Annotated in this window: 52 protein-coding genes, 1 tRNA gene and 1 pseudogene (1 of these 54 running past the window's edge); 13 read left to right on the top strand and 41 right to left on the bottom strand. The window is 65.6% G+C overall.

The features are described from left to right. The 3 genes in view from B7Z66_04305 to B7Z66_04295 are tightly spaced (at most 46 nt apart) and all read right to left on the bottom strand, a layout consistent with a single transcriptional unit that may run on beyond the window. Positions 1 to 809: the 5' portion of a hypothetical protein gene (locus B7Z66_04305; protein OYV77615.1), read on the bottom strand. The gene continues 340 nt to the left of window position 1, outside the view; the window shows 809 of its 1,149 coding nt (coding positions 1–809); the start codon lies at positions 807 to 809; its stop codon lies beyond the left edge, outside the window. Between the two features lie 46 nt (positions 810 to 855). Then, entirely contained in the window at positions 856 to 1,617 is a 762-nt protein-coding gene (locus B7Z66_04300) for a hypothetical protein (GenBank protein ID OYV77614.1), read from the bottom strand. Then, on the bottom strand, positions 1,610 to 3,022 hold the full coding sequence (locus tag B7Z66_04295) for a serine protease (protein OYV77613.1): 1,413 nt from the start codon (positions 3,020 to 3,022) through the stop codon (positions 1,610 to 1,612). The genes B7Z66_04300 and B7Z66_04295 overlap by 8 nt, the downstream gene beginning before the upstream one ends. Positions 3,023 to 3,062: 40 nt before the next feature. Here B7Z66_04295 and B7Z66_04290 point away from each other — a divergent pair, with 40 nt between their 5' ends. After that, positions 3,063 to 5,855, top strand: a complete 2,793-nt coding sequence (locus tag B7Z66_04290; GenBank protein ID OYV77651.1) for a hypothetical protein — start codon at positions 3,063 to 3,065, stop codon at positions 5,853 to 5,855. Positions 5,856 to 6,231: 376 nt separating this feature from the next. Continuing rightward, positions 6,232 to 8,637 (top strand): endopeptidase La, encoded by a 2,406-nt coding sequence (locus B7Z66_04285; GenBank protein OYV77612.1) that lies wholly within the window; start codon positions 6,232 to 6,234, stop codon positions 8,635 to 8,637. A 35-nt stretch (positions 8,638 to 8,672) separates the two neighbouring features. Here the strand turns inward: B7Z66_04285 and B7Z66_04280 are convergent, their stop codons facing one another. The 4 genes from B7Z66_04280 to B7Z66_04265 all read right to left on the bottom strand — a co-directional run bounded on the left by B7Z66_04280 (position 8,673) and on the right by B7Z66_04265 (position 14,543). Further along, the gene (locus tag B7Z66_04280; protein ID OYV77611.1) at positions 8,673 to 10,103 is read right to left on the bottom strand and encodes a hypothetical protein; all 1,431 of its coding nucleotides are present in this window, start codon (positions 10,101 to 10,103) and stop codon (positions 8,673 to 8,675) included. Positions 10,104 to 10,591: 488 nt separating this feature from the next. Beyond that, positions 10,592 to 12,034: a hypothetical protein gene (locus B7Z66_04275; GenBank protein OYV77610.1), complete on the bottom strand. Its 1,443-nt coding sequence runs from the start codon at positions 12,032 to 12,034 to the stop codon at positions 10,592 to 10,594. A 221-nt stretch (positions 12,035 to 12,255) separates the two neighbouring features. Beyond that, complete coding sequence (locus B7Z66_04270; protein ID OYV77609.1) at positions 12,256 to 13,455, bottom strand: hypothetical protein; 1,200 nt, start codon at positions 13,453 to 13,455, stop codon at positions 12,256 to 12,258. Between the two features lie 41 nt (positions 13,456 to 13,496). Next, positions 13,497 to 14,543 (bottom strand): ATPase, encoded by a 1,047-nt coding sequence (locus B7Z66_04265; GenBank protein ID OYV77608.1) that lies wholly within the window; start codon positions 14,541 to 14,543, stop codon positions 13,497 to 13,499. A 322-nt stretch (positions 14,544 to 14,865) separates the two neighbouring features. Between B7Z66_04265 and B7Z66_04260 the strand changes: the two genes are divergently transcribed. Beyond that, positions 14,866 to 15,243 (top strand): thioredoxin, encoded by a 378-nt coding sequence (locus tag B7Z66_04260; protein OYV77607.1) that lies wholly within the window; start codon positions 14,866 to 14,868, stop codon positions 15,241 to 15,243. On the opposite strand, the gene B7Z66_04255 is transcribed toward B7Z66_04260, so the two are convergent. From B7Z66_04255 to B7Z66_04210, 10 genes are all read right to left on the bottom strand, one after another. Next, the gene (locus tag B7Z66_04255) at positions 15,222 to 15,686 is read right to left on the bottom strand and encodes an NUDIX hydrolase (GenBank protein OYV77606.1); all 465 of its coding nucleotides are present in this window, start codon (positions 15,684 to 15,686) and stop codon (positions 15,222 to 15,224) included. The genes B7Z66_04260 and B7Z66_04255 overlap by 22 nt on opposite strands. 28 nt (positions 15,687 to 15,714) lie before the next feature. After that, positions 15,715 to 16,131: an RNA-binding protein gene (locus B7Z66_04250; GenBank protein OYV77605.1), complete on the bottom strand. Its 417-nt coding sequence runs from the start codon at positions 16,129 to 16,131 to the stop codon at positions 15,715 to 15,717. Positions 16,132 to 16,335: 204 nt separating this feature from the next. After that, positions 16,336 to 17,589, bottom strand: a complete 1,254-nt coding sequence (locus tag B7Z66_04245) for an anion transporter (GenBank protein OYV77650.1) — start codon at positions 17,587 to 17,589, stop codon at positions 16,336 to 16,338. 49 nt (positions 17,590 to 17,638) lie between these two features. After that, positions 17,639 to 19,519, bottom strand: coding sequence for a molecular chaperone HtpG (locus tag B7Z66_04240; protein OYV77604.1), 1,881 nt, complete (start codon positions 19,517 to 19,519; stop codon positions 17,639 to 17,641). 269 nt (positions 19,520 to 19,788) lie between these two features. Then, entirely contained in the window at positions 19,789 to 20,337 is a 549-nt protein-coding gene (locus B7Z66_04235) for a hypothetical protein (GenBank protein ID OYV77603.1), read from the bottom strand. Positions 20,338 to 20,340: 3 nt separating this feature from the next. Continuing rightward, positions 20,341 to 20,706 (bottom strand): 50S ribosomal protein L19, encoded by a 366-nt coding sequence (locus tag B7Z66_04230; protein OYV77602.1) that lies wholly within the window; start codon positions 20,704 to 20,706, stop codon positions 20,341 to 20,343. Positions 20,707 to 20,885: 179 nt separating this feature from the next. Further along, positions 20,886 to 21,638 (bottom strand): tRNA (guanosine(37)-N1)-methyltransferase TrmD, encoded by a 753-nt coding sequence (locus B7Z66_04225; GenBank protein ID OYV77649.1) that lies wholly within the window; start codon positions 21,636 to 21,638, stop codon positions 20,886 to 20,888. Between the two features lie 33 nt (positions 21,639 to 21,671). Beyond that, positions 21,672 to 22,184, bottom strand: a complete 513-nt coding sequence (locus B7Z66_04220) for a ribosome maturation factor RimM (protein OYV77601.1) — start codon at positions 22,182 to 22,184, stop codon at positions 21,672 to 21,674. Between the two features lie 39 nt (positions 22,185 to 22,223). Next, positions 22,224 to 22,472 (bottom strand): 30S ribosomal protein S16, encoded by a 249-nt coding sequence (locus B7Z66_04215; GenBank protein ID OYV77600.1) that lies wholly within the window; start codon positions 22,470 to 22,472, stop codon positions 22,224 to 22,226. 273 nt (positions 22,473 to 22,745) lie between these two features. Further along, positions 22,746 to 24,104 (bottom strand): signal recognition particle protein, encoded by a 1,359-nt coding sequence (locus B7Z66_04210; protein ID OYV77599.1) that lies wholly within the window; start codon positions 24,102 to 24,104, stop codon positions 22,746 to 22,748. A gap of 225 nt (positions 24,105 to 24,329) precedes the next feature. Between B7Z66_04210 and B7Z66_04205 the strand changes: the two genes are divergently transcribed. The 3 genes from B7Z66_04205 to B7Z66_04195 all read left to right on the top strand — a co-directional run bounded on the left by B7Z66_04205 (position 24,330) and on the right by B7Z66_04195 (position 27,000). Continuing rightward, complete coding sequence (locus B7Z66_04205; protein ID OYV77598.1) at positions 24,330 to 25,154, top strand: hypothetical protein; 825 nt, start codon at positions 24,330 to 24,332, stop codon at positions 25,152 to 25,154. A 91-nt stretch (positions 25,155 to 25,245) separates the two neighbouring features. Continuing rightward, the gene (locus B7Z66_04200; GenBank protein ID OYV77597.1) at positions 25,246 to 26,538 is read left to right on the top strand and encodes a magnesium/cobalt efflux protein; all 1,293 of its coding nucleotides are present in this window, start codon (positions 25,246 to 25,248) and stop codon (positions 26,536 to 26,538) included. 87 nt (positions 26,539 to 26,625) lie between these two features. Then, positions 26,626 to 27,000: a hypothetical protein gene (locus tag B7Z66_04195; protein ID OYV77596.1), complete on the top strand. Its 375-nt coding sequence runs from the start codon at positions 26,626 to 26,628 to the stop codon at positions 26,998 to 27,000. A gap of 34 nt (positions 27,001 to 27,034) precedes the next feature. Here B7Z66_04195 and B7Z66_04190 read toward each other — a convergent pair whose 3' ends face one another. Next, positions 27,035 to 28,399, bottom strand: a complete 1,365-nt coding sequence (locus B7Z66_04190; protein OYV77595.1) for a DNA repair protein RadA — start codon at positions 28,397 to 28,399, stop codon at positions 27,035 to 27,037. A gap of 202 nt (positions 28,400 to 28,601) precedes the next feature. On the opposite strand from B7Z66_04190, the gene B7Z66_04185 reads away from it, so the two are divergent. Continuing rightward, a complete protein-coding gene (locus tag B7Z66_04185; GenBank protein ID OYV77648.1) occupies positions 28,602 to 30,254 on the top strand; it encodes a GGDEF-domain containing protein in 1,653 nt (550 codons plus the stop codon). Between the two features lie 71 nt (positions 30,255 to 30,325). On the opposite strand, the gene B7Z66_04180 is transcribed toward B7Z66_04185, so the two are convergent. The 9 genes from B7Z66_04180 to B7Z66_04140 form a co-directional block, all read right to left on the bottom strand. After that, a complete protein-coding gene (locus tag B7Z66_04180) occupies positions 30,326 to 30,808 on the bottom strand; it encodes a hypothetical protein (protein ID OYV77594.1) in 483 nt (160 codons plus the stop codon). 222 nt (positions 30,809 to 31,030) lie between these two features. Further along, on the bottom strand, positions 31,031 to 32,185 hold the full coding sequence (locus tag B7Z66_04175) for an alanine racemase (protein OYV77593.1): 1,155 nt from the start codon (positions 32,183 to 32,185) through the stop codon (positions 31,031 to 31,033). Between the two features lie 64 nt (positions 32,186 to 32,249). Continuing rightward, a complete protein-coding gene (locus B7Z66_04170) occupies positions 32,250 to 33,656 on the bottom strand; it encodes a replicative DNA helicase (protein OYV77592.1) in 1,407 nt (468 codons plus the stop codon). A gap of 7 nt (positions 33,657 to 33,663) precedes the next feature. Further along, complete coding sequence (locus B7Z66_04165; GenBank protein OYV77591.1) at positions 33,664 to 34,110, bottom strand: 50S ribosomal protein L9; 447 nt, start codon at positions 34,108 to 34,110, stop codon at positions 33,664 to 33,666. 50 nt (positions 34,111 to 34,160) lie between these two features. Continuing rightward, complete coding sequence (locus B7Z66_04160; GenBank protein OYV77590.1) at positions 34,161 to 34,385, bottom strand: 30S ribosomal protein S18; 225 nt, start codon at positions 34,383 to 34,385, stop codon at positions 34,161 to 34,163. Positions 34,386 to 34,410: 25 nt separating this feature from the next. Next, positions 34,411 to 34,740: a primosomal replication protein N gene (locus B7Z66_04155; GenBank protein ID OYV77589.1), complete on the bottom strand. Its 330-nt coding sequence runs from the start codon at positions 34,738 to 34,740 to the stop codon at positions 34,411 to 34,413. Positions 34,741 to 34,772: 32 nt separating this feature from the next. After that, positions 34,773 to 35,210, bottom strand: coding sequence for a 30S ribosomal protein S6 (locus B7Z66_04150; GenBank protein OYV77588.1), 438 nt, complete (start codon positions 35,208 to 35,210; stop codon positions 34,773 to 34,775). A 143-nt stretch (positions 35,211 to 35,353) separates the two neighbouring features. Next, the gene (locus B7Z66_04145; GenBank protein OYV77587.1) at positions 35,354 to 36,100 is read right to left on the bottom strand and encodes a 23S rRNA (guanosine(2251)-2'-O)-methyltransferase RlmB; all 747 of its coding nucleotides are present in this window, start codon (positions 36,098 to 36,100) and stop codon (positions 35,354 to 35,356) included. 69 nt (positions 36,101 to 36,169) lie between these two features. Beyond that, positions 36,170 to 38,482: a ribonuclease R gene (locus B7Z66_04140; protein OYV77586.1), complete on the bottom strand. Its 2,313-nt coding sequence runs from the start codon at positions 38,480 to 38,482 to the stop codon at positions 36,170 to 36,172. Between the two features lie 171 nt (positions 38,483 to 38,653). Between B7Z66_04140 and B7Z66_04135 the strand changes: the two genes are divergently transcribed. Beyond that, positions 38,654 to 38,740: transfer RNA gene (locus B7Z66_04135), tRNA-Leu, on the top strand. 56 nt (positions 38,741 to 38,796) lie between these two features. On the opposite strand, the gene B7Z66_04130 is transcribed toward B7Z66_04135, so the two are convergent. The 12 genes from B7Z66_04130 to B7Z66_04075 all read right to left on the bottom strand — a co-directional run bounded on the left by B7Z66_04130 (position 38,797) and on the right by B7Z66_04075 (position 51,876). After that, entirely contained in the window at positions 38,797 to 40,089 is a 1,293-nt protein-coding gene (locus B7Z66_04130; protein ID OYV77585.1) for an adenylosuccinate synthase, read from the bottom strand. A gap of 121 nt (positions 40,090 to 40,210) precedes the next feature. After that, positions 40,211 to 41,404, bottom strand: a complete 1,194-nt coding sequence (locus B7Z66_04125; GenBank protein OYV77584.1) for an ATP phosphoribosyltransferase regulatory subunit — start codon at positions 41,402 to 41,404, stop codon at positions 40,211 to 40,213. Positions 41,405 to 41,439: 35 nt separating this feature from the next. Then, entirely contained in the window at positions 41,440 to 41,625 is a 186-nt protein-coding gene (locus B7Z66_04120; GenBank protein OYV77583.1) for a hypothetical protein, read from the bottom strand. 61 nt (positions 41,626 to 41,686) lie between these two features. Further along, on the bottom strand, positions 41,687 to 42,562 hold the full coding sequence (locus B7Z66_04115; GenBank protein ID OYV77582.1) for an HflC protein: 876 nt from the start codon (positions 42,560 to 42,562) through the stop codon (positions 41,687 to 41,689). Beyond that, positions 42,559 to 43,767 carry an HflK protein gene (locus B7Z66_04110; GenBank protein ID OYV77581.1) on the bottom strand — a complete coding sequence of 403 codons (1,209 nt, stop codon included), beginning with the start codon at positions 43,765 to 43,767 and terminating at the stop codon, positions 42,559 to 42,561. Before B7Z66_04110 ends, B7Z66_04115 begins: the two co-directional genes overlap by 4 nt. 74 nt (positions 43,768 to 43,841) lie before the next feature. Further along, positions 43,842 to 45,155: a GTPase HflX gene (locus tag B7Z66_04105; GenBank protein ID OYV77647.1), complete on the bottom strand. Its 1,314-nt coding sequence runs from the start codon at positions 45,153 to 45,155 to the stop codon at positions 43,842 to 43,844. A 35-nt stretch (positions 45,156 to 45,190) separates the two neighbouring features. Continuing rightward, positions 45,191 to 45,451, bottom strand: coding sequence for an RNA chaperone Hfq (locus tag B7Z66_04100; GenBank protein OYV77580.1), 261 nt, complete (start codon positions 45,449 to 45,451; stop codon positions 45,191 to 45,193). Between the two features lie 97 nt (positions 45,452 to 45,548). Beyond that, positions 45,549 to 46,490 (bottom strand): tRNA (adenosine(37)-N6)-dimethylallyltransferase MiaA, encoded by a 942-nt coding sequence (locus B7Z66_04095; protein OYV77579.1) that lies wholly within the window; start codon positions 46,488 to 46,490, stop codon positions 45,549 to 45,551. 89 nt (positions 46,491 to 46,579) lie between these two features. Continuing rightward, positions 46,580 to 48,355 carry a DNA mismatch repair protein MutL gene (gene mutL / locus B7Z66_04090; GenBank protein ID OYV77578.1) on the bottom strand — a complete coding sequence of 592 codons (1,776 nt, stop codon included), beginning with the start codon at positions 48,353 to 48,355 and terminating at the stop codon, positions 46,580 to 46,582. Positions 48,356 to 48,495: 140 nt separating this feature from the next. Then, entirely contained in the window at positions 48,496 to 49,791 is a 1,296-nt protein-coding gene (locus tag B7Z66_04085; GenBank protein OYV77577.1) for an N-acetylmuramoyl-L-alanine amidase, read from the bottom strand. Between the two features lie 133 nt (positions 49,792 to 49,924). Beyond that, on the bottom strand, positions 49,925 to 50,377 hold the full coding sequence (locus B7Z66_04080) for a tRNA (adenosine(37)-N6)-threonylcarbamoyltransferase complex ATPase subunit type 1 TsaE (protein ID OYV77576.1): 453 nt from the start codon (positions 50,375 to 50,377) through the stop codon (positions 49,925 to 49,927). Next, a complete protein-coding gene (locus B7Z66_04075) occupies positions 50,365 to 51,876 on the bottom strand; it encodes a bifunctional ADP-dependent NAD(P)H-hydrate dehydratase/NAD(P)H-hydrate epimerase (protein ID OYV77575.1) in 1,512 nt (503 codons plus the stop codon). Before B7Z66_04075 ends, B7Z66_04080 begins: the two co-directional genes overlap by 13 nt. On the opposite strand from B7Z66_04075, the gene B7Z66_04070 reads away from it, so the two are divergent. Beyond that, positions 51,875 to 53,104, top strand: coding sequence for a tRNA epoxyqueuosine(34) reductase QueG (locus B7Z66_04070; protein ID OYV77574.1), 1,230 nt, complete (start codon positions 51,875 to 51,877; stop codon positions 53,102 to 53,104). The genes B7Z66_04075 and B7Z66_04070 overlap by 2 nt on opposite strands. 2 nt (positions 53,105 to 53,106) lie before the next feature. Here B7Z66_04070 and B7Z66_04065 read toward each other — a convergent pair whose 3' ends face one another. Beyond that, complete coding sequence (locus B7Z66_04065; protein OYV77573.1) at positions 53,107 to 53,640, bottom strand: hypothetical protein; 534 nt, start codon at positions 53,638 to 53,640, stop codon at positions 53,107 to 53,109. Positions 53,641 to 53,736: 96 nt separating this feature from the next. Then, positions 53,737 to 54,354 carry a TetR family transcriptional regulator gene (locus B7Z66_04060; protein OYV77572.1) on the bottom strand — a complete coding sequence of 206 codons (618 nt, stop codon included), beginning with the start codon at positions 54,352 to 54,354 and terminating at the stop codon, positions 53,737 to 53,739. A gap of 212 nt (positions 54,355 to 54,566) precedes the next feature. On the opposite strand from B7Z66_04060, the gene B7Z66_04055 reads away from it, so the two are divergent. The 4 genes and pseudogenes from B7Z66_04055 (at position 54,567) to B7Z66_04040 (ending at position 57,641) form a co-directional block, all read left to right on the top strand. Then, the gene (locus tag B7Z66_04055; protein OYV77571.1) at positions 54,567 to 55,547 is read left to right on the top strand and encodes a hypothetical protein; all 981 of its coding nucleotides are present in this window, start codon (positions 54,567 to 54,569) and stop codon (positions 55,545 to 55,547) included. Between the two features lie 354 nt (positions 55,548 to 55,901). Continuing rightward, positions 55,902 to 56,453, top strand: a complete 552-nt coding sequence (locus B7Z66_04050) for a pyridoxamine 5'-phosphate oxidase (GenBank protein OYV77570.1) — start codon at positions 55,902 to 55,904, stop codon at positions 56,451 to 56,453. Positions 56,454 to 56,583: 130 nt separating this feature from the next. After that, positions 56,584 to 57,168: a hypothetical protein gene (locus B7Z66_04045; protein OYV77569.1), complete on the top strand. Its 585-nt coding sequence runs from the start codon at positions 56,584 to 56,586 to the stop codon at positions 57,166 to 57,168. Positions 57,169 to 57,261: 93 nt separating this feature from the next. Beyond that, a pseudogene (locus B7Z66_04040) lies at positions 57,262 to 57,641 on the top strand (GNAT family N-acetyltransferase). The last annotated feature ends 30 nt before the right edge of the window (positions 57,642 to 57,671 follow it).

The raw sequence follows: 57,671 nt of genomic DNA, 5'->3' as shown, positions 1-57,671 counted from the left end.
TGGACCAGCACCTGGTCGCCAGCGGAATGGCCCAGGGTATCGTTAACCGATTTGAAATTGTCCAAGTCCGCGAACATCACCACCAAACGCTGACCGCCGCGTTTCACGCGCTCGAACAGCCGTCCCGCGTCCTCCTCCAGGGCGCGGCGGTTCAGCAACCCGGTGAGGTTGTCCCGCCGGCTATGGGCCTCCAGCAGCTGCCGGGAGGACTCGATCCGGCTCATTAGAATGTAGGCGTAGACGAGGATGATGGCGCCGAATAGGTTCAGGAACACCACGCCGGAATCAAGATTCCCCAGCGAGCCGGTATGGCGCAGGCTGAACGCCACCATCGCCCCGGCGAAACAGCCTACCACCGCCTCGGCGAACAAACGCATTCCGTAGCGCATGCCGTTGCCCAACACCACCATGATGTAGACCAGCACCGATGGCGGGATGTCGTGGGGATCGTTCAGGACCGCGGTGGTAACCATCAGGACATCCACCCACATGGCGATGCGGTACCGGACGGGCGAATACGGGACACTGCGGGCGTGCAAAAAAGCGGCGGTGGTGATGAGGGTATAGACCGCAAACACCCCGTCGAGCTGGCTGCTGGACAACCAGGTGGGCGCAACATCGGTGATCCCGCTGAAGAACAGCAGGCCCAGCCCCACGAACAGATACCGGGTCACGAACTGGATGCACTGTTCCGGCCAGCCCGGGATCCGGGCACCTGGGACCGGGTACGCCTCCGTGCGGCGATCGCGACGCCGCCGTCGACCGCTCTCGCGGCGCTCCTCCAGTGCTGGCTTGCCTGTACCCACCACGCCCCCAACAGCGCGCCAACGCACGGCGCGCCCAACTGTCCCCCAGTCAGTGCTCGGCGATCTTCTCGGCGATCTTGCGAAACGGCTCGAACATCTCCAGCGGGATCGGGAACACGATGGTCGAACTCTTGTCGCCGGCAATACCCAGCACCGTCTCCAGATAGCGCAGCTGCAGGGCCTGGGGCTGCTGGGCCAGAATCTTTGCCGCCTGGAACAGTTTCTCTGCGGCCTGCAACTCGCCTTCCGCGTTGATGACCTTCGCGCGGCGCTCCCGCTCGGCTTCCGCCTGACGCGCGATAGCGCGGATCATGGTGCCTTCCAGGTCCACGTGTTTGATCTCGACGGTGGCGACCTTGATGCCCCACGCGTCGGTCTGCCCATCGAGTATCTTCCGGATGTCCGCGTTGAGCTTATCCCGCTCCGCCAGCATGTCGTCCAGATCGTGTTTGCCGAGCACCGCCCGCAACGTGGTCTGGGCAAGTTGACTGGTGGCGGAATAGTAGTCCTCCACCTGGATTACCACCTTCTCCGGGTCGATGACGCGGAAGTACAACACCGCGCTCACCTTCACCGACACGTTATCACGGGAAATCACGTCCTGGCTCGGCACGTCCATGACGATGGTGCGCATGTCGATGCGTACCATCTGCTGGATCGCCGGCACCACGATGATCATCCCGGGACCCTTGACCTTGTAGAAGCGGCCCATCAGGAAGATCACGCCCCGGTCATACTCACGCAGCACCCGGACCGAGGACACCAGCAGCCCCAAGACCAGGACGGTCACCACCAGACCCGTGCTAAGCATCGGCCTTCTCCCCTGCCTGCGGTTCAACAATCAGCGTGAGACCCTCACGACGCAGCACCCGTACCCGCTCGCCCTTGTGCACGGGCGTGTCACATCGGGCGGCCCAGATCTCGCCGTGGATCCGGATCTTGCCTATCCCATGGAAATCCTCCAAGGCCTCCCCGCGGGACTGGAGCAATTCCTCGGGGCCGCTTACCACTGGTCCGCGGCGGGCCTTCACGATCAGTCCCACGGCCCCGATCAGGAACAGCGCGCTGGCCAGCGCAACGCCGGCGATCAGTGGGTAGGCGACGCCGTAGTTGCCGGCGCCGGTGCTGAACAGCAATACGGAACCCATCACGAACGCCAGCACACCACCCACCCCCAGCGCCCCGAAACTCGGCACGAACACTTCCGCCACCATGAAGAGGATCCCCAGCAGAAGCAGGCCCAGCCCCGCGTAGTTCACCGGCAGAACCTGGAACGCATACAGCGCGAGCAACAGGGAAATCGCGCCCGTCACGCCGGGCAGAACATAACCCGGATTTGCGAATTCGAAGATCAGCCCGTAGATCCCCACCAGCATAAGGATATAGGCGATGTTGGGATCCGTGATGACCCCCAGCAACCGGGTGCGCCAGTCAGGCCGCAGGACCTCCACGGCCAGCCCGCGGGTATGCAGCACCAACTCCGCCCCCGCCACCTGCACCCTACGCCCGTCCAGGGCCACGAGCAACCGCGGCACATCCGGCGCCATCAGGTCGATGACGTGGCGTTTCAGGGCGTTCTGCGCCGACAGACTCGCCGCCTGACGCACCGCCTCCTCGGCCCACTGGGCGTTGCGCCCCCGGAGCTCCGCGAGGCTGCGGATATAAGCCGCCGCGTCGTTGATCATCTTATGTTTCATGGTATCCGCGGGTGCCTGCCGCGCGTTGCGCTCTTCCTCTGCGCCCCCTGTACCACCCTGGCCAGCGCCGTCCGCGCCGCCACCGGGCAGGCCGCCGATCGACACCGGCGTGGCGGCGCCCAGGTTGGTGCCCGGCGCCATGGCGGCGACCTGGCTCGCATAGAGGATGTAGGTACCCGCGCTGGCGGCCCGCGCCCCGCTCGGGGCCACATAGGTCACCACCGGAACCGGCGAGGCCAGGATCGCGCGGATGATCTCACGCATCGCGGAATCCAGGCCACCAGGGGTATCCATTTCCAGGATGACCACCGGCGCGTGCTGGGTACGCGCCTCCTCCAGGCCGCGCTGCACGTAGTCGCTGGTGGCCGGACCGATGACACCGCGCACTTCCAGGAGCAGGGCGGAACCGGGCGCAGCCTGCGCCTGGCACGCGACGAGGAGCCCAAACGCATACAGTAACAGGCGCGGTGCGTGCACGGATGGCACAGGTCCCCAGTCCCAAGAGGGGTAAAATAGCATAGAATCCAGGGACCACCCAGCCGCCCTGGTGAGAGATAGCCTGTTGTCCAGCCCCCCCGCCCCTGCGTCCGGCGAACCGCTGCTGGCACTGATCCGGGATCTGGCCCAGGAGCTACGCCCCGGTGTGCACGGCCCGTCGTTGTCCCTGGACAGCGCGCTGGACGCCGACGCCGGGATCGACAGCTTGGGCCGCATGGAACTGCTGTTGCGCATGGAACGGACGCTGGGCTGGCACCTCGACGAGGAACAGGCGGTAACCGCGCAGACCCCCCGCCAGCTCCTGGCGGCGGTCACCGGGTGGCATCCGGCACCGGCACCGCGCCCCGCGACGCCGGTGCCGGCCGCTCAAAGACACCATGACACGCGCCGCATCCCGGCCGATACGCCGAGTCTGACGGCGGCCCTAGCGTGGCACGCCGAGCAGCACCCCGATCAAATACATCTGCACGTGGTCGGCGATGCGCCGCAGGCGGCGACAAGTTCCTACGCTGAACTCCTGCGCGCCGCCGAGGCGCTGGCCTCCGGCCTCGGCGACCTCGGACTCACTCCCGGCCAGCCCGTGGCCCTGATGCTGCCCACTGGGAATGAGTTCTTCCAGACCTTCATGGGCATCCTCCTGGCGGGAGGCGTTCCGGTGCCCCTCTACCCACCCCTGCGCATGACCCAGATAGAGGAACACCTCAAGCGCCAGAGCGGGATCCTCGCCAACGCCGAGGCGACGTTCCTGGTAACGTTCCCTCAGGCACGTACCGCGGCACGCCTGTTGCGCGCGCGGCTGCCCGCACTGCGGGCCGTCGTCACTCCAGAGGATCTGGCGGCGCCGGGCGGGCGTTTGCACCAGCGCCGCGCCGCGGATGACTTGGCGTTAATTCAGTACACCTCCGGGAGTACCGGTGACCCCAAAGGGGTGGCGCTGCGCAACGGCAATCTGCTGGCCAACATTCGTGCCATGGGCGCTGCGATCGAGGTTCGTGACGACGACGTCTTTGTGAGCTGGCTGCCCCTGTATCACGACATGGGCCTGATCGGCGCCTGGCTCGGCAGCCTCTACCACGGACATCCGCTGGTAGTGATGCCGCCGTTGGCGTTCGTGGCGCGCCCGCAACGCTGGTTGCAGGCGATACACACCTACCGGGGCACACTTTCCGCAGCACCCAACTTCGCCTACGACCTGTGCGCCAGCCGCTTGGCAAACGAGGACTTGGAGGGGTTGGATCTCAGTAGCTGGCGGGTGGCATTCAACGGCGCCGAGCCAGTCCATGCCAGGACCTTGGAGCATTTCATCACCCGCTACGCCCCCCTGGGGTTCCGGCGCACGGCCATGACCCCGGTATACGGTCTCGCGGAGTGTTCAGTGGGCCTGGCGTTCCCACCCCTGGGCCGTGGCCCACGGATCGATCATGTGCAACGGGACAGCCTGCAGCCGGGCCGCCGCGTACAAACGGCCGCGGCGGATACGGCGATAGCGGCGCAGGTCCCCAGTTGCGGACGGGCGCTGCCCGGGCACCAGATCCAGGTCGTGGACGATGCGGGGCGCGCGTTAGCGGAACGCACAGTGGGACACATCCGCTTCCGCGGCCCATCGGCGACCCGTGGTTACTACCGCAATCCAGAGGCCAGTGCCGAACTGCTCCGCGACGGGTGGCTGGAGACCGGCGACTACGGCTACTTGGCGGACGGCGAGATCTATTTGACGGGGCGCGCGAAGGAACTGATCATCCGTGGCGGCCGCAACTTCTATCCCTATGAGCTGGAGCAGGCAGTGGGAGACCTGAGCGGCATCCGCAAAAACAGCGTTGCCGTGTTCGCGAGCCCAGATCCGGGGTCGGGGAACGAGCGGCTGGTAGTGCTGGCGGAGACCCGCGAGCGGGACCCACGCTCCCTCGAACAATTGCGCCAGCGCATCTACCAACGCACCTTGGACCTCCTGCAGATCCCGCCCGACGACGTCGTCCTGGCGGCACCGCGCACCGTGCTCAAGACCTCCAGCGGAAAGATCCGGCGTAACGCTTGCCGGCAACTCTACGAACGCGATGCCCTGGGGCGGCGCTCGGCGGTATGGGCTCAATTTCTGCGTCTACGTCTCGCAGCCGTTGGCCCATCCCTGCGGCGCGCGGCGTCCGCGACCCAACGCACCCTATACGCGGCCTACGCCTGGCTGGTGTTCTTCACCATGGCATCCTTCGCGCTGCTCGCCACCTTCCTACCACGACACTCCTGGCGCATCCGGGGTTCGCGCGCCGCGGCCCGTGGCCTGTTATGGTTTACTGGCACGCCGTGCCACGTGCGGGTGCTGCAACCACTCCCCCGGGACGGCGCCCGCGTCCTGGTCTCCAACCATGCGAGCTATCTGGACGGGATCCTGCTCTGGGGTCTGCTACCCGGCCGCTACCGGATCGTGGCCAAACGCGAGTTACAAGACGCCCCGCTGGTCCGCAGTCTGCTGGAGCGCATCGGCACTCGGTTCGTGGATCGCTTCGATCCACGCCGCGGGGCACAGGATGCCGAGGCCCTAACCGAAGTGGTACGCGACGGTACCAGCCTGCTGCTGTTTCCGGAGGGGACCTTCGTGGGCGCCCCAGGCCTACAACCGTTCCGCATGGGCGCCTTTGTGGCAGCCGCCCAGGCCCGGGTACCGGTAATCCCCATCGCGATCCGTGGTACCCGCGCCATGCTGCGGGGCAGCGAATGGTTCCCAATGCGAGGTTCCGTGGAGATCACCATCGGTGCTCCGATCCAGCCATCCGGTGAAGACTGGGCGGCGGCGCTGGCGCTGCGTGACGCGGCCCGGCAGGCGATCCTGCGCCATTGCGGTGAACCAGATCTACAGTAAGGCCTCCACTGGCCTTGAAAGCCGGCACCTCCGACCCGAGTATATGCAGGGCGCCCCAGGTCTGCCCTGCCCACGAACCGGCGCCGGGACCGGCAGAGCGCACCCGGCGGAACCCAAAGCAGGCTAGCCATGGCCGACTATCCATCCGCGACCGTCACCGACCTCTACCAGCTCACGATGCTCCAGGGTTACCTGGAACATGGCATGGACCAACCTGCGGTGTTTGAATGCTTCGTGCGCCGCATGCCCGAGCCGGGTATGCCATGAATCAGCATGCACGCCGGACCGGCGTGGCACTCCATTCCGGCGTCGTGTTTCACGTTTGGAGGCCGGACAACAACACGGAACATCTAAACCAGCAGACGGATCGCCAAGAATGAAAAACACGAAAGACGAACTGATCGAGGCCGAAATTAACGAAACCCGGGAAAGGGTATCCCCGGGCTTCGATCTGGCGCTACCCGGAAACGTGATGCCCGGGACGCTGCACCTGCTGCCCCTGACTGAACGTCCGTTCTTTCCCGCGCAGTCGCTGCCCTTGATTTTGAACGAGGAGGCGTGGCTGGAAACGGTCCAGGGTGTGGGGGACACTCCCCATCATGCGGTGGGCCTGGCACTGATCCGCACCGAGCACGCCGAACAGGCCCGGCCCGCGGACTTCCATGTCATCGGTACCGCGGTACGCATGCATCATCCGATGCGGGCCGATGGGCGGATCCAGTTCGTCGCGGAAGGGCTGCAGCGTTTCCGCATCGTGACCTGGTTGTCACGCCAGCCTCCGTTCCTGGTACAGGTGGACTACCCGGAAAGCCCGGTGGAGAGCACGGACGAGATCCGTGCGTACGCGCTCGCGGTCATCAATACCATCAAGGAGCTGGTGCCGCTCAACCCGCTCTACAGCGAGGAGCTGAAGTTCTTTCTGAACCGGTTCAGTCCCAACGAGCCGTCACCGCTGGCGGACTTCGCGGCCACCCTAAGCACCGCGCCCCGGGAGGCGTTGCAAGACGTTCTGGAGACCCTGCCGATCCTGCGGCGCATGGAAAAGGTGTTGGTGCTCCTCAAAAAGGAGCTGGAGGTCGCCAAGCTCCAGGCGAAAATTCGCGAACAGGTCGAGGAGACGATGTCCGAGCAGCAGCGCAAATTCTTCCTGCGCGAGCAGCTCAGGGCCATCCAGAAGGAGCTCGGGCTCGCCAAGGACGACCGCACCGCCGACCTGGACCGGTTCCGGGGGCGGCTGGAGAAACTTGAGCTTCCGGAGGCAGCGCGCGCCCGGGTCGACGACGAACTGGAGAAGCTTGCGGTGCTCGAATCCGGGACGCCGGAGTACGCGGTTACCAGGAACTACCTGGACTGGGCAAGCTCTCTGCCGTGGGGCGTCTACTCCGAGTCCAAGCTGGATCTGGAGAGCGCCCGCAAGCGCCTCGACCAGGACCATGACGGCCTCGACGACGTCAAGGAACGTATTCTGGAGTTCCTCGCGGTGGGGATCATCCGCGGCGAGGTGGCCGGCTCGATCCTTTTGTTGGTGGGTCCGCCGGGGGTCGGGAAGACGTCACTCGGCCGTTCCATCGCCACGGCCTTGGGGCGCAAGTTTTACCGGTTCTCCCTGGGTGGGATGCGCGACGAGGCCGAAATCAAGGGCCACCGCCGCACCTATATCGGCGCCATGCCCGGCAAGCCGATCCAGGCCCTGAAGGAGGTCGGCGTCGCGAACCCGGTCATCATGCTGGATGAGATCGACAAGATCGGCGCGTCGTTCCTCGGCGACCCCGCGTCCGCGCTCCTGGAGGTGTTGGATCCGGAGCAGAATGCCGAGTTCCTGGACCATTACCTGGACATGCGCTTCGACCTGTCGAAGATCCTGTTCGTATGCACGGCCAACCAGCTGGACACGGTGCCGGCACCACTCCTGGACCGCATGGAGATCATCCGCCTGGCGGGCTATGTAACCGCCGAGAAGGTCCAAATCGCACGCCACCACCTGTGGCCCCAGCGTCTCGCCCGGGCCGGCATCAAGGCCTCGCAGCTACGCATCACCACGTCCGCGCTGCGGCACCTGGTGGAGGGCTACGCCCGGGAGGCAGGGGTCCGGAACCTGGAGAAGCAGCTGGGACGGATCACCCGCAAGGCCGCGGTGCGGATCTTGCGCGGGGAACGCAAACGCATCACCGTCGGGGTGCGGGAACTGCAGGATTTCCTCGGCAAGCCGGTGTACACCCGCGAGAAACCCTTCAGCGGCATCGGAATCACCACGGGTCTCGCATGGACCCCGCTCGGCGGCGTCACGCTCAATATCGAAGCGACCTTGGTCCATACCAGGAACCGCGGCCTCAAGCTGACGGGACAACTGGGCGACGTAATGAAAGAGTCGGCGGAGATCGCCTACAGCTACATCTCATCGCGGCTCAAACGGTTCCATGGCGATCCGGCCTTCTTCGATGACGCCTTCGTGCACCTGCATGTGCCCGAGGGCGCCACGCCCAAGGACGGGCCCAGCGCGGGCGTGACCATGGCCACCGCCCTGCTATCGCTGGCGCGCAAGGAAGCGGTGCACCGGTCCATCGCGATGACCGGAGAACTGACCCTCACAGGCCGAATTCTGGCGGTGGGCGGGATCCGGGAAAAGGTCACGGCGGCGCTGCGCAACAAGGTCACGGAGTTGATCCTGCCGGAGGCGAACCGGCGGGATTTCGACGAGCTGCCCGAATATCTGCGCGCCGAGGTGACAGCGCACTTCGTGAAACGCTATCCGGATCTGATCAAGCTCGTGTTTCCGCAATGACCAGGACCGGCCCCCCAGGTCACAGGTCATCCGGATCAGGACTCTGATACGCCCTTTTCGCTGGTGGCCTTCTGGGTACCGTTGGTCCCGTTGCCACTCACATAGGTCTCGTCGAGTTCGATACGGTTGCGACCGAGGCGTTTGGCGCGATACAAGGCGTTGTCCGCACGCTCTATGATAGCACTCGGCGTCTCTCCGGGCTGGTACAGGGCTAATCCCGCCGAGAAGGTTGGGAGCTGGCGCACGGCGCCGCTGAACTGGTAGCAGGCCTCGCTGGCGCGCTTCTTTACCTTGTTCAGCGCGCGCAGTGCCCCGTTGCGGTCGGTATTCGGCAACAGCACCGCGAATTCCTCACCGCCATAGCGGGCCACCAGGTCATGATGCCGGAACAGCGAAAGCACATTCTTGGCGTAGGTGCTCAACACCTCGTCGCCTGCCGCGTGGCCGTGCTTGTCATTGACCTCTTTGAACTTGTCCAGATCGAGCAGCGCCAAGGACAGCGGTGAGCCGTAGCGTTGGACGCGGCTGACCTCCTCCTCCAGACGACGCAGAAACGCGCGCCGGTTGGGCAACCCGGAGAGTTCGTCGGTCAAGCTGAGGAGCCGCACCCGCGTCAGCTCATCGCTGAGTTGTTGGCTACCCGACTCCAGGATCTGCAAATAGTTGTGGGTGTTGTCCAGCTTGTCCGCCAGTACCCGGTGACCATGGAGCAGCTTCTCGATCTCGCGCACTAAAGTCTGGCGCAGTTGCTCGACCTGGGAACCGTCCCGCGCCTGCTGCAACTCGCCGACCACTACCTCTAGCAATACCCCGAACTCCGCGTTCTGGGCGATGGTCTCCATGATCTGGTGCGCCAGCGTGGTCTGCATCTGTTGGATGTCGCGGCTCTTCTCATCCAGGTAGGAACGGAAGGTGGCGTTGACGCGCTGTTCCGGCAACGCGGACGGCGGCTGGGCACCGTTTGCAGTACCCGACCCGTCGCCGTTGTTCTGCATGGACAGCGGGTATGGTTCCCCGCCACCACGCGGCGGCGGGACCACGGGTGTGGGCGCATGGCGCGCCACCCCGAGGGCCTCGAACAGGGGTTCGAAGGCGGCCTGGAATCCCTGGGGCCCATTCTGCACCCCCTGGGCCAACTGCTGCGCGTGGTGATCGACGAAATCCCGCAGGGCATGAAGTTCTGACGGGGACAGCGGCGGCTGCAGGCACTTGCGCAACAGCCGCACTTCCATCAACTGGGATGAATTGGGCTCCAAGCCACGGGCGTAGGAATCCAGGAGCGAGCCGACAAAGCCCGCGTAGAGCTGCTCCACTTCCAGGTGTTCGGCCTCGTAGTCGTTGAGGACACGCTCCACTTGGCGGTAGATCAGGTTCCCCGCCGTGGACTGTGTCAACTCATCGAGCAGCCGGAGCACTTTCCGGGAAGAGGCCAGATGATACCCTTTGGCTTCCAGATCGACCGCCATCGAACCCTCGCCTGCGACCTCCGTGTCGTCGTGATGCAGTAAAATTCGGATTGGTTTGTTCTTATGCGTCCGTGCCCGGAGACTTGGTGTTCGGCGCCGAAATCCCCCGCCGTCTCCCCGGCATACGTATTAGAGAATGTACCTTGGAGGCGGGCAAAGGACAAACGCTTGACGCAAACCGCCCCCTTGCAGGTGGCGCCCGGAAATCGGGGCGCGCCACAGACACGCCGATCTTCCGGCGCGAATTCGCCGACTTTCCGGGCCGGAATTCATTGACATACTAACGGGGATCAAGTTCGAATTATCAGTATTTAAACGATTATTGATATAGATGTAAGCCTACGACCTACATATTTCCTGCCAGATGCGTACAACAAGTGCATCAATCAGCCGACGTCAGTATACGGAAAGCTACGGGGTTCGGGCGGCGACCGTGGACTAAGCGCCACGGCGCGTCGACGCCCGCGACGGCGGATTGTCCCACCCCTTCAGGCCGCGAGATGGCGAGCAATGGCTTCCAGTTCGCTGCTGGCGGACGTCAGATCCTCCAGGATCCCCAGCACCCGAGCCTCCTCCAGCCCGAGGCGGGACAACACCTCCGTGGGCAACTCCTCACTGGCCTCGTCCCCGATTCCGTGGCGCTTGAGCAGACGGTTGGCGATCAGCACCAGGTTGGGATAGACGGCGTGCTCGCCGTCATAGCGTTCGTTGTGGTGCTCACACACCGTCACCGTGATCTCGTCCGGCAGCCGCCAGGAGTGGGTCAGCCAGGCGCCGATGCAGGGATGACCCATGCACAGGACGTCGCGTGCCTGCCCCATGCACAACACCCGCTTCTCGATCTCAGTAACCGGTGTCTTGGGGTTGGCCGCCACCAGCTTATTGAGAAGAAAGAATTCCGGCTGGAACAAATGCCCCATCAGGAGGAAACCGAAGTTGTGGAGCAGGCCCGCCAGATAGACCAACCCGGGCCGGGGCCGTGCCGTGCCAGGCATCGCCTTCGCCAGTGCCTGGACCATGGCCGCACAGTAGGCCGAGTGGCGCCAGAATGCGTTCATACCCAACGGTCCGTCGGGCGGGTTGCGGAAGGTGCGCCCGGCGGCAAGGCCCAAGGCCATGTTCGCGACCATGTCGAACCCCAGCACCCGGGAGATCGCGTCGCGGATCGATTCAAGTTTTCCACGGTACCCAAAGAACGGTGAACTGGCGTAGCGGACCACCTGCGCCGCGAGGCTCGGATCCACTTCCACGATCCTCGCCAAGTCCTCGGCGGTGGCGTCCGGATCCGAGCGCAACTGAAGAATCCGATGCGCCATTGCCGGCATTGGCGGCAATTCATAGATCTCTTCGATGTGGCGGCGCACGTCGGGGGCGGGGGTAAACGAGGCCACCACGGAGTCCAGATCGATGCCCTCGGGAACATTGAGATCGGCGCCTGGGCCCAGGGCGCTGGCGGCGCGCAGTTGCTCCACGGAGCGGGAGAATGCGCCGGATCCCGCTTCGGCCTGCAGTCTGCGGAACCCACTACGGCGCATGTGGATCAGTACATCGCGGACGCCGGGCTCGAAGTAGAGGTCCTCCGAATCGAACACGCTGGTATCGATGAGGGTCTCCAGGCCATAGGCGGTTCCCAGCGGCGGCACGGTGCCGGGTTCGCAATCGGCGAACGTCCGCGCGGTTTCTTCGGCGGATGCAGGCGTCAACTGGCGGCCCAGCAACCGTTCCAAGGCCTGGAAATCGATCAGGTGACTCAACGGAAGAACGGCCAGCAACGGGCCCGCGGCATCCTTCAAAAGTACCGCGCGGACAAACTGGCGCGACGCCACCCCGCACAACTGGGCCGCCTCTTCCAGGGTCTCCACGGGCGGATGCCCGCGCACATCATAGGCGACACCCCGGCCCGCCAGGGTATGCTGGATTGTCACTGCCATCGGCACCCGAACCACCCCCGTGGGATATTTTTAGTATTTCTAATCGAAAATGTAGGACAAACCCCGCTACGGAGACCGTGCGTGGTTCACGGTTTCCGAACGCCGTGCACCCCGCCCCCCAAAAAGGGCCGGGCCAAGCACGCCGTTGTCAGCCGTGGCGCCGGAAAAAATATCGATGGGCCATGGAGGCGGGCCAGTTCCGAAGGGGTCGGAAGTATACCCTAATTGAGCTGAATCCGGCTACCCCAGGGCACCGGCGCTTCACCCTTGACCAGCCAAATCACTGGAAACTGCGGCGCGGCGGCGGGGAACTCCCCCCGGGCATCGGTAAAGTACAGCAGTACGTCGGGACGGTGGTCCGCGCGCTCCAGCCACTGGAACACCGGGCCGAAGCGCGTACCACCGCCCCCGCGCAGATGCCGTGGCGCCACGAGCTCCTCCCAAGGCTCGTAGCGCCACGGGCCCTCGGGGGCCAACGCCGCATCACAGGCGTGTAGTGTGACCCGCGCCCGGACCTGACCCTTGATCGCGTCGACCTCCGTGAGGAACTCACGGACCTCCGCGTCGGTTACCGAACCGCTGGTGTCCAGCACCACCACCAGGTCCACCTGTCCGCTGCGCAGCGTCGGCAGGATAGCCGACCCCTCGCGGCGCGAGGGCCGGGAGTAGCGGTAATCTTCGCGGGCGGTGTGAACGAGATAGCGGGCCAACAACATGCGCCATGGAAGCCGCGGCTGCAGGAGCTGGTCCACGATGCGCGCCATGGCGCCCGCCAGCTTCCCGGCCTGGAGCGCCTGCTGCGCGGCGCTGGCGAGGCGCTGGCGCCACTCGTGGGCAAGCTGGTCACGCTCCGCCACGCCCAGGGGCGCCGGTTGGGGGGCACCCCCGGCCTCGTGGTCATCCCGGCGGCTGGACCCGGCCCCATCGGACTCCTGGCCCGGTTCCGGATCCGGGTTCGACGCAGCCGGCGCCGACGCGTCGTAGAGGTGCTGATCGAGCGGGCCGTCCTGATCCGTCTCCTCCACCAGGGGATAGATCTCCTCAGCGGTCATGCCCTCGAGCTTCATGTCCGCGAGGCTGCCTACCGGCGGGCGCAGGCCGTCGCGAATCAACAGCGGGTTGATCGCCAGGTCACAGGCGATGTCCCAGCGCCGCTGTACCCGATGCTGACGGCGCACGAAATGGGACAAAGCACAGTGCAACGCCTCGTGGGCAAGCATGAACTGGGTCTGTTCCAGGCTGAGACCGGCGATATACTCGGCGTTGTAGTACACGGCGCGGGCGTCGGTGGCGATGGTCGGGCACCAACTCGGCGCCGCCTTCACCATCGGCAGCCGCAACACCAGCGCACCCAGAAACGGCTTGTCCAGGATCAGCCGGGTACGGGCCGCGCTCAACTTGGTTTCGATGTCGTCCGCCATGGGGACCTGCCCGGGGGGTGCGCGGCGCCGTGGTCTGACGCCTATAGTTCAAACAACATGACGTCGGCCACCACCTTGGCCCACTCGGTGAATTGGGGAACCGTGAACAGTTCCTCACCGATTACCCGGTGCATATCCGATACCAGCATCACCCCGATCTCGCGCTGCGGGAACTGCGCTGCGTAGTCGATGATGTTTCCGTAGACCGCCGGTGCACCCGCGTTTCCCTTGACCCGCGTGGCATGCCCCACCAGCGCAGAAGCCACTGCGTATTGCAGATCCAGTTCGCTGGGTACCTCCACGGGTTCGCCGCGCAGGATGGCATCCACGTCCGGCAGTTTGTCCAGGTTGTGGACGAACGCCGCCAGTTCCACGCCAGCCGCCGGGCCCACGCAGGCCTGGAGGGCCTCGCCCAACAGATCGCCACGCGCGCCGAACTTCGCCAGCGCACGGTGCGCAAACTCCCAGGACCGCGGCGAAGGGAAGGCCATCGCGTTGTGGGTGGGGTCGAACTCGAACAGCAGCTCCGGCCGAAAGCGCAGAAAAGCGATCAAACGCTCGTCGATACCGTGACGATAGGCCCAGGCCACCCAATCATCCAGGTTGACCTCGAGTTCGAAATGGGAAAAGCGGTTGGCAAGGGGCGCCGGCATGCTGTAGGTCACGCCCCGATCGCCCTGACGGTTCCCGGCAGCAAAGATCGCCCAGCCCGGCGGGATGCGGTAGGCCCCGAGATTGCGGTCCAGGATCAACTGGTAGGCGGCCGCGGAGACACTGGGCGGCGCCGAGGTGATCTCGTCCAGGAACAGGATCCCGTTAGCCCCGTGCCGCTCGGCGTCCGGCAGCATGCCTGGCACCGCCCATTCCACCGTGTCCCCGGACCGGAACGGGATCCCGCGCAGGTCGCTGGGTTCCATCTGCGAGAGCCGGATATCGATCATCGAAACCCCGTGGCGCGCGGCCACCTGGGCGACGATCTGGGACTTGCCGATCCCCGGAGGGCCCCACACCATCACCGGGGTGTGCTGACCATCCCGTGCGCTCACGAACTCGCACTCCAGGACGGCGAATAGATGGGACGGTCTCATGCCTCCTCCGCGCAAACCTGCCGACGCCGTTGGACCACCAGCCTGCTGGCGGCCCCGATCTGGATAGCTTAACAAAGTTGGCGCGCGCCCGGTCTCCCCCATTGGGGTAACACCGGCCGCCCTCCCGGGAGCGGGATGACGCGATGACCGGCCGCGTTGCATTGTCTCGATGGTTACCCAAAGATTTACCGGTGGCCCAGTGCAGGAGGGCGCTGTGGAGTGGTTTTCGCGCACCCCCTGTTACCGTATACTGGCGCCCGCAGCGCAGCTCTGGCCACCAGACTGCACCCGTACTCCACCTGCACAGCAAAGGACCCTGCCCGTGGCCACCGTCGCCGTCACCAAGGACAATTTCGAATCGATCATCAACGACCACGAACTGGTAGTGCTGGACTTCTGGGCGCCGTGGTGCGGTCCGTGCCGTTCCTTCGCCCCGATCTTTGAAGCCGCATCCGAGCTGCATCCGGACGTGACGTTCGGCAAGATCGACACGGACGAGGAGCGGGAGCTGGCCGGCATGTTCCAGATCCGTTCGATCCCGACCCTCACGGTATTCCGGGAAAAGATCATCATCTTCTCCCAGCCGGGGGCGTTACCGGCCGCTACGCTGCAGGATGTGCTGGAGAAGGCCAAGGCCCTGGACATGGAAGAGGTACGCCGGGAAGTCGAGGCTCAGGCTCAGGAATCTGCACCAGACTGACCCGACGCAGGAACCCGGGGCAGCGGCAACTCACCGGTGCGCCGAAAGTGCAGATAGTCCGCCAGGATCCGGGCGTGGTCGAAGGCCAGTTCAGGCACCGCCGCCGGATCGAACACTCCTACGTCCCGCGCGTCATCGCGCGCCGCGGGCGTGCCGCGGGCCTCCGCGATGTATACCGCGCTTGCGGTATGGCCCCGGGAATCCCGCTGCGGATCGGAATAGCAGCCCAACAAAACCTTGAGCCGCACCCGTAGGCCGGTCTCCTCCCAGGCCTCGCGCGTCGCCGCCTGCTCCACCCATTCCCCCACGTCCACGAAGCCCCCGGGCAGCGCCCACCCGTAGGGCGGATTACGCCGCTCGATGAGCACAATGGGACGCTCCGGCCGATCTGCCATCTCAATGATGACGTCCGCCGCGAGCAGCGGCGTCACGGGTACGGTCACGTCGGCGCGGGACGTGGATGGGGCAGGTTCAACGCCCGCCGTGCCCGATGACCCGGAACAGACGGCGACGCTGGCGTTTGTCGGGCCGGCGCGACGGTCCCTCCCCCGCGGGAGTCTCCATACGCCGTTCCTGGGCGAGGCGTTCCCGGGTCGCGCGGCTCTCAGCGGTTTCCTCGTAGAGTTGTGCCGCTTCTGGTGCCGGAACCCGACGTTTGGTCAGCCCGCGCACCTCCACCACGAACTCGTAGGGGCCGCGCCGGATGCTCAGCACATTCCCCGGGTGCAGTTCCCGGGATGACCTGACCCGCTCGCCGTTCACGTGGACCTTACCACCGGAAACCGCCTGGGCAGCCAGCGCGCGGGTCTTGAAAAAGCGCGCCGCCCACAGCCACTTGTCAATGCGGACCCGGTCTTGGGGGGCTGGTTCGTTGTTTTCCATCGACATGCCGTGTCCTGTAGGTCTCGAGGAATCGAAGGTCCCTACCACACACCGGGCACAATCCACCGGCACGATCCACCACGTATACCACCTGTACCCAAGTGTAGCACGACGCGAACCCAGCCCCCGGTCACAGCGGGACACGCACCTGCCTCTCAGGTCAGACCACACTCCCGAACACGGGTTCCCCTTATTAGCAGGCGCACGGAATCAGGCAGTGAACCCGTAGACCCAGTGGAAAAACCCCCAGTACACACCGAGACTAAGCACAGTGATCGGCACACCGACGGACGCGAATTCCAGAAAGCTCAGCGATGGTCCACCACGACGCTCCGCGCCCTGCACGATGATCACGTTGCTGGCCGCGCCCAGGATAAACAGGTTGCCTGCCACAGTGCTGCCCACAGCCAAGGCCAGCAGCGCCGCTTCGGATCCACCGGCATGGGTCAGCATCGGCAAATAGAGGGCCACCAGAGGCACGTTGGAGATGAGTTGGCTGAGCAGCGTGCTGACCACCAGGATGGTCGGGATGGCGTCGATCCGCAGATCGAAGCGGGCCATCCAACCTTGAAAGAACCCACTGTCCCACACACTTTGCATCAACACGAACATCGCCGCGAAAAACACCAGGGTGCTCCAATCGATGTTGCGCATCAGTTCACCGCGCCGGGGACTGAAGATCACCAGCGGCAGCGCGGCCGCGGCGGCGGCCGCGGACAACGGCGGCGCCGGCAGACCCAGCCACCGCAGGGCGATCCGCACAACCAGCAGCAGGACCAGGATTCGCAACGCGCTGCGGGCCAGCATGGCCAGATGCGGGTCGGTCACCGGGACTGGCACGTGCACCAGCTGATCGCCATGAAACCGGGATCGGAACCGCCAGCGCAGAACTCCGTAGGCGAGCAACAGGTTCAAGGCGGTGGGCAGCGCCAAATAGGACAGAAACGCAAGGAACGGGTCGTTCATGCCGCCGTGCAGCGCGATCAGCAGATTCTGCGGGTTGCCGATGGGGCTCATGACACTGCCGAGGGTAACAGCGAAGGCCAGCGTGAGCAGTAGCATGCGGGCGTCGATCCGATGCGTACGGGCGAGCATCAGCATCAGCGGTGTTCCCACCACCGCGAGGGTATCGTTCATCAGCAGGGCGGAGGCGGCGCCCACTCCGAACAGTACGGTGAGCACCAAGCGGTCCACGGACCGTGCGCCCTGGAACAACCGCGCTGCCAGCTGGGCAAGGTAGCCGCTGCGCTCCAGCGCCGTGCCCACCAGAAACATGGCGGCCAGAAACACCATGACATCAGGGTCGATGGCACGCAGCGCGGCGACCGGCCCGATTTGCCCACTTACGAGGACCGCCAAGGCCCCGAGACCCATGATCTGCCAGATCGGCAGACGCAGTCCATCCACAGTGCGCGCCGCGATCGCCACGAAAACCAGCAGCAGAACCGCGACGGAGAGATTCACCAACCGCGCACGCGCCGCCCGGCAGGCGGGCGTACGGCCTTCGCCGCGTTCACTTTCGGGTCAGGAGGAGCAGGAGTTCGTTGAGCCGGCCCACGAACGCGGCCGGATCCTCCAACTGCCCGCCATCCGCCAGCAAGGCCTGATCGAACAGGATCGAGGCCCAATCGCTGAAACGCTGGGGGTCTTGCTCGTCCTTCAGGCGCTGCACCAATAGGTGCCCCGGGTTGATCTCCAGGATCGGATGGGCGGAGGGCACCTCTTGGCCGGCCGCCTTGAGCATGCGTTGCAGATGGACCGGCATGTCGTGCTCATCGAGCACCAAGCACGCCGGTGAGGTGGTGAGCCGGTGGGTAACCCGGACTTCCTTGACCCGCTCGCCAAGCGCCGCGCTCATCCGCTCCAGCAGCTCCTTGTAATCCGACTCCGCCTGCTCGACGCTGCGCTTCTCCTCCTGATCCTCCAGCGCACCTAGTTCCAAGTCGCCCTTGGCCACCGAATGCAAGGGCTTGCCGTCGAATTCCGTGAGATGCGAAACCAGCCACTCATCCACCCGGTCGCAGAGCAGCAAGACCTCGACGTCCTTCTTGCGCAGCCGTTCGAGGTGTGGGCTGTTGCGGGCGGCGGCGAAACTCTCGGCGGTGAGATAGTAGATCTTGTCCTGGCCGGGCTTCATGCGCGCCAGATAGTCCTTCAGCGACACATCCTGCACCGGCCGGTCGGCGTGGGTGGATGAGAACCGCAACAGGCCCGCGATCTGGTCACGGTTGGCGTAGTCTTCCGCCGGCCCCTCCTTCATGACCTTGCCGAAGGACTCCCAGAACCGCGCGTACTGTTCCGGCTCGTTGGCGCTCATTTCCTCCAACGTCGTCAGCAGCCGCTTGACCAGGGCCGAGCGGATCTGCTCGATCTCGCGGTTGTGCTGGAGGATCTCGCGGGAGACGTTGAGGGGTAGATCCTCGGAATCCACCACGCCGCGCACGAACCGGAGGTACTGAGGCAACAGGTGCTCGGTGTCGTCCATGATGAACACGCGCCGCACATACAGCTTGAGGCCGTGGCGACGCTCCCGGTCCCACAGATCGAACGGGGGACGGGCCGGGATGTAGAGCAACGAATGGTAGGATACCTTGCCCTCCACGTGGTTGTGGACCCAGACCAAGGGATCCTCGAAGTCGTGGGCAACATGCTTGTAGAACTCTTTGTATTCCTCGTCGGTGATCTCGTTGCGGCGCCGGCCCCACAGCGCCGAGGCGCGATTAAGCGTCTCCAGACCGGCATCCCCTTCCTTGCGCATACGGACCGGCAACGGCACATGATCGGAATATTTGCGCACGATGGTGCGCAGACGCAGACCTTCCAGAAACTCGTCCTCGCCTTCGCGCAGGTGCAGGGTCACCTCAGTGCCACGCCCGGGTCGCTCCATTGTCTCCAGGGAATAGTCACCCTGTCCGTCGGATTCCCAACGCACGCCGTGTTCGGGGCCGAGACCGGCGCGGCGGGTGACCAGGGTAATGCGATCCGCCACGATAAACGCGGAGTAGAAACCCACTCCGAACTGGCCGATCAACTGGGTGTCCTTGGACTGATCTCCGGTCAGGCTGTTCAGGAACTGGCGGGTCCCGGAACGCGCGATCGTCCCGATGTTGTCCATCACCTCGGCCCGGGTCATGCCAACGCCATTGTCCGCCACCGTGACGGTACGCCGTTCACGATCGACGGAAATGCACACCGCCAGGTCAGAATCCCCTTCGTACAGGGCGTCGTCGGTGAGCGCCTCGAAACGCAGCTTGTCACAGGCGTCGGCAGCGTTGGAGATCAGCTCCCTCAGGAAGATCTCTTTATTGGAATATAGGGAATGGATCATCAGGTTCAGCAGTTGCCGAACCTCGGCCTGAAAACTCAGGGTCTCCTTGTGGGCCTCAACGCTCATCGGTTCGGACTCTCCCTATGCCCGCGGACGCGGCACGACCGCAACGGGGTAAAGGTAAGGGATTCAGGCAGGCGTTTTCAAGGCGGAACCCGCTTGGGGATGGTTCCGGACAAGAAGCTGGACCAGGACCAGGTTCAGGCTCGCGTAGTGTTGTACGCTTGGGGGCACACCCGGGGTTCCTCCAAGGCATCCGATCAAGGCGCGGACGCAGGCGATGGCCGGGTACCTTGCGGCGACTCCCCTGCGGGCGGGCATCCAAGCGCGAAACACTAAACGAGGCGCGCGCCTTCGTGACGCAGGAGCCAGCGCTTGACCGTCAACCGTGCCCCTTCGGTTTGCCCGTCGTAGCCACCGATCCCATCGCAGGCCACTACCCGGTGGCAGGGCACCACCACTGGAACCGGATTCGCACGGCACGCGGCACCCACCGCCCGCGCGCCGCTGCCCAAGCGCGCGGCCAGTTCGCCATAGGTCAGGGTCCGGCCGGGAGGAATGCGCCGCAGGGCTGCCCACACCCGTTGTTGAAACGGCGTGCCACGGCGTGCCACCGGGAGGGTCCAGGGTGTTTTGGGATCCTGCAGGTAGCGCTCCAGCGCCTCCATCATCCGCGCGGCAAGGGGATCGCCGGGCACCAGCCACGACCGGCAACGCGGCAGACAATCAATGGTCCAGAGCATGCCGTCGTGCACACGCACGCCCAATGCGCCGAACGGCGCAGGAACGATGGTCTGGAAACCGCCGTCCCGATCCCGCGGCGCCCGGCGTGGCACCCGGGTGGACTCCGAAGCACCAGGACCGGTCGCAGGGCGCGGCGGCATGGCTCAGCCGTCCTGCTTGCGACCGAGCTTCTCCTTGATGCGCGCGGCTTTGCCTTCGCGTTCGCGCAGATAATACAGCTTGGCCCGACGCACGTCGCCGCGCCGCTTGACAGTGATGTCCTCCACTGCCGGGCTGTAGGTCTGGAACACCCGTTCCACGCCCTCGCCGTGGGAAACCTTGCGCACGGTGAACGAGGAGTTGAGCCCGCGGTTGCGCTTGGCGATCACTACACCCTCGAAGGCCTGCAACCGCTCCCGGTTGCCTTCCTTCACCTTGACCTGGACCACTACGATGTCACCGGGGGCGAAGGTGGGGACTACACGGCCCATCTGCTCCTTCTCGATTTCCTCGATGATGTTGTTACCCATGGTTCGATCCCCTCATGCCGGTGACCAAGGCGGAAGAAGGCAGGCAGACAGCGCTCCCTTCGGTTTCGCCTTCGCTAATTCGGTTGATTACACTACCCTCCACTCGGCCCCGCGCTCCGCAAAGGAGGCGGGACCGCGGACCGGAAGGTCGGCTTGCTACGTTCCCCACTGACAATGCTTCAACCCCCGCGTTCCGCGGATTGCTCGCGGATGAACTCCTCCAGCAATCCGCGTGCCTCCGCGTCCAGCTCCACGCCCTGCAGCAACTCCGGACGCCGGCGCCAAGTGCGGCCCAGGGCCTGCTTGCGCCGCCAGCGGCGCACTGCATCGTGATCGCCGCTCAACAGCACCGGCGGTACACGGCACCCCTCCACTTCCTCCGGACGCGTGTAGTGCGGACAATCCAGCAGCCCGTCGCTGAACGAGTCCTGGCGGGCCGAATCCTCGTCGCCCAGCGCGCCGGGCAGCAACCGCGTCACCGCATCGATGAGCACCAGGGCTGCCGGCTCGCCGCCGCTGAGCACGTAGTCCCCGATCGACCACTCCTCGTCGATCTCGCGCTCCACCAGCCGCTCGTCGACGCCTTCATAGCGCCCCGCCACCAGGATGAAACCCGGGCGCGCCGCCAACTCGCGCACCGCCTGCTGGTCCAGCCGGCGCCCCTGTGGCGTGAGGTACAGGGTCCGGCTGGGTCCGCCCGCCGCCTGCCGCGCGGCGCGTATCGCCGCCTGCAGGGGTGCCACGGCCATGACCATGCCCGGTCCGCCGCCGTAGGGGCGGTCGTCGACGCTGCGGTGGCGATCCGTCGCGTAAGAACGCGGATTCCAAACCCGCAGTTCCAGCAGCCCGCGCTCCCGCGCGCGCCCGGTGATCCCGCAACCGGTACCCGCTTCCACCATCTCCGGAAACAGGGTCACGACATCGATCCGCATGATTGGATCCACTACCGGTGCGTTCAACCCGGCTCAGAACTCCGGGTCCCAATCCACCTTTAGGACCCCGCCCTCCAGGTCCACTTCCGTCACCACCCGTTCGGGAACGAAAGGGATCAGGCGTTCGCGCTCCCCGCGCACCACCAGCACGTCGTTGGCGCCGGTCTCCAGCAGGTGGGCGACTACCCCCAGAGCATGACCGCTGAGGGTCTCGACCCGCAGTCCCTCCAGATCGACCCAGTAATAACGCCCGGGCTCCGGGGACGGAAATTGACCGCGCCGCACCCCGATCTCGCGGCCCATCAGGGCCCGGGCGGCGACTGGCTCCGCGCAGTCCGCAAGACAGGCCACTACGCCCCTGCCGTGACGGCGACCCGCGTGCACGGCTACTGCCTGCCACTGGTCCCCGTCGCGCAGGAACCACGGCACCAAGTCGAGCACCGCTTCCCTGGGCTCGGTGTAGGAATGGATTCGCACCCAGCCCCGCACACCGTACACCCCCGAGACACGACCCACCGGCACCATGTCGCGTGCATGCAGGCTCATTTCACACTCCGCTCCGGGGAAACTCCACCCGCAGAGGGCTCAGGCGGCGCTTTGCTGCTGCTTGATCAAGCTGGCCACACGATCCGACGCCTGGGCGCCCTGGGACAGCCAGTAGCTCACCCGCTCAGCGTCCAGGTGCAGGCGCGTCTCGCCGCCGGTGGCGATGGGGTTAAAGTAACCCAGGCGCTCGATGAAACGGCCATCGCGCGCGTTGCGGCTGTCGGCAACGACGATGTTGAAGAACGGGCGCTTCTTCGCGCCGCGGCGGGCCAAACGTATCGTTACCATGAAAGCTGTCCTCAAGGGGGTGCGCGCCGGTTCAACGCCCCACCGGGTGGGCGCTCAACCGAGCTAAACGGTGCATTTTACGCGAATATCGGGAAAAGGGAAGGCTCCAGCCCGGGTTGAGCACCCGGATTTCCCACCGAGGTTCGTCACGGGCATCGCGGCGTTTGCAGCGCGGGGCCGCAGGGGCAAAGGCCGGCCGGTACCCGGCAGGTGGGCACAGGACATACCGGGCCCCAGCGAGGGCGGTTGCGGGAAACCGGCGGAAAATCCCGGCTAGAACGGCAGCCCCTGGGGGAATCGCCCCTTGAGACCCCGCATCAGCTTCGCCATGCCGCCCTTGGACATCTTTTTCATCATCTTCTGCATCTGGGCATGCTGCTTCAGGAGACGGTTGACCTCCTGCACCTGGGCCCCGGACCCGGCGGCGATACGCCGCTTCCGGGATCCACGGATGCAGTCCGGAAAACGCCGCTCCTGGGCGGTCATGGACTGGATAATGGCGATCATGCGCCGCACGTCCCGGTCGCTCATCTGGTTCCGGGCCGCCGCCGGCAGTTCCGCGGCCCCGGGCAGCTTCTCCATCAGGCCCGCCAAGCCGCCCATATTCTGCATCTGCTCCAGCTGGTCGCGAAAATCCTCCAAATTGAAACCTTTACCCTTCGCGAGCTTGCCGGCAAGCTTGGCGGCCTTCTCCTTGTCAACGGTTCGCTCCGCCTCCTCCACCAGGCTCAGGACATCCCCCATGCCCAGGATCCGAGACGCAATCCGGTCCGGATGGAACGGCTCCAGGGCCGCGGTCTTCTCCCCTACCCCGAGGAATTTGATCGGCTTACCGGTGATCTGACGGATCGACAGGGCGGCCCCGCCCCGGGCGTCGCCGTCCGCCTTGGTGAGGATCACCCCGGTCAGGGGCAAGGCCTCGTGGAAGGCGCGCGCGGTGTTGGCCGCGTCCTGACCGGTCATGCTGTCCACCACGAACAGGGTTTCCGCCGGCTCCGTGGCGGCATGGATGCGGCGAATCTCTTCCATCATCGCGGCATCCACGTGCATCCGCCCGGCGGTGTCGAGGATTACCACGTCGAGGAACTGCCTGCGCGCCTGTTCCACCGCCGCGCGCGCGATCTGCACCGGGTCCTGGGACGGGTCGCTGGGATGGAACTGCACATCGACTTCCCGCGCCAGTGTCTGGAGCTGCTCGATGGCGGCGGGCCGGTACACGTCGCAACTGGCCACCAGCACCTTGCGGTTACGGCTCTCCCGCAGCCAGCGGGCGAGCTTCGCGGTACTGGTGGTCTTACCGGATCCCTGCAGACCAGCCATCAGCACCACCGCCGGTGCGCGGACATTGAGGTCCAGTTCTTCATTGGCCGCGCCCATGACCGCGATCAGCTCGTCATGGACCACCTTCACCAGCGCTTGGCCGGGGGTGACGCTGGCGCTGACTTCCCGGCCCACCGCGCGCACCCGTACCCGCTCGATGAATTCGCGCACCACCGGCAGGGCGACATCCGCCTCAAGCAGGGCCATACGCACGTCGCGCAGGGCGTCCCGGACGTTTTCCTCGGTCAAACGGCCCTGGCCGCGGACACGGCGCAAGGTGGTCCTCAATCGTTCACTCAGGTTGTCGAACATATTGGCACTCGGATGAGGCCCGGCAGCAGGGGGCCGTGGAACACCATGGATAGTAGCCGGTACGCCCTAGTGTAGCGCCTTGTACCGGGCAACAGCCCATGGGATTATACCGGACATTCGGGTGCACGGGCACCACGCCCGCCGGCGCGAAACCGTCGTGGCCGCGGGTCGCCACCGACCCTCGACGTCACCTCCTTAGGGATCCAACGCAGTGAGAACCAACGGATGCCGCCGATAAAGTTCGACGTCATCAACCTCCTGGCGATGATCGCCTACGTGGGTGCCGCGATCCTGTTGGGCCGGCGCATGCTGCGGGCCGCCCAGGGCATCACCGCGGGCAAGGCGACGCTGCTGCTGCCCGGCGCAATCGCGGCACTGCTGCATGGCATCGTGACCTATCACAGCATCCTCGGTCACGGCGTGCTGAACATGGGTTTTTTCAATTCCCTGTCCTTGGTCGCCTGGATCATGGTGGTACTACTGCTGATCAGCGCCGTCAGCCGGCCGCTGGAAAGCGTCGGAATTCTGCTCTACCCGGTTGCGGCGGTGGCGGTGAGTCTCGACGGGGTATTCCACGCGCCGCAGATCCTCGGTCGTATGGGCTGGGCGCTGGACGCCCACATCGTGATCTCGCTGCTTGCCTACAGCGTGTTGAGTATCGCCTCCCTGCAGGCAATTCTGCTCGCGGTACAACATCACCACCTGCGCAACAAGCATCCCGGTGGCTTGGTGCGGGCGCTGCCGCCGCTGCAGACCATGGAAGCGCTGCTGTTTCAGATGATCGCGGTGGGCTTCGTGCTGCTCAGCCTGGCACTGGTCACCGGCATGTTCTTCCTGCATGACATCTTTGCCCAGCATCTGGTCCACAAAACCGTGCTATCCATCGCCGCGTGGCTGGTTTTCGCGGTGCTGCTGTGGGGCCGACGACGCTTCGGATGGCGCGGACCGACCGCAATCCGCTGGACACTGGGTGGCATCTTTTCCCTGATGTTGGCCTATTTTGGCAGCAAAATGGTGCTGGACCTGATCCTGCACCGTGTCTCGGGCTGACGCCCGGGCATTCCGGCGCGGCGCTTGACATCCGACGCCGCCGCCCCGGAACATTAGCCCAACCCCCCCTACACGGCGAGGCAAGCCCTCTTTGGACGATGTCCCATTAAGCGTGCTGTTCGGCACGCTGGTAGTCCTGATCCTCCTGTCCGCGTTCTTTTCCGGGTCCGAGACCAGTCTGATGGCGCTGAACCGCTACCGCCTGCGTCACCTGGCGAAGGCGGGGCATCCGGGCGCCGTGCGTGTGAGCCGGCTGCTGGAACGCCCGGATCGGCTGATCGGGCTGATCCTCCTGGGGAACAACTTCGTCAACATCGTGGCGTCGTCGCTGGCCACGGTGATAGCCCTGCGGCTGATGGGCGAGGCGGGCATTGCGGTGGCCGCTGGTTTGCTGACTCTTGCGGTGTTGATCTTCTCGGAGGTCGCACCGAAAACCCTGGCGGCGCTGCACCCGGAACGCATCGCTTACCCCGCGTCGTTCATCCTGCACCCGCTACTGCGCGTGCTGACCCCCGTGGTGTGGGTGGTAAACGTCTTGGCCAACGGCCTGTTGCGGCTATTGGGGATATCGCTCGACGAGGCCTCGGTCACCCACCTCAATGAGGAAGAACTGCGAACGGTGGTAATGGAGGCGGGTGCCATGATCCCGCGCCGCCACCAACGGATGCTGCTCAGCATCCTGGATCTGGAGCGGGTAACGGTGGAAGACATCATGGTGCCCCGCAACGAAATCATCGGAGTAGATCTGGACGACGATTGGAACGTGATCGTCGAACAACTCAGCACCGGCCAGTACACCCGGGTACCGGTGTATCAGGAGAGCATCGATAACGTAATCGGCTTCCTGCACATCCGCCGGGTCCTGCCCCTGATCGCCCGCGGTGAGTTTACCCACGACACCCTGCGCGCATCGGTCCGCGAACCCACGTTCATCCCCGAGGGGACCCCCTTGAACCGCCAGTTGCTCAGCTTCCAGCGCCAGAAGCAGCGCATCGGACTGGTGGTCGACGAATACGGGGACATACAGGGATTGGCCACCTTGGAGGATATCCTGGAGGAAATCGTCGGCGAGTTCACCACGGACCCGTCGGCCTCGGTCAAGGATGTGGTCCCGCAGACGGACGGGTCCTATCTGGTGGACGGCAGCGCCAACGTGCGCGAGCTGAACCGCAACATGCAGTGGCACCTGCCTACCGACGGCCCCAAGACCCTGAACGGTCTGATCGTGGAATACCTGGAACACATCCCGGAGGCGGGGACCAGCCTCATGCTGGCGGACTACCCGATGGAGATCGTGCAGGCGAAGGACAATGTGGTGAAGAAGGTACGGATCTGGCCGGTGCGACGCCGGCGGCGCGGCGCGGCGGCCATTCCGGGACGTTGACGGGCAGCGCGGCGGCGGCCGCGCCCTGGAGTGCTATGATAGATCCGTGAGGGAAGGACCTCCCGAACCCAACCCAGGAGCGTTTTCATGGCGCCAAATGACAAGCCCGGGGAACGGCGCCATTTCAGCCGCATCCCATTCGACGCCCCAGTCACCCTGCGGGTCCCGGGGGGGGCATGCTGGGAGAGCCAGTTACTGGATATCTCCCTGAAGGGCGCGCTATTGGAGCGCCCTCCGAACTGGGACGGCACCAGCGGCGACACCCTGGCCCTGGAAATCCCCCTCGGCATGGGCACGGCACGCATTCACATGGAGGTCGTGGTCGCGCACGTGGAACCCGAGCGTCTCGGACTGCGCTGCGTCCACATCGATATCGACAGCATCGCCCACCTGCGCCGCTTGGTGGAACTGAACCTCGGCGACCCCGAGCTGCTCAACCGGGAACTCTCGTCCCTGGGTTGAAATCCCGGTCACGGCGATTCCGGCGCGCCGCCGGTCAGAGCCGGTCCAAGACCTCGGCCAGGCGCTGTGCGCCCACCACCTCCATGCCCTGCACCCCCGTCTTAGGCACGTTGGCCTTCGGGACGATAGCGTGGCGGAACCCGTGCTTGGCCGCCTCCCGCAGGCGCTCCTGCCCGCTCGGCACCGGGCGGATCTCCCCCGCCAAACCCACTTCTCCGAACGCCACCAAATCCACCGGCAGCGGCCGGCTGCGGAAGCTGGAAAGGACCGCGAGCACCACCGCGAGATCGGCGGCAGTCTCCGTAACGCGAACTCCCCCTACCACGTTTACATAGACGTCCTGATCATACATCGCGATGCCCCCATGACGATGCAGTACCGCCAGCAACATCGCCAGCCGGTTCTGCTCCAGCCCGAGCGTCACCCGACGCGGGTTACCGCTGTGTCCCGTATCCACCAGGGCCTGCACCTCCACCAGCAGGGGCCGACTGCCCTCGCGGGTCACCATGATCACACTGCCCGGCACCGGCTCCTCGTGGCGCGACAGGAAAATTGCCGACGGATTGCTCACCTCCTTGAGCCCGCCCTCCGCCATCGCGAACACGCCAAGTTCATTGACCGCACCGAACCGGTTCTTCACCGCGCGGATCACTCGGAACCGCCCGCCCACGTCGCCCTCGAAGTAGAGCACCGTGTCCACCATGTGCTCCAGGACCCGTGGACCCGCGATAGTCCCTTCGCGGGTCACGTGACCTACCAGGAACACGGCGGTACCAGTCTGCTTGGCGAACCGCACCAGCTGCGCCGCCGTCTCCCGCACCTGCGCCACCGACCCCGGCGCGGATTGCAGCAACTCGGTATAGACCGTCTGGATCGAGTCCACCACCAGCACCCCGGGGCGCTCCCGTTCCGCCACCGCGAGCACGTCCTCCACGCGGGTCTCCGCCAGCATCCGCAGACGTTCCACCGGCAAGGACAGGCGCCGCGCCCGCAGGCTGATCTGCTCCGGCGACTCCTCGCCGCTCACGTACAGGCTGGAAGCATCAGTGGGCAGCGACGCCAGTGCCTGTAGAAGCAGGGTGGACTTGCCGATGCCCGGATCGCCGCCGATAAGCACTACCGAACCGGCCACCAGGCCGCCGCCCAGCACCCGGTCCAGCTCCCCGATGCCGGTGGGTAACCGGGCACGGCACTCCGGCGCCACATCGGCCAGCGCCTGAACCCGGAGCGTCGCGCCAGAACCGGTATATCCCGCGAAGCGCGGACTGCGCGGGGCGGGGGCCGCCCCAACCGATTCCACCAGGGTATTCCAGGCGCCGCAGTCCGCGCACTGACCGGACCACTTGGGGGCTTGGGCACCGCATTCCGTGCAGGCGAACACCAGTTTGCTTCGGGTCACCGGGGCTTCCTGTGGTGGCTCAGTGGTTTGGCGACATGCCGCATACTAGCATGCGGCCCCTGTGCTTGGGTCGCTACCGCCATGCGGGGCACCCGCCCGCCTCAACCTCCCTCCTGGACCGCCGCTAATTTCGCTGTACCACGCTTGATTCCAACGCGCCCGGCCGCCGGACTCCGACAGTCCGCCCCAAGGACACGGCATGATGATAACCGGATCCCCGAGTCAGACTCTGGTCGGCACCGCGCAGCTGCTCAAATCCAGGACCAACAAATACGCGTTGCTCGGCGTAAGCATCGCGGCCCTATGCCTGCTCGTAGCCTCGTTTCTGGCCGCCTACCTGGCCAGTGGCCACCTGACCATCGAAGCCGTCGTCGAGGCGCAGCGCACCAATTTCGCCTTGTGGATCCTGGATGCCATGCCGTTCATATTCGCCATTTGGGGACAATACTCGGGTTCGATCATGGCCTACGAGGCCGGCGCTGTGATCCTGGATCAGACCAGTGACCTGCGTGCACAGGCCGCCGCCGCTCAGCAGAAGATTACCTACGAAGCCACCCACGATGCCCTTACCGGCCTGCCAAACCGGGTGCTGCTCCATGATCGCCTGCAACAGGCCATCAGCGCGGCGCGCCGGGAACAGGACCAGTTGGCAGTCCTAATCATGGATCTTGATCACTTCCGGGAGATCAACGACACCCTGGGCCATTACAACGGGGACCTGGTGCTGAAACAGATCGCGTCCCGGCTCAAGAGCGCGCTCCGCGACCCGGACACCGTGGCGCGCCTGGGAGGGGATGAATTCGCCGTTCTGCTACCGAAAAGCCACACCGACGGCGCCCGGCTCGCTGCCCACAAGCTCCTGAAGGCCCTGGAGCCGTCCTGCGTGGTGGGCGGGCTGAACCTGGAGGTCCGCGCCAGCATCGGGATCGCACTGTTCCCGGAGCACGGCACCGATGCTGACACGCTGCTGCAGCGGGCCGACGTGGCCATGTATGCCACCAAGCACGCGAAGACCGGCTACACCTTTTATACGCGCACCCATGATCAGTACAGCCCACACCGTCTGGTACTGATGGGAGAGCTGCGGCAGGCCATTGAACAGGACGATTTGGTACTGCACTACCAGCCCAAGGTGCGCATGCGCGACCGGGAGCTGACGGAAGTAGAGGCGCTGGTACGCTGGCGGCACCCCCAACACGGACTGATCCCGCCCGACGAGTTTATTCCGCTGGCGGAGCGCACTGGCCTGATCAATCCCCTCACCCACTGGGTCCTCGACGAGGCCCTGCGCCAATGCGCTGAATGGACCCGGAGCGGGCGCGACATCGGCGTATGTGCGAACGTCTCCGCACGGGTGCTCTTGGACCCGAGCCTGCCGGACACGTTCGCGGGAATGCTAGCGGCACACCAAGTCCCTGCGTCCCGGCTGGTGTTGGAGATCACTGAGAGCACCATCATGACGGACCAGGAACGGGCCCTGGAGATCCTCACCCGCCTGCACCGGCTCGGGATCCGCCTCTCCATCGACGATTTCGGAACCGGCTACTCCTCCCTCGCCTATTTGAAACGCTTGCCGGTAGAGGAACTCAAGATTGATCGATCCTTCGTACAGGATATGGCCACCGACGAGAATGACGCGGTCATCGTGCGTGCCACCATCGATCTGGCCCACAATCTGGGGTTGCGAGTGATCGCCGAGGGGGTATGCAACCGCCGGCTCTGGGAGACCCTCGACGGCATGGGCTGCGACGCCGCTCAGGGGGAGTACGTGGGAACCCCGCGCAGCGCGGCCGACTTCATCGCCGGGCTGCCCGGTTCACCATGGCGGCTGCGCGGGTCTGCACGCCGCGCCTAGCCCGGTGTTCTGCTCCAAGACTCAAGGCCCGATGGTCGATTCTCCAGCGGCCGCGCAAGCAACATCGGGCCTCAATAATAGGTCAATAGATGAAATTCGTAGACCACCAGCAGGAGATAGAAAAAGAATAACGCGTATTTGAGATGCGACACCCGCAGGCCACCGATGACTCGGAAGTTGTTGTGCAGCATCAGCACCAGCAGACCCACCCCGGTCAACGCGATTTTCACGCTCACGAACAGGCGCACGTCCTGCCCGAGCAGCAGGTCCATAACCGGGTTCAATTCCCGCGCCCCGCTGGTAATCAACAGCAGGGTGTAGTAAGCATCCGCGCAGGACAGCAGCAGGGTGGCGATGGACACCGACACCAGCAACGGGTCGTAGATATCCACGTAACCCTGGTCTTCGTGCCGGCGGTAACGCCGTCGGCGTCCGTAGAGCCAGTAACGCAGGGCCGGGATGCGCCGCTCGCGCCGCTCGCCGCTCCGGCGACGGACATCGGTACCGGCGGCAGGCCAGGGACGAGTGGGGGAAGGATCGGAATGGAATTTCATCGGCGGACTCTCTGGGTGCACGGGATCACCTTCCGTGGCCCTTACTACCCGTCGCCGGGTCGCGTCCGCGGGCCCCACCCGCCGCCGTGGCGGAACCGGAACCCGGATCCATTCTAGACAAGCCCCGCGCCTAAATACAAATCCAATCGGCGCGCGCCCCCCCTGGAGCGCTCCAGGGGCGCGCGCAGCCCTCCACCTGGGCCTATTGATTCGGCCCTCACCTCAGGAGGGGGGGTTGGTTCCGGTCCCGGTCGACACCAGCACCGGCTCGTCCTGGACCGTGAAGGCCACCCGCTGGCTGACCGCGCATAGCAGCTCGTAGGGAATGGTGCCGGCATGGCGGGCGACTTCCTCCACCGGCAGCCCCGCCCCCCACAGCACCACCGGGTCCCCTACCCGCGCGCCGTCATGGCCACGCAGGTCCAGGCAGATCATGTCCATGGACACTCGTCCCACCAATGCCGCACGGCGTCCGTTCACCAGCACCGGCGTCCCGATCCCGGCGTGGCGCGGGTACCCATCACCATAGCCAATGGCTGCCACCCCCACCGGCATGTCCTGCGGACACACCCAGGTACCCCCATAGCCCACCGCGTCGCCCTTGCACAGTGGATTCACAGCGATGAGCCGGGTATGCAGGGACATCACTGGGCGCAGCCCCTCCTGATCCGCGCTGCGGCCCAGAAACGGGGAGACCCCATAGAGCATGATGCCTGGGCGCACCCAATCCAGGTGGGCCTGCGGCCACGCCAGCACCCCCCCCGAGTTGGCCACGCTGCGCGGACCGTCCAGATCCCTCACCGCCGCCTGAAAACGCTCCAACTGCTCCGGAGTACGGAGACTGCGCCGGTCATCGGCATAGGCCAAATGGGTCATCCAAGCGAGGGGGGGAGACACATTCGGACACTGGAGCAGACGCTGCCCGAGCGCGCGTGCCTGCTGGAGCGGGAAACCGAGACGGTGCATACCGGAGTCAAGCTTCACCCAAACCCGCACCGGAACCGCGAGACGCGTGTGCTCCAGGAGGGCCAACTGCTCCGGGTGATGGACCACGAGATCCAGGCCGTGGTGCACGGCGAGCCGCAGGTCCGCGGCATCGAGCACGCCCTCCAACAACAGCACTGGATGGCGCAACCCCGCCTCGCGCAGGACCAGCGCCTCGGCCATGCAGGCCACCCCGAAGGCATCCACGGCAGCGGGCCCCGTGCTAAGGGCGCGCGCCACGGGCACTAGGCCGTGGCCATACGCGTTGGCCTTGACGATGGCCATGACCTGGGACCCGGGGGCGTGCGCCCGAACCCTTTCCAGGTTGCCGCGCAGGGCGCGCAGGTCGATGCGGGCGCTGGCGCGGGGCGACGGCTTCGGCGCGCCGCTCATCGATCCGTACCTCCCGCCAACCAGCGCTGCGCGACGGGCGGCGTGCCTGGCCGGGCGCCACCGCTCACGCGAAACCCTGGTTGTTTCCGTAGTATTCGGGTGCGAGATTCTCGAAGCGCGTGTATTGACCCAGGAAGGTGAGATTCACGTGTCCGATGGGGCCGTTACGCTGCTTCGCCACGATGATCTCCGCGATGCCCTTCTGGGGGCTGTCCTCGTTGTAGACCTCGTCGCGGTAGATGAACACGATCAAGTCCGCATCCTGCTCGATGGCGCCCGATTCGCGCAGGTCCGACATGATCGGGCGCTTGTTGGGGCGCTGCTCAAGGCCGCGATTGAGCTGTGACAAGGCGACCACCGGCGTATTCAACTCCTTGGCCAGCGCCTTGAGAGAGCGCGAGATCTCGGAAATCTCGGTGGCGCGGTTCTCCCGAGTGCCGGGCACCTGCATGAGCTGCAGATAATCGATGATGATCAGCCCGAGATCCCCATGCTCGCGCTTGAGCCGCCGCGCGCGGGCGCGCAGGTCCGTGGGGGTCAGGGCAGAGGTATCGTCGATGAACAACGGCGATTCGGCCAGCAGGTCCATCGCAGAGGTGAGTCGCGGCCAATCCTCGTCGTGCAGCTTCCCGGTGCGCACGCGGTGCTGATCAATGCGCCCCAGCGAGGACATCATACGCATCGCAAGCTGCTCGCCGGGCATCTCCATGCTGAATACCGCCACCGGCCGCTTGCACTTGATGGCGGCGTGCTCGGCCAGATTCATGGCGAAAGTGGTCTTGCCCATGGACGGGCGGCCGGCCACGATGACCAGATCCGCAGGCTGCAGGCCCGAGGTAAGATCGTCGAAATCACTAAAGCCGGTGGGCAACCCGGTGATGGGATTATCGAGCTGGTAGAGGGTGTCGATCCGGTCCACCACCCGGGTCAGCAGGTCGCGGATGCTGGAGAAGCCGCGCAGCCCGCGCGCCCCGCGCTCGGCGATATCGAACACCAGACGCTCCGCATGATCCAGCAATTCCGCGGCGTCCCGACCCTGGGGCTCGAAACCGCTGTTCGCCACTTCAGTGCCGATCTGGATCAATTGGCGCAGGATGGAACGCTCGCGGACAATGTCCGCGTAGGCCTTGATATTGGCCGCGCTGGGGGTGTTCTTGGCGAGCGTTCCGAGATAAGCGAGCCCGCCGGCGGTATCCAGTTCGCTGGCGGTTTCCAGGCGTTCGCCGATAGTGACCACATCGAAGGGCGCGCCACGCTCGGCAAGCTCTGCGATCGCATGGAACACCACGCGGTGATCCCGGCGGTAGAAGTCCTCGTCAGTGATGCGATCCGAGATCTGTTCCCAGGCCCGGTTGTCGAGCATCAACCCGCCCAGGACCGCTTGTTCAGCGTCTATGGAATGCGGCGGGACCCGCAGCGCCGCCGTCGCCGCATCGGCGGTATCGCCGGATTGGGACAGCGCCTTGGGCATGGGCTGTCTATTCCGGCACGATGGAGATCTTTACCGTGGCGTCGACGTCGCCATGCAGGTGCAGCGTCACCTCGTACTCCCCGAGTTGACGGAACGGACCGACAGGCAGTCGCACCTCACGCCGTTCCACCGCGATGCCGCTGGCGGTAATGGCCTCAGCGATCTCGATGGCACCCACAGACCCGAACAGCTTGCCCTCTTCGCCGGCCGTCGACACGATCGTCACACTGAGCTGATCGAGCTGCGCACGGCGCGCCTCGGCGCCGCCCAACATCTCGGCGGCGTGCTTTTCCAGCTCCGCGCGCCGCTCCTCGAAGCGCGCGACATTCACCGCCGTAGCCTCGGTGGCACGACCCTTGGGAATCAGGAAATTCCGCGCGTAACCGCGGCGTACCCGCACCCGGTCTCCCAGGTTGCCCAGGTGTTCCACCTTCTCAAGAAGAATCACTTCCATCGCGCAGTCCTCGAATCAGAGTTGCGGATCCACGCCGCTTGGCATCAGCCTCAGTGCTGGTCCGTGTACGGCAACAGAGCCAGGAACCGCGCGCGCTTGACGGCGCGTGCCAGTTGGCGCTGGTAACGGGAATGGGTCCCAGTGATCCGGCTGGGAACGATCTTGCCGGTCTCCGTGATGTAGTTGCGCAGGGTCGCGATATCCTTGTAATCAATCTCCTTTACACCCTCCGCGGTAAAGCGGCAATATTTCCTACGACGAAAAAAACGTGCCATGGTCCTGTCCTCGATCGTATCCGACTCAATCCAACAGTTCGATGTGCTCGACGTGCAACTCTGGCTCGCCGCGCCCGTAACGCGATACCCCCTGGTGCAGAAAGCCGCTTACCCGCACCTGGGAGCCCGCCCGCAGCCGACCCACCACGGCACTGAAGACATCCCCCGCCGCCAGCACCCGTAAACGGCAGGTCACGGGACGCGCCAAGCCAGCCTCCTGGCGTTGGGAACGGTGCTCCAGGGTGAAACGGGTCAGTGGAATGCCGGAGGGTGCCGACCGGGTATCCGGTGTCCGATGCACCACACCCGCGATCAACAACCGGTTCGCGGCGGGTTCACCGTCAGGTTGTGACATCGCCGTCCCAATCCGACCCCCGAATTCCCGGATCAGTCCGCGGGTGCGGCCTCCACCATCTCCCGGCGGCCGACTGGACCATCGTCATCGTCCCGATCGTCCCGGTCATCCCGATCCCGGCCGCCGCCGCGCTCGCCGGTGTCGCGCTCCTCACGGCCCTTGGCCATCACTGAGGGCTCGGTGACCGCCTCGTCGCGGCGGATTACCAGATGACGCAACACCGCATCGTTGAAGCGGAACGCGCTGGTCACTTCGTTCAAGGCCTCCTGGTCGCACTCCACGTTCATGAGCACGTAGTGGGCCTTGGGGACCTTCTGTATTGAGTAGGCGAGCTGGCGGCGACCCCAGTCCTCCAGGCGATGGATGCTCCCGCCACGGGACTCGATGCTCGAACGGTAGCGTTCGATCATCGTGGGGACCTGCTCACTCTGGTCCGGGTGGACCAGGAACACGATCTCATAGTGGTTCATTCTTGCTCCTTACGGTTTGGCAGCCTGACGCGCAACGCGCAAGGCAAGGAGGCGGGCGGCGGACCGCCCTGCTGTGCTCACACAATTAAGGGTCGCTATTCTACTGGAGGGGCGGGGGCGGCGCAATCGGGCCGCGGCGGCCACTACCGGCCGCGGCGCTGACGCTGCGCCTCGAACAGCAGCACGCCGGCCGCGACCGCTACGTTCAGGCTCTCCACCCGCCCCGCCATGGGCAAATGGACCAGCAGGTCGCAGCCCTCTCGGGTCAGGCGCCGCAATCCCTTCTCCTCTCCCCCGAGAACCAGGGCCAGGGGACCGCGCAGGTCGGCCTGATACACCGTGGCCGGCGCCTCTGGAGCGGCCCCCACCAAGCGGACCCCCGCGTCCCGGAGCGTGCGCAGGGTGCGGGCCAGGTTGGTCACCTGCAACAGCGGGATCACCTCGGCGGCGCCGCTGGCGACCTTGCGCACGGTGGACGTGATCCCCACGGCGCGATCCCGGGGCAGGATGACCCCCTGAACGCCCGCTGCCTCTGCAGTGCGCAGGCACGCTCCCAGGTTGTGGGGATCCTGCACGCCGTCCAACACCAGCAGAAACAAGTCCGCGCCAGCCGCCGCCAGCAGGGAATCCAGGTCCACCGTCTGGACCGCGGGCGGCGTACGGCAGCGCGCCACGACCCCCTGGTGACGGCCACCGCCGCAGCGCTCGTCCAAGGCCGCGCGGGGGGCGCGGTGGATCACCACGCCGGCGGCCTCCGCCCGGCCCATCAACCCTGCGATCCGGGCATCGCGCCGGCCCAGTTGCACCCACAGGACCTCCACGTGGTCGGCGCCCTCAGAGAGGGCCGCGCGCACCGCGTGATACCCGAAGACCCAGTGCTCGGAAGCCACGGCTTGGAACCCGCTCTCAACGCGCAGCCGGGACCCGGCCCTGCGCGGAGATGAACACAGGCTCCCGGATCACGAACGCCGCCGCTTGCGCTTTGGATGACGGGTAGCGCCGCGCTCCCGGTCCCCGGTGGCCGCGCCTTGCGCACCGTCCTTGGCGCCGCCTTTGCCGCCACGCCGGGCCCCGCGGCGCGGCGCGGCGGTACCGCCCGCGGGCTGCGCGAGTTCAAAGTCGATCTTGCGTTCGTCCAGATCCACCCGTACCACCTTGACGTGGATCCGGTCCGCGAGCCGGTACGCCTGGGCGGTGCGCTCGCCGGTCAGACGGTGATGCACCGGATCGAAGTGGAAATAATCGGCGCCGAGCGCGGTAATATGCACCAGGCCCTCCACATGGATCCCGTCCAACTCCACGAACACCCCGAACCCCGTCACCCCGGTGATGGTCCCTTCAAAGGCCTGTCCGACCTTGTCCATCATGTATTCGCACTTCAGCCAGGTGACCGCGTCGCGGGTGGCCTCGTCGGCGCGCCGCTCGGTGGTGGAACAATGGCCCCCCAACGCCACCATGTCGGCATGGGTATAGTCAAACTCCTGCGGTTCTGCGCCGGCCAGCCGATGGCGGATCGCACGGTGGACCAGCAGGTCCGGATAGCGGCGGATCGGCGACGTAAAATGGGCATAGCCATCCAGCGCAAGGCCGAAATGCCCGACGTTTTCCGGGCTGTAGACCGCCTGGGACAGGGAGCGCAACAGCACCGTCTGAATCAGATGCGCGTCGGGACGTCCCTGCACCTTTGTCACCAGTTCCGCAAAATGGTGCGCCTCGGGACGCGCCCCGCCGCCCAGGCGCAGGCCGAGTTCAGCCAAAAACGCCCGCAGATCCTCGAGCTTGTCGGCACTGGGCCCCTCGTGCACCCGGTACAGGGCGACCATGCGCTGTTTTTCCAGGAAGCGCGCCGCCGCCACATTGGCGGAGATCATGCATTCCTCAATGAGCCGGTGGGCATCGTTGCGTACCACCGGCACGATACGTTCGATGCGCCGGTCCGGCCCGTATTCAATGCGTGTCTCGGTGGTTTCGAAGTCGATGGCACCGCGGGTTTCGCGCGCCTGACGCAGTGCCTGATACAGTGCGTAGAGTTCCTCCAGATGCGGCACCAGAGCGGCGTGGCGCTTGCGCAGGTCCGCATCGCCCTCCACCAACATCGCGGCCACCGCCTCGTAGGTCAGGCGCGCGTGGGAGCGCATCAACCCCTCGAAGAACCGCGAGCGCGTGACCTTGCCCTCGGTATCCACCTGGAGTTCACACACCATGCACAGCCGGTCCCGGTCGGGATTCAGGGAACACAGTCCGTTGGACAGTTGCTCCGGCAGCATCGGGATCACACGGTCCGGGAAATATACGGAGGTACCGCGCCGCCGCGCCTCCACGTCCAATGCGCTGCCGGGGCGCACGTACCAGGAGACGTCCGCGATGGCCACCAGTACACGCCAGCTGCGCCCGCGCCGTTCGCAGTAGACCGCATCGTCAAAATCGCGCGCATCGGCTCCGTCGATGGTTACCAGCGGCAGATCGCGCAGGTCCTCGCGTCCCTGCCGCGCCTCATCCGGCACCTGATCACCGAAGCGCGCCGCCTCCGCCAGCACCTCGGACGGCCAGTCCGCAGGAATGTCGTGGGCGTGGATGGCCATGTCCACTTCCATCCCCGGCGCCATGTGGTCGCCGAGGATCTCCGCCACCGCACCGATGGGCTGGGTACGCAGGGTCGGCTGCTCCATAATGCGCACCACCACGATCTGGCCGTGAATCGCGTCGCCCTGATGGTCCGGCGGGACCACGATGTGCTGGTGGATGCGCTTGTTGTCCGGCACCACGAAGCCGAGCCCCGACTCGCGGAAGAAGCGACCCACCACCGTTTCGGTGTTGCGCTCCAACACCTCCACCAGGGCGGCGACCCGCCGGCCGCGGCGGTCCACCTCCACGACCCGCATCACCGCGCGGTCCCCGTGCAACAGGGCGCGCATGTCGCGGGCCGGCACATAGAGATCCTCGCCACCGTCGTCCGGCACCAGGAACCCGAATCCATCGGGATGGGCAATCACCCGTCCACTGACCAGGTCGGCCTGATTCACCAGCAGGTAGTGTCTGCTGCGATTGCGGATCACCTGACCGTCACGCTCCATGGCACCCAAGCGCCGGCGCAAGGCCTCTCCGTCGCGCTCGTCCGTCAGCCCGAGTCCCTCGGCGAGTTCCTCCAAGCGCAGCGGCGCGGCCCGTTCGGCCATGTAGCTCAGGATGAACTCGCGGCTCGGGATCGGATGCTCGTACTTGTAGGCCTCGCGTTCCGCGAATGGATCCTGGCTTCGGCGGCGGCTAGCCATCCATGCTCCTTAATGGTTGAAAATCAGTTAAATGGTCCCGTTCATCGGGGCCGGTCCGGGATGCCCCCAGCATCTGGGGGTGGTTCATTGACAAGGATTTGCAGTCCCGGTAAAGTCCGCCTCTCGCAGCGGTGCCGCCCGGTTTCCCGATCACGGAACGGCACCGGTCCTGCCGAGGTGGCGAAATTGGTAGACGCGCTAGCTTCAGGTGCTAGTGGGGGCAACCCCGTGGAGGTTCAAGTCCTCTCCTCGGCACCATCCTTCTCGCAACAGTACTGAACGATCCTCCGTCCCCGCACTCACCGCCACCCGGATCACGCGAACGGGTGGCGCAGGATAATGGTCTCGCTGCGTTCCGGCCCGGTGGAGATGATGTCCACGGGCGTCTGCACGACTTCCTCGATGCGTTTCAGGTAGGCGCGCGCGTTGGCCGGCAGCCCGTCGTAGTGTTTAACCCCGACGGTCGATTCCTTCCAGCCCGGCACCTCCTCATAGATCGGCGTGCAATCGGCGAATGCCTCTGCGCCCACCGGCGGCGTGGCCCGGTCCGCGCCGCCGCATCGGTACCCCACACACAGGCGGATGGTATCCAACCCGTCCAACACATCCAGCTTGGTTATGCACAAACCCGATACGCTGTTGATCTGGATCGAACGGCGCAGCGCCACGGCATCGAACCAGCCGCAGCGGCGCGGTCGCCCGGTGGTCGCGCCAAATTCATGTCCGCGCCGCGCCAAGTGCTCGCCCATGGCGTCCATGAGCTCGGTGGGAAATGGGCCAGCACCGACCCGGGTCGTATACGCCTTGGTTATACCCAGAATATAGTCGAAATACCGCGGTCCGACACCGCTGCCGGTAGCCGCACCCCCCGCGGTAGTGTTGGAGGAGGTCACGAACGGATAGGTACCGTGGTCGATGTCCAGCAGGGTGCCCTGGGCGCCCTCGAAGAGCACCGACTCGCCACGCGCCTGGTAGCCGTAGAGGAGTTCGGGTACATCTGCCACCATGGGCCGGATCCGCTCCGCCAGTTCCAGGGTACCCTCCAGCACCTGCTGGAAATCCACCGGCTCGGTCTTGTAATAGTGCTGCAGCGCGAAATTGTGTGCATCCAGCACCTCGCCGAGCTTCGCGGCGAAGCGCTCACGGTGGAATATATCCCCCAGGCGCAGGGCGCGGCGCGCGACCTTGTCTTCATAAGCGGGGCCAATACCGCGACCGGTGGTACCAATGGCCGCCTTGCCGCGGGCGCGTTCCCGCGCATGGTCCAGGGCCACGTGGTAAGGCAGGATCAACGGACAGGCCTCGCTGATGCCCAGCCGTTCCTGCGCCGGAACGCCGTTGGCCTCCAGCATGTCGATCTCTTCCAGCAAGGCCTGAGGCGAAAGCACAACGCCGTTGCCGATCAGACACCGCACCCCCGCGCGCAGGATGCCGGAGGGGATCAGGTGCAGAACGGTTTTGTGTCCCTCGATCACCAGGGTGTGGCCGGCGTTGTGCCCACCCTGGAACCGCACCACGGCGGCGACCTGATCGGTGAGCAGGTCCACGACCTTGCCCTTGCCCTCGTCCCCCCACTGGGTGCCCACTACGACAACATTTCTACCCATGGTCCCCTTTCCCGGAATCCGATGAATCTCGTCGCCCCGCGCCGGTCGCGCCGGGACGGGATACTACGCCAAGAGCGGACGCGGGGCACCCCCCGCCGACGCCATTGGCGCTCCGAGCGGCTCAGCCGCCGCCGAGTTCCACGACCCAAACGCCGTCCCGCTTGACCAGCACCCGGTCACAACCCAGGTCCGCCGCTCCGCCGTGCTGTCCCGGCAGCGCGCCGATCACCCGCTCGCCCGCGGCGCGCAGTTCCCGCACCCGCGCCTGCAATCCCGGGGCGTCGCCCCAGGGCGCGAAGATGGCGCCCGGACCCTGCGGCTCCCCTGAAGTCTGGGCCATGGACATCAACTGCTGCAGATCAGCGCTGAAGCCGGTGGCCGCCCGCGCACGGCCGAACACCCGGCCGATGTCGTCATAACGCCCGCCGCGGGCCACCTCCTGGCCGCGGCCCGGGGTGAAGGCGGCGAATACCACCCCGGTCTGGTAGTGATAGCCACGCAACTCCGCCAGATCGAAGTACATGGGCAAATTGGGCCACCGGGTGCGCAGGGCGGTGGCAATGACGCGCAGTTCCCCGAGCGCCTCCAGGACGTCGGTACCGGCGCCGCGCAAGCCCTGCTCCGCCTCGGCGAGACACCCCTCGTCGCCGTTCCAACCGGCGAGGCCCGCGAGCATGCGCCGTTGTTCCGCGTCGATCCCGCAGCGCCCCAACTGCTCCCGGATTTCCGGCAGCGCCTTGCGCTGGAGCGCGTCGAACAAAGCAACCTCCTGTTCCGCGTCCAGCCCGGCCGCCCGGGCTAGGCCACGGAAGATGCCCACATGGCCAAGATCGACATGCACTTGGGACACGCCGGTGAGTTCCAGGGTCTCCAGCATCAGGCACAGGACCTCCACGTCGCTCTCGATCCCGGAGTGCCCGTAGAGCTCCACCCCGACCTGGAGCGGACTGCGCGGCCCACCCGGTTCCTCCGGCCGGGTGCGCAGCACCCGGTCCAGGTAGCACAGACGAGTGGGCGTATCCCGGTTCAGGCGATGGGCGTCGATGCGCGCCACCTGGGGCGTGATGTCCGCGCGCACGCCCATCAGCCGGCCGGTGAGCTGATCCGTCAACTTGAAGGTCTGGAGATCCAGATCGTTGCCGGTCCCGGTCAGCAGCGACTCCAGGTATTCGATCAGGGGCGGCATGACCCGCTCGTACCCCCAGCTCCGGTACAGATCCAGCAGCGCGCGGCTCAGCCGTTCCAGGCGTTCGGCCCAGGGCGGGAGCAATTCCTCGATGCCTTCCGGCAACAGCCAGCGGTCCTGGTCGGTCATGTGCTAGGGCCTGTTAACGCGATTGGACGGGTTGCTTACCGCACGAGGTACAGCAGCACTACACCCGACACCATGCTCACCAGAGCACCGATCCGCAGCACCCGGGCATCGAGCTGCGCTACCTGCAGCAAGGTCCGGCGCAGCGCTTCGGGATTGATGAAGGGCAGGATTCCTTCGATCACCAGCATCAGCGCGAACGCGGTGAGCAGATCATGCCACATGGATGGACCTCGAGGGCCACCGGGCACCAAAGCAAACCCGACACCGCAGCGAACCGGCGGGTCAGCGCTTGCCGCCGGCCTCGTTGAAGTAGCGGAACAGCTCGCCGTTGGGCTGCAGCACCAATAAATTATCCTTGTTCCCAAACACCTTCCGGTAGGTACGCAGGCTCCGGTAAAAGGCGTAAAACTCGGGATCCTGCTCGTAGGCCTTGGCATAGATCGCCGTGGCGGCCGCGTCACCGGCGCCGCGGGTCTCGTCGGCGTCCCGATTGGCCTCCGCCAGGATCACAGTGCGCTGACGATCGGCCTCGGCACGGATGCGTTCGGCCGCCTCCTGGCCACGGGAACGGAAGTCCCGGGCGACCCGTTCACGCTCGGCCTTCATGCGTTGGAACACCGACTGGCTGACTTCCTTGGGCAGATTGATCCGCTTGATACGTACGTCGACGATGGTGATCCCCAAGCCGGCGGCCTTCTCGTTGGCGAGCTGGGTCATGGCGCTCATGACCTGGGAACGCTCGCCCGATACCACGTCCTGGATGGTCCGCACGCCGAACTCGTCGCGCAACCCGTTCTTGATGATCTGATCCAGGCGTGCGGCAGCCTGCAATTCATCGCCACCAGTGGCCTTGTAGAACGTAGCCGGGTTACTGATCCGCCACATGACAAACGAGTCCACGATGACGTTCTTTTTCTCGCTGGTGAGCAGCCGCTCCGGCTGCGCATCGAGGGTCAGCAAACGTGCGTCGAATTTGCGCACCTTGTTGTAAAACGGGATCTTGAAGTGCAACCCCGGTTTGAGGTCGGTGCGCACAATCTCCCCGAGGCGGAACAACACCGCGCGTTGCCGCTGGTCCACGGTATATACGGAATTCATCGCCAGCACGACCAGCACCAGAACCAGGATCAGCCCAATGGCTTTCGACTGTCCCATCAGCGCACCTCCCGGCTACGAACATCGCGTCCGCGTGATTCGTCCGATGCCCCCTTTTTATGGGCGGATCCGTTGTCATCGGTACTAGAACCAGCGGCCGGCGGTGTCACGCTGGCGGCCCCAGGACGCGGAAGCCGGTCCAGGGGCAGATAAAACACGTTGTTGCCGCTCTTCACGTCCAACAATACCTTGGTGGAATTTCCGAGCACCGACTGCATAGTATCCAAATAGAGACGCTCGCGGGTCACCGCCGGGGCCTTGCGGTAAGCCTTCAGCATCTGCAGGAAGCGGCTGGCGCGCCCGGTCGCCTCTGCCACCACGCTTGCCTTGTACCCCTCGGCGTCCTGACGGCGTCGCGCCGCCTCGCCGCGTGCCACCGGAATGATCCCGTTGGCGTAGGCCTCCGCCTCGTTCTTGTAGCGCTGCTCGTCCTCGCGCGCCTTGATCGCGTCGTCAAACGCGGATTTCACCTGGTCCGGCGGCTGCGCATAGGGCATGTTCACACTGGTGACCTCCAGCCCCGTGCCGTAGTGGTCCAGGATGCGCTGAATCAGGGTCTCGGTCTTCGCCACCACTTGGCTGCGTCCAGTGGTGATCACAAAGTCCATGGTGCTCCTGCCCACCGCTTCGCGCAGGGCACTCTCGGCGACTTGCTGCAGGACGACATCCGGATCGCGCACATTGAACAGATAGTCGCGTGCGTCCTTGACCCGGTACTGCACCTCCAACTCCACATCGACGATGTTCTCATCCTGGGTGAGCATCAGTGCCTTCTGGCCACCCAGTCCCGCGTCGCTCCCCCCCTCGCCCGCCCGCGAACCGAGCTGCGCGGTGCGAATACGCGCCACGTTGACCTTGTCGACCTGCTCGATGGGGTAGGGAATATGCCAGTGGGGACCCGGCATAGTGGTGGTCACATACTTGCCGAAACGTAGCACCACGCCGCGCTCCGCCTGGTCCACGATATAGATCCCGGACAGGGCCCACAGGGCGAGCAGTACCAGCAGCAGGAAACCAAAGCTGAACGAACTCCCGAGCCGCGTCGACGCACTCCCACCGCCACTGCTCCCGCCGCCAGAACGCCGGCCACCGAACAGGGCGCCGAGACGCCGCTGCAGCTTGCGGATCACTTCGTCGAGGTCGGGGGGGCCATGATCGCCACGATTGCCCCAGGGATCCTTGCCGCCGCCGGGCTCATTCCACGCCATGGGTCACTCCAAGGTCAATCCGCGTCCGGGGATAGGGCGATGCCGTCAGGAACGGTCAACGGGAAAGGGGCATTTTAGGAGGCAAGTGCCGCGCCCGCAAGGAATTCGGGTCCCGGGAGCAATTTGCCGGCGATTTCATCCTCACCGCGCAGCGCGGCCAGTTCCCGCAGCGGCAGCCGAATCTCCAGGAGCCAGGCCCCGTCGGACCCGATCCGCTCGCTGCGCACGGCGCCGAGGGCGTAGAGGCGGGCCCGCAGGCGCCCGGCGTAGGACGGCAGACGCAGCGGACCCTCGAAGGAACGCCGGTGGAGATGCTCGGCGATCGCCCCGCGCAACAGGTCCAGCCCGGCGCCGGTTACCGCCGAGAGCCAGACGCGCCGCACCCGTCCTTCGGCATCACGCTCCAAACGTGGCGCTGCCCCCCCCAGATCGATCTTGTTGTAGACCTCGATCTGGGGCAACTCACCGGCACCGATCTCCTCCAGCACCCGGTTGACCTGTTCCACGCAGGAATCGCGCTCCTCGTGGCCGGCATCGATGACGTGGAGCAGCAGCGTGGCGTCGCGGGTCTCCTCCAGCGTGGACCGGAATGCCGCCACCAGGTCATGGGGAAGGTGGCGAATGAAACCGACGGTGTCCGCCAGTACCGCGGGCGCGCCCGCGGGAAGTTCCAAGCGCCGGAGGGTGGGGTCGAGGGTCGCGAACAATTGATCCGCTGCAAACACACCGGCCCCGGTCAGCCGATTGAACAAGGTGGATTTACCAGCGTTGGTATAGCCAACTAAAGAAACGGTCGGTACCTCGGCACGGAGGCGCGCCCGCCGGCCCTGGGCCCGCTGGCGCTGCAGCTTGTGCAGGCGCTGTCCGAGGGCCTTGATGCGGACACCGATCAGGCGGCGGTCAGTCTCCAGCTGCGTCTCGCCCGGACCGCGCAGCCCAATGCCACCCTTCTGCCGTTCCAAGTGAGTCCAACCCCGCACTAGCCGGGTGGACAAGTGCTGAAGCTGGGCCAGTTCCACCTGGAGCTTGCCTTCGAAGGAATGGGCGCGCTGCGCGAAGATATCCAGGATGAGCCCGGTCCGGTCCAGCACCCGGCACTTCAGCAGGGCCTCCAGATTGCGCTCCTGACTAGGGCTCAGTGCATGATTGAACAACACCACGTCCGCGCCGGTATCGCGCACGCAGCCGCGGATCTCTTCTGCCTTGCCGCTGCCCACAAAATAGCGGGGATCCGGCGCACTGCGGCTGGCCGTGATCACAGCCACCGTCCGCGCCCCAGCGGAGGCAGCCAATTCCTTGAACTCCTGGAGCTGCTCGCGATCCTGCTCGGCCCGCAGCTCCAGATGCACGAGCACGGCGGACTCGCCGCGCTGCGGCCGGTCAAACAACAGTCCCACCACTCCCGCTGACGTTCATTCGAACCTCAAGCGTTGCCAGGCTCCGGCGGGGCGTTGTCGTCAGCGTCAACGCTCGCGAACTTCACGTTGCGTGACGGCACCACCGTGGAGATGGCGTGTTTGTACACCATCTGGCTGACGCTATTCTTCAAAAGGACCACGAATTGGTCAAAAGACTCGATCTGCCCCTGAAGCTTGATCCCATTCACCAGATAAATGGACACGGGCACTCGACTCTTGCGCAAGGCATTGAGGAAAGGCTCTTGCAATGACTGCCCTCTAGCCATGTGGGTTCTCCTTTTATCGTTCTCTACATTCGTCAATTTCTGTCGCTCCCGTGGTCACGGAGACGTCCATAAAATTGTAGCATACCCGCGGGTTAGACTACCCCAGAATCTTTCTCTCACGTAACGCATTCAACAACTTGTCCAGCCGATCCGCAGACAGGCTGTCCACCACTACGGCGTCGTCCTGGCCCCGGAGCCAAGTGAGCTGACGCTTGGCGAGCTGGCGTGTGGCCACCACCGCGCGGCAGGTCATCTCGGCGTGAGTAAGCCGTCCTTCCAAGTATTCCCAGACCTGCCGGTAGCCGACCGCCCGCAAGGCGGGCCGATTCAAGTCCAGATCACCGCGCCGGCGCAACTGTTCCACTTCGTCCGTAAACCCCCCCCGCAACATGGCGTGAAAACGCGCATCGATGATCTGGTGCAACGCGCCGCGGTCGGAAGGCGCCAGCGCGACCTTGACCACGGGCAGACCCAGTATTGGAACCACGCGGCGCGCCTGGAGTTCCGTAAGGGGGGTGCCGGTGAGCGCATGCACCTCCAGGGCGCGCTGGATCCGTTGCGGGTCGTTAGGATGGATGCGGTGCGCCGCGCGTGGATCCACCTGTTCCAGCCGGCGGTGGAGTGCGCCCCAGCCGTGCTCCCGGGCCTGGCCCTCGATCCGGGCCCGGGTCGCCGGGTCCGCTGCGGGCAGTTCCGCCAATCCGAACTGGAGGGCGTGGAAATACAGCATGGTGCCCCCAACCAGAAGCGGGATACGGCCCGCGCGACGGATGGCGCGGATCTCGTGCGCAGCATCAAGGCAGAAGCGCCCGGCGGAGTAGGCCTGAGCCGGGTCCAGGATATCGATCAGCCGGTGCGGTACTATCCCCAGGATATCGGGGCCGGGCTTCGCGGTGCCGATGTCCATTCCCCGATACACCTGAGCCGAATCCACACTGATGATGTCGCAGGGCAGGCGGCGCGCCAGCTCCACCGCCAGGGCGGTCTTGCCGGTGGCGGTGGGCCCCATCAGAAACAGCACCGGGGGCGCGTCGGACAAAGCGGTGGGTAGGGACAAGGTTGGGTCTCGTGTACCAGGTGGCGATGACTATCGCGGGTATGGGCCGGTGCGCCCAGAACGGCCTCGGTTTACCGGCCGCGCAGGAATAATCGATCCAATTCCGCCAACGGCACTTCGACCCAAGTGGGTCGCCCGTGATTGCACTGCCCGGCACGCTCGGTGCGCTCCATGTCGCGCAGCAGGGCGTTCATTTCGGGGAGCGTAAGGCGCCGGTGGGCACGCACCGCGCCGTGGCAAGCCATGGTGGACAGCAGGGCATCCCGCAGCGCCTCGACCCGCCGGGTGGTCCCATGAACCGCGAGATCCGCGAGCACGTCCCCCACCAGGGCGGCGACGTCGGTATCCGCCAACAGCGCCGGTACCCCGCGCACCCGCACGGTCCCCGGTCCAAGACGGTCCAGTTCCAGCCCGAATCCGGCCAAGGCGTCCCGATGCGCCTCGGCCAGTTCCGCCTCCACCTCCCGGACCGACACCGTTACCGGTACCAGCAGCGGTTGCACCTGAGGGCCGGCCTCCTCGCAGTCCGTCTTCAACCGCTCGTAGGTGATGCGCTCGTGGGCCGCGTGCATGTCCACCAGCACCAAGCCGTGGGCGTTCTCGGCCAGCACATAGATCCCATGTAGTTGGGCGATGGCAAAGCCCAAGGGTGGGATGAGTTCCGGCGCGGGCGTAAGCGCAGACGCGGGCGCCGCCCGCGCCGGCGCGGCGGGATGCAGCGCGCCGTAGGTCTCCACCGCCTCCGCAACCGCCAGGGACATCGCGCCCTGGTGCGGCGTCCGGGACACCCAGTCCCCGCTACGCGGCGCACCGCCCAGGGCGGGCGCGGACGGCGGCGCATCCGCCGGACGCAAATCCGCCAGCGCCTTGTGCAGGCTGCGAAACAGGAAGTCATGGACCAGCCGCGCATCCCGGAACCGCACTTCCAGCTTGGTGGGGTGTGCATTGACGTCCACCAGCGCCGGATCCAGCTCCAGGTAGAGCACAAAGGCCGGGTGGCGCCCATGGTATAACACGTCGGTGTAGGCTTGGCGCACCGCGTGGGAGATCATCCGATCGCGCACCACGCGCCCATTGACAAAGAAATACTGCAAGTCGCCCTGCGCCCGGGAGAAGGTGGGCAGACCCATCCACCCCGAAAGCCCGAGGCCCGCCGCGCCGAAGTCCACGTGCACCGCGTGCTCAATGAAGCCCGCCCCGCACAGCTCGGCCACCCGCCGCTCCTGATCCGCACGCCCCACGGCGGCGTGCAACAAACGCTCGGGCTGCTGGTTGTGCCGCCACCGGAACGCCACATCGAAGCGGCTCAGTGCGATGCGCCGCACCACCTCATCCAGGTGTCCGGATTCAGTGCGTTCGGTGCGCAGGAATTTGCGCCGCGCCGGGACATTGAAGAACAGGTCCCGCACCTCCACGGTGGTGCCCACCGGATGGGGCGCCGGCGCGGGTTCGGACTGCAGCTCCCGTCCATCGCCGCACAAGGCGTAGCCGAGTTCCGAGTCCGCCACCCGGGAAGTGATCAACAGGCGCGCGACCGACGCAATGCTCGGTAGCGCCTCGCCGCGGAAGCCGAGGCTGGCCACCCGCTCCAGGTCCTCCAGGGTGGCGATCTTGCTGGTGGCGTGGCGGGCCAGGGCCAGCGCCAAGTCCTCGCGCCCGATCCCGGTCCCGTCGTCCCGCACCCGAAGCAGGCGCACCCCACCCGCTTCCACATCCAGGTGGATGTGCCGCGCGCCGGCATCGAGGCTGTTCTCGAGCAACTCCTTCACCACCGACGCGGGGCGTTCGATCACCTCGCCGGCGGCGATCTGGTTCACCAGTTGGGGTGGCAGGTGGTGTATGCGCATGGGACGCCCGGCTGGCGGATCCGGTCGCGGCCGGAGACCGGCGCCCGGGGCGGGCGCGGCCGGTTCCATTCTGCCACCGAACGGCGCCTCCCGCACCCGCCGGGGCGCCGGATGCGCGTCCAAGGGCCGGCGAGGACCGGCTAGCCGTCGCCCCCGATGGGGATGCGCAACACCTCGCCCACCTGAACCTGGTCGTTGTTCAACCCGTTGGCCACGCGCAGCCGCTGGATCGTGACCTGATAGCGTTGCGCGATGACCGATAGGGTCTCCCCCGGCGTGATCACGTGCTCCCGATTGGCGAAGCGGGTCCCGCTCGGCGCACGCTGAACAAAGTAGCGGCGGATCCCGTGCAGCACTGCCCGCGCGATACGCATCTGGTAGCGCGGGCTACGCAGCTCGCGCTCTTCGCGCGGATTGGAGATGAAGGCAGTCTCCACCAACATAGAGGGCACGTCCGGGGACTTGAGCACCATGAACCCCGCCTGCTCCACCCGCCGGCGATGCACGCGACCCACTTGTTCCAATTGTCCCAACACGTCGCGCGCCGCCTGCATACTCGCCTCCAGGGTGGCGCTCTGCGACAGATCGAGCAGCACCGAGGCCAGCATATGGCCCTTGTCCTCGAGATCCACGCCTCCCACCCGGTCCGACGCGTTCTCGCTGCGCGCCAACCAGCGCGCCGCCTCGCTGCTGGCCCCCCGTTGCGACAGGATATATACCGAAGCGCCGCGCGCCTGACGATTGCGATAGGCGTCGGCGTGCAGGGAAATGAACAGGTCCGCCTTGGCACGACGTGCCATATCCATGCGCTCGCGCAATCCGATGTAATAATCGCCAGTGCGGGTCATCACCGCGCGCATACCGGGCTGGCGATCGATGAGCGCGGCGAGCTTGCGGGCGATGGCCAGGGTGACGTTCTTCTCCTCGGTGCCACCGGGACCGCGTGCCCCCGGGTCCTCACCGCCATGACCCGCATCCACCGCGACGATCACGTCGCGCGGCGCACCACCGCGCTTCGGCGCCGTGATCACCGCGCGCGCCGGCCGTGCGGGCCCGTTGTAGAGATCCACCACCAGGCGGTAGCCGTAGGGAGGGCTTGGAGATAGCAGGAAACTGCGCGGGCGGACTGCGGACTTTACTTCCAGCACCACCCGCAGGTCGGTACCGTGGCGCGGCGCGCTGCGCACCCGGGTGACGACGCCTTCCGGCGCCCTGGGAGACGCGAATCCAGGCGCGCGCCGCGCGTTCTTGAGATCCAGTACCACGCGATCGGGGTGCTTCAGCGTGAACAGACTGTGGTCTACCGGTCCGCTGACCGGAAATACCACCCGGGTATGGTCTGGCGCCGCCCATAGGCGCGCACCCGCAACCGACACGCCTCCAGCGAATGCGGGAGGCGTCAGCACGATGCTCAGGGCTGCTGCAATCCAACGCATGTGGGAACACCCGGCCAACGGCCTACTAATGTAGCCGCATCCGCCGGATAATTTCAAGTTTTTTTATTTATATCGTTAGGATACGAGCTTTATCTACGCGATAACCTTAGAAACAACCTCGAACCTATGGCCGTCACTGGCACAGATGATCGAGGACCCCTTGACCCGCGGGGCTCTGGGCCGTGACGGTGACCTGGCGTCCCGGCGACCGGTAGGCCAGATGCAGGGTCAGGTCGCCGGCGGGCAGGGCCGCTCCCGCCCGCTCCGGCCACTCCACCAGGCACACCGCCTCCCCATCCAGCAGGTCTCGAAGCCCCAGGAATTCCAGCTCCTCCGGATCCGCCACGCGATAGAGATCCAGGTGATACACACGGTGCCTGCCGATCTCGTAGGGCTCCACCAGGGTATAGGTGGGACTGCGCACCGGCCCAGCGTGGCCCAGGGCCGCCAGAAAGCCACGCGTCAGCGTGGTCTTGCCGGTGCCGAGTTCCCCAGTGAGCCGGATCAGCAGTCCGGGACCGCAGGCCACCGCCAGGGCCGCGCCCAGCGCACCCATGGCCTCCGGCGTGGCGATCACGCGCTCCATGGAAACGCGTCCGGGTTGGCAAGACGGTGCAGTTCCGGCAAGAGATCGGTAGCCATGAGCCCGCGCTCGCCGCGCGCCCGGGCCGCCGCGTCCCCCGCAGTGCCGTGCAGAAACACACCCAGCTCCGCGGCGTCAGCCGGACCGATCCCTTGCGCGCGCAGGCCCGCGATCACGCCGGTGAGCATGTCGCCCATCCCGCCACTGGCCATCCCCGGATTGCCCACCTCCGCCACCCGGGACGCGTCATCACCACTGCCGTGGATCAAGGTGCCTGCGCCCTTGAGCACCACCACCCCGCCGTAGCGCCCAGTGATGGCCTGCGCCGCCGCATACCGGTCGTTCTGCACCTGCGCTGTCGGGGTCCCCAATAGCCGCGCCGCCTCCCCGGGGTGGGGCGTGAGCACCCAGTCCGCGCGCGTCGCCGGTTCCTCTGCCAGCCGGTTCAGCGCGTCCGCGTCCACCACCAGGGGAACGGCGGATTCCAACACCGCGGCCAACAGCTCCGCGCCCCAGGGACCACGGCCCAGGCCGGGGCCGATGGCCACCACCGTGGCGCCACGCAACAGCGGCGCAAGTTGTCCACGGCCCTCAATCCCGTGCACCATCAACTCCGGGTACCGGGCGCCGAGGGCCACGGCGTGCTCCGGACGGGTCGCCACGCTGACCAGACCCGCGCCCACCCGCGCCGCGGCCATCGCGGCCATGCACGCGGCGCCGGCCATCCCTTGATCACCGCCCACGATCAGCACCTGGCCGAAACGCCCCTTGTGGGCGGCGCGCCCGCGCCGGGGCAACCGCCGCGCCAACGCGGCCGGGTCCAGACGCAGGGCGCAGGGTGCCACCTGACGATAGGCATCCGCGGGGATCCCCAGTCCGTCGAAGTGCAGTGCCCCGCAGTACTCCGGACCCGCGCCGGTATAAAGCCCCGCCTTGCGCCCGATGAAGGTCACCGTGGCGGCGGCGCGCACCGCAACCCCCAGGGGCGCGCCGGTATCGGCGTGCAGGCCCGAAGGAATGTCTACCGCCACCACCGGTACCCCCGCCCCATTGATGGCCTCCACCGCGGCACGCCATTCCCCCTGCACCTCGCGCTCCAGGCCGGTGCCGAAAACGGCATCGACGATCAGATCCACCCCTCCCAGCGCTTGGGCCTCGAACCGGTGCAGGGTGCCGTTCGCGGACTGGTAGTCGCGCCGCGCGGTGGCCGCGTCGCCCTGAATCCGGGCCGGGTCCGCCCGCTCCAGGACCTGCACGTCCCAGCCCGCTTGGCATGCGCACCGCGCCACCACGTAGCCGTCCCCGCCGTTGTTGCCGGCGCCACACACTACCGCCAGACGCCGCGCCTGGGGCCAGCGCCCCCGGAGCACGGCGAACACCGCCTCCCCGGCCCGCGTCATCAGCGTATAACCGGCGATGCCGTGCTCCTGAATGGCGATGCGGTCCAGTTCCCGCACCTGGGCGGCGCGGTACAGGCATCGGTCGGGATCAAAGGTCTCCATGGCCTACCTGCGCAGATTATGGATCGCGAAACGCAGTGGCAACCGAGCCCGGCGGCTTGGGTTCCCACGCCCCGGCGTCGCGTCCACAATAGGGGCCGCAACGCATACCACTCTGGAACATAGCGTGAACCCCCCAACGAAATCCATCACTGCTCGTGTACCACCCGCGAACCTGGACCCCGCCGCCCTCGTCGCGGACATCCGGCGGTGGGGACGGGAGCTGGGATTCGAGGCCGTCGGCATCACCAACACCGACCTCGCCGCGGCGGAGACACGGCTGTTGAACTGGCTCGCCCAGGAGCGCCACGGCGAGATGGGCTACATGGCGCGCCACGGCGTGCGGCGCAGCCGCCCCGGGGACCTGTTGCCGGGGACCCTGCGGGTGATCTCCGCGCGTATGGCGTACTGGCCACCCGCGGGCGCCGATCCGGAAGCGGTACTGGCGGACCCCACGCGCGGCTATGTGTCGCGCTACGCCCTGGGGCGTGACTACCACAAGGTGCTGCGCCGGCGCCTGCAACTCCTGGCGGAGCGCATCGCCGTGGTCACCGGTCCATTCGGATACCGGGCGTTCGTGGACAGCGCGCCGGTGCTGGAGAAGGCCCTGGCCGAGAAGGCGGGGCTGGGCTGGATCGGCAAACACACCAACCTGCTCGCCACCCACACCGGATCCTGGTTCTTCCTGGGGGAACTGTACACCGACCTGCCGCTGCCGGTGGACACCCCCGCCACCGCGCACTGCGGCACCTGCCAGGCGTGCATCGACGCCTGTCCCACTGGGGCCATCGTCGCCCCCTATCAACTCGACGCGCGGCGCTGCATCGCCTATCTCACCATCGAGTTGCACGGTGCGATACCGGTGGAACTGCGCGCACCGATCGGCAACCGCATCTACGGCTGCGACGACTGCCAACTGGTGTGCCCGTGGAACCGCTATGCGCGCCCGACCCCGGAGACCGATTTTCTGCCGCGCCACGGTCTCGACGCCGCCGGCCTCACCGCGCTGTTCGCCTGGACTGAGGCCGAGTTCCTGGAGCGCACCGAGGGCAGCCCGATTCGGCGCATCGGCCACGAGCGCTGGCTACGCAACGTGGCCGTCGCCCTGGGCAACGCCCCCGGCACCCCGGAAGTGGTGGCGGCCCTCGGCGCCCGTGCCGATCATCCTTCCGCACTGGTGCGCGAGCACGTGGCCTGGGCGCTGGACCGCCACCGGGTAGCGCGGGACTGAACTCAGAAGTCGCGGTCGATCTTAAAGGTGTTGAAGATCACATCCACCGCCAGGTTGCGGGCCCCGTGCGCGACCGCGTCGAAGATCTCGCCGTCGCGCCAACCCAGCGCGCGCACGCGATCCAGATCGGCGGCCTGCACCTCGAGCGGCGTATGGACCGCCTTCAGCACCAGGTTCAGCATCGCGCGGTCCTTCTCCTCCAACGGCGCATTGGCAGGATCGCGCTTCACCGCGGCGATCTGATCCGCGCTCAGCCCGCAGACCTCCATCAGCATCGCGGCGTTGAATCCGACGCAATACTCGCAGCGGTTTTCCTGCGAGACCAGCATCCGGATCATGGCCAGCAGCGGGAAACCGAGGGTCGGGTGGTTGCGGTAGTACTGGATCGACTCCCATTGCTGCTCGAGGAGCGTCGGGCTGGCGCTGAACACCGCCATGGCGTTGGGCACCCGCCCGAAGGCCTTTTCGATCTGGGCGTAGGTGGCCCGCACCCGGGCCGAGGGAGACTTGGAATCTTCGGTTTGGATCAGACTCATGGCACGACTCCTTCGATGTACGTGGATAAGACGAAAATCGCCTGGTTACATACCAACTTCCCGGTATTTACTTAGGCCTGAAAATGACCGTCCCGGTCACGGCGTCATCAACAGCCCCCGCACATACCCCTCCAACTGACGCAGGCACCCCGTCAACGCGGGTACCGACTGGAGGTTCTTGCAGACCCCGAAACAACCTTCCCAGGCCGCGGTGATGAACAGGGCCGCTTCCCGGCAATCCACCCCGGCGCGCAGCTGCCCCTGGGCCTGCCCGCGCCGCAGGGCACTCTCCACCGCAGCGGTCCAATCCTCCAGCACCCGGGTCAATCGCGCCCGGAACTGCGGGTCGACCGGACTCATCTCCTGCATCAGATTGTTGAGCGGGCATCCAAGCCGTACCGTGGCCGGGCTCGCATCCGCCGCCCGCGCCCGGATCAGCGCCAACAGCGTCCCGATCGGATCCGCACCCTGCCGCAACGGCGTGAACAGGATCGCGTCCAGGCGCTCGTGGATCACCTCGTCCACCACCGCGAGACCCAGTTCCTGCTTGGTCGGGAAGTGGTGGTACAGGGCCCCCTTGGTCAGCCCAGTACCCTCCAGGATCCGCGTCAGGCTGGCACCCTGAAACCCCTGCTGGTGGATCTCCGCAAAGGCGGCCTCCAGAAGGCGGGAGCGTGTGTGATCGGGTTGGCGGGTGACCATGGGCGCTATCATACCGGTCGGTATGCTTGTGTCAAGCCCTAATCCGATCCGAAACCGGGCGCCGCACCCGACGCTCGCGGACCTCAGGTACAATTCTTGGACTTGTTTGGGGATCTGGGGGGGGGGACTGGGACAGCGTTATTTTTCACACCACGAACAAATCGAGAAAAAACGAGATTCCGGCACAGATAAATACATCGGTTTCCGCCAATTCTCAGTGAGACATGGTTGTGCAATTAGGTCTTGAGGATATCGAAGCCGCTGCCCGCATCGTCTATGCGGACATGGCGCCTACACCGCAATACTGTTGGCCGCTGCTCTGCGATCGGTTGGGCACCGAAGTTTGGGTGAAACATGAGAACCATACTCCTGTGGGTGCCTTCAAGATCCGCGGCGGGCTGGTCTACTTCGCGCACCTTGCGCGGCATGGAAAGGCACCCAGTGGGGTGATCAGCGCGACCCGCGGGAATCATGGGCAATCCGTCGCGTTCGCTGCGCGCCGCTACGGGATCCCGGTCACTATCGTCGTCCCCCATGGCAACAGCATAGGAAAAAACGCCGCGATGTGCGCGCTTGGCGTTGAGCTGATCGAGCACGGCGACGATTTCCAGTCCGCGCGCGAGCACGCAGAGCTGCTGGCCGGCGAGCGGGCGCTACATATGGTGCCAGCGCTGCACCCGCTGTTGGTTACCGGCGTAGCCACCTACAGCCTGGAACTGTTGACGGCGGTCACCGATATCGATGTGGTCTACGTGCCCATCGGGCTGGGCTCCGGCATTTGCGCAATGGTCGCCGCCCGGGACGCGCTGGGTCTACGGACCAAGGTCGTCGGAGTGGTATCCGCTCACGCCCCCGCCTATGCCGAATCCTTCCATGCCAGACGCATGATCGAGCGTCCGGCCACTACCCGGCTCGCCGATGGCATGGCCTGTCGGACCCCGGATCCGGCCGCGTTGGAGGTGATCTGGAACGGCGTCGACCGCGTAGTTCAGGTCACGGATGACGAAATCGCAGCAGCTATGCGTATGTTGTTTGAGTGCACGCACAACGTTTGCGAAGGCGCGGGCGCGGCCGCGGTTGCGGCAGCCGCGCAGGACCGGCCCCGGATCGCCGGTCGCAAAGTCGCCGTAGTCGTATCGGGCGGCAATGTTGACCGGGAGATCTTTGCGGCCATCCTCAGCAACGACCGTTTTGGCGGAACTTGAGCGGAGGGTCGGAAACTCGATTGGTCCCTGCTCGCCTTCTAATCCCTACCCAAGCACGGCCGCGTGAATCACGCCATTACCCAGCTGCTCCGCGCGCAAGAGGCTGCCCTCTACAACCAACCGTACCGACGTCAGCAAGACGGGCGCGCGCCCGAAGCATCAAACTACCGGTCTCGCCCCAGCCACCAAGCCCGGTCTCGTGTGGTCAGTCGGGTCTGGCCCTATGGTCCCGCTTCGCAGTGCGGTATCCGCGCCTGCTGTCCCCTCATGCATTGATCCCGCAACTCGCCCATAGTTAAATGGCACCATCCCGATCTGGTGTCCACGGGCAGTCATTTATCAGGAAACATTGATATGGGCCAAAAATACGCTGAGATCCCAGATAAGCTTCGACTGTTTATCGAAGATCAGAAGATCTTCTTCGTCGGTACCGCGGCCGCGGACGGCCGGGTGAATATCTCACCGAAAGGGATGGACTCGCTCCGGATCCTGGATCCGAACCGTGTGGTGTGGCTGAGCGTTACCGGCAGCGGCAATGAGACCTCTGCTCACGTACAGGAAAACCCACGGATGACCATGATGTTCGCCGCCTTCGAAGGCAATCCGATGATTCTGCGTGTTTACGGAAGCGCACGGGTGATCCATAAAACTGACCAGGATTGGGGCGGCCTGTTTTCTCTGTTCGATCCTATCCCCGGCGCACGGCAGATCTTCGACCTTGCGGTCGATCTGGTGCAGACGTCCTGCGGGATGGGGGTTCCGTTTTTTGATTACGCCGGGGAGCGCGAACAGTTGAGGGACTGGGCCGTAAAAAAGGGCGCGGAAGGTATAGAGGAATATTGGAAGCAAAAGAATCAGGCCAGCATCGATGGGAAGCCAACCAATATCGTCGAAAAAAATATCTGAGGCCCGGCTCCCGGATCTAAATCGTGCCCCACCCCAGAGGAGAACGCCGAGGCCGCCATTGATAGTCTCGCCGCCTGTAGTACCAAAAATCTTGATGGGCGGAAGTCGCTCACCGTGAGTGCATTTAAAGATGGACAAGAACCGACTCGAAGCATTCAGCGACGGCGTGATTGCGATCATCATCACAATCATGGTGCTCGAAATGAAGGTCCCTCATGGCGACGCCTTTGAAGCGCTCTCGCCATTGATTCCGGTGTTCTTTAGCTATGTGTTGAGCTTTGTCTACCTCGGTATTTATTGGAACAACCATCACCACATGCTGAAGACCTGCCGCAAGGTCACCGGTCCGATGTTGTGGGCCAACATACACCTGCTGTTCTGGCTATCCCTCATCCCATTCGCTACCGGCTGGATGGGGGAGAATCATTTCGCCAAGGTACCATGCGTCGTCTATGGCGTGATCTTACTCTTGGCGGCGATCGCGTACTGGATACTGCAGGCCAAAATTATTGCGTCGCAGGGCGGTAGCTCGATACTAAAAGAGGCCATCGGAAGCGATTGGAAGGGCAAATTGTCGCCGGCGTTGTACGTAGTTGCTATTGTCGCGGCCTTTTGGACGCAGTGGATTTCGGTCGCCCTGTATGTCATTGTCGCACTGATGTGGCTGATTCCGGATCGACGCATTGAACGCGTGTTGCTCGAAAAGAATCCATAGCACTATGGTCGAGCGGATACCTGGCGAATCGCCACCGTCCCGAACGGCGGGTTTGATACGCCGATGTGCGCGTCAACAAATGCAGAGGACACCATGGACATCCGATATGGGATCAATACGCCGGTATCGGCGGACCAGTTCATCGAATTGCTGCGCAGCTCCACGCTGGCGGAACGCCGCCCCGTTGAAGACCGGGCGTGCATGGAAGGCATGGTGAACGGCTCGTCGGAATCGCCCGCTCGATGACGGATTTCCATTACGCCTGCTATCTCTCGGATCTTGCAGTCGATCAAGAGCATCAAGGCCGCGGCATCGGGAAGCGGTTGCAAGCCATTACGCAGGAGCAACTGGGGCCAAGGTGCAAGCTGATATTGGTCGCAGCGCCCGCCGCCAATTCCTATTACGAACGACTTGGGTTTGCCCACAATCCGCGCTGCTGGGTGCTCGACCGTGAGGGGCGCATCCGCGGGTAGCCGGGGGCTCGAGGCAGCCGTGCGCGCTGC

The organism is Chromatiales bacterium 21-64-14 (genome assembly GCA_002255365.1).
In the GTDB taxonomy this organism is placed as follows: domain Bacteria; phylum Pseudomonadota; class Gammaproteobacteria; order 21-64-14; family 21-64-14; genus 21-64-14.
Note: the sequence above shows the minus strand (reverse complement) of the source record. Positions and strands in the feature narration are given on the sequence as shown.

Excerpts from the sequence above, each read along its gene's own strand:
- B7Z66_04140 (OYV77586.1), bottom strand. The coding sequence starts at position 38,482 with ATGGCTAGCCGCCGCCGAAGCCAGGATCCATTCGCGGAACGCGAGGCC.
- B7Z66_04085 (OYV77577.1), bottom strand. The coding sequence starts at position 49,791 with ATGCGTTGGATTGCAGCAGCCCTGAGCATCGTGCTGACGCCTCCCGCA.
- B7Z66_04220 (OYV77601.1), bottom strand. The coding sequence starts at position 22,184 with ATGAGCCTGCATGCACGCGACATGGTGCCGGTGGGTCGTGTCTCGGGG.
- B7Z66_04155 (OYV77589.1), bottom strand. The coding sequence starts at position 34,740 with ATGTCACAACCTGACGGTGAACCCGCCGCGAACCGGTTGTTGATCGCG.
- B7Z66_04250 (OYV77605.1), bottom strand. The coding sequence starts at position 16,131 with ATGTCGATGGAAAACAACGAACCAGCCCCCCAAGACCGGGTCCGCATT.
- B7Z66_04210 (OYV77599.1), bottom strand. The coding sequence starts at position 24,104 with ATGTTCGACAACCTGAGTGAACGATTGAGGACCACCTTGCGCCGTGTC.
- mutL (OYV77578.1), bottom strand. The coding sequence starts at position 48,355 with ATGCGCATACACCACCTGCCACCCCAACTGGTGAACCAGATCGCCGCC.
- B7Z66_04100 (OYV77580.1), bottom strand. The coding sequence starts at position 45,451 with ATGGCTAGAGGGCAGTCATTGCAAGAGCCTTTCCTCAATGCCTTGCGC.
- B7Z66_04285 (OYV77612.1), top strand. The coding sequence starts at position 6,232 with ATGAAAAACACGAAAGACGAACTGATCGAGGCCGAAATTAACGAAACC.
- B7Z66_04215 (OYV77600.1), bottom strand. The coding sequence starts at position 22,472 with ATGGTAACGATACGTTTGGCCCGCCGCGGCGCGAAGAAGCGCCCGTTC.
- B7Z66_04045 (OYV77569.1), top strand. The coding sequence starts at position 56,584 with ATGGACAAGAACCGACTCGAAGCATTCAGCGACGGCGTGATTGCGATC.
- B7Z66_04080 (OYV77576.1), bottom strand. The coding sequence starts at position 50,377 with ATGGAGCGCGTGATCGCCACGCCGGAGGCCATGGGTGCGCTGGGCGCG.
- B7Z66_04180 (OYV77594.1), bottom strand. The coding sequence starts at position 30,808 with ATGAAATTCCATTCCGATCCTTCCCCCACTCGTCCCTGGCCTGCCGCC.
- B7Z66_04295 (OYV77613.1), bottom strand. The coding sequence starts at position 3,022 with ATGCTATTTTACCCCTCTTGGGACTGGGGACCTGTGCCATCCGTGCAC.
- B7Z66_04110 (OYV77581.1), bottom strand. The coding sequence starts at position 43,767 with ATGGCGTGGAATGAGCCCGGCGGCGGCAAGGATCCCTGGGGCAATCGT.
- B7Z66_04230 (OYV77602.1), bottom strand. The coding sequence starts at position 20,706 with ATGGGTAACAACATCATCGAGGAAATCGAGAAGGAGCAGATGGGCCGT.
- B7Z66_04120 (OYV77583.1), bottom strand. The coding sequence starts at position 41,625 with ATGTGGCATGATCTGCTCACCGCGTTCGCGCTGATGCTGGTGATCGAA.
- B7Z66_04225 (OYV77649.1), bottom strand. The coding sequence starts at position 21,638 with ATGCGGATCGATGTCGTGACCCTGTTTCCGGAGATGGTGGAAGCGGGT.
- B7Z66_04240 (OYV77604.1), bottom strand. The coding sequence starts at position 19,519 with ATGAGCGTTGAGGCCCACAAGGAGACCCTGAGTTTTCAGGCCGAGGTT.
- B7Z66_04130 (OYV77585.1), bottom strand. The coding sequence starts at position 40,089 with ATGGGTAGAAATGTTGTCGTAGTGGGCACCCAGTGGGGGGACGAGGGC.
- B7Z66_04185 (OYV77648.1), top strand. The coding sequence starts at position 28,602 with ATGATAACCGGATCCCCGAGTCAGACTCTGGTCGGCACCGCGCAGCTG.
- B7Z66_04195 (OYV77596.1), top strand. The coding sequence starts at position 26,626 with ATGGCGCCAAATGACAAGCCCGGGGAACGGCGCCATTTCAGCCGCATC.
- B7Z66_04055 (OYV77571.1), top strand. The coding sequence starts at position 54,567 with ATGGTTGTGCAATTAGGTCTTGAGGATATCGAAGCCGCTGCCCGCATC.
- B7Z66_04175 (OYV77593.1), bottom strand. The coding sequence starts at position 32,185 with ATGAGCGGCGCGCCGAAGCCGTCGCCCCGCGCCAGCGCCCGCATCGAC.
- B7Z66_04165 (OYV77591.1), bottom strand. The coding sequence starts at position 34,110 with ATGGAAGTGATTCTTCTTGAGAAGGTGGAACACCTGGGCAACCTGGGA.
- B7Z66_04205 (OYV77598.1), top strand. The coding sequence starts at position 24,330 with ATGCCGCCGATAAAGTTCGACGTCATCAACCTCCTGGCGATGATCGCC.
- B7Z66_04280 (OYV77611.1), bottom strand. The coding sequence starts at position 10,103 with ATGGCGGTCGATCTGGAAGCCAAAGGGTATCATCTGGCCTCTTCCCGG.
- B7Z66_04235 (OYV77603.1), bottom strand. The coding sequence starts at position 20,337 with ATGCCGCCGCGCCCTGCGACCGGTCCTGGTGCTTCGGAGTCCACCCGG.
- B7Z66_04125 (OYV77584.1), bottom strand. The coding sequence starts at position 41,404 with ATGACCGACCAGGACCGCTGGCTGTTGCCGGAAGGCATCGAGGAATTG.
- B7Z66_04275 (OYV77610.1), bottom strand. The coding sequence starts at position 12,034 with ATGGCAGTGACAATCCAGCATACCCTGGCGGGCCGGGGTGTCGCCTAT.
- B7Z66_04065 (OYV77573.1), bottom strand. The coding sequence starts at position 53,640 with ATGAGTCTGATCCAAACCGAAGATTCCAAGTCTCCCTCGGCCCGGGTG.
- B7Z66_04170 (OYV77592.1), bottom strand. The coding sequence starts at position 33,656 with ATGCCCAAGGCGCTGTCCCAATCCGGCGATACCGCCGATGCGGCGACG.
- B7Z66_04270 (OYV77609.1), bottom strand. The coding sequence starts at position 13,455 with ATGGCGGACGACATCGAAACCAAGTTGAGCGCGGCCCGTACCCGGCTG.
- B7Z66_04060 (OYV77572.1), bottom strand. The coding sequence starts at position 54,354 with ATGATAGCGCCCATGGTCACCCGCCAACCCGATCACACACGCTCCCGC.
- B7Z66_04265 (OYV77608.1), bottom strand. The coding sequence starts at position 14,543 with ATGAGACCGTCCCATCTATTCGCCGTCCTGGAGTGCGAGTTCGTGAGC.
- B7Z66_04050 (OYV77570.1), top strand. The coding sequence starts at position 55,902 with ATGGGCCAAAAATACGCTGAGATCCCAGATAAGCTTCGACTGTTTATC.
- B7Z66_04150 (OYV77588.1), bottom strand. The coding sequence starts at position 35,210 with ATGAACCACTATGAGATCGTGTTCCTGGTCCACCCGGACCAGAGTGAG.
- B7Z66_04070 (OYV77574.1), top strand. The coding sequence starts at position 51,875 with ATGGCCTACCTGCGCAGATTATGGATCGCGAAACGCAGTGGCAACCGA.
- B7Z66_04300 (OYV77614.1), bottom strand. The coding sequence starts at position 1,617 with ATGCTTAGCACGGGTCTGGTGGTGACCGTCCTGGTCTTGGGGCTGCTG.
- B7Z66_04075 (OYV77575.1), bottom strand. The coding sequence starts at position 51,876 with ATGGAGACCTTTGATCCCGACCGATGCCTGTACCGCGCCGCCCAGGTG.
- B7Z66_04160 (OYV77590.1), bottom strand. The coding sequence starts at position 34,385 with ATGGCACGTTTTTTTCGTCGTAGGAAATATTGCCGCTTTACCGCGGAG.